Source organism: Streptomyces sp. NPDC017991, assembly GCF_044328075.1.
Taxonomy (GTDB): domain Bacteria; phylum Actinomycetota; class Actinomycetes; order Streptomycetales; family Streptomycetaceae; genus Streptomyces.
In genome coordinates, this window is record NZ_JBIRGP010000008.1 from 171,929 (window position 1) to 229,599 (window position 57,671).

At 69.4% G+C, this 57,671-nt stretch carries 37 protein-coding genes and 1 pseudogene (2 of these 38 running past the window's edge); 11 read left to right on the forward strand and 27 right to left on the reverse strand.

All coding sequences use genetic code 11. The features are described 5' to 3' along the window. Both ACH4DZ_RS23970 and ACH4DZ_RS23975 read right to left on the reverse strand, forming a co-directional pair. Positions 1-1,539, reverse strand: partial view of an ABC transporter ATP-binding protein gene (locus tag ACH4DZ_RS23970; protein ID WP_398289340.1) — the 5' portion only. 225 nt of this gene lie to the left of the window's left edge; 1,539 of the gene's 1,764 nt are visible here — the first part of the coding sequence; it begins with the start codon at positions 1,537-1,539; its stop codon lies off the left edge, out of view. Then, entirely contained in the window at positions 1,536-3,209 is a 1,674-nt protein-coding gene (locus ACH4DZ_RS23975; protein WP_398289341.1) for an ABC transporter ATP-binding protein, read from the reverse strand. The genes ACH4DZ_RS23970 and ACH4DZ_RS23975 overlap by 4 nt, the downstream gene beginning before the upstream one ends. A 357-nt stretch (positions 3,210-3,566) precedes the next feature. Here ACH4DZ_RS23975 and ACH4DZ_RS23980 point away from each other — a divergent pair, with 357 nt between their 5' ends. Then, positions 3,567-13,124: an amino acid adenylation domain-containing protein gene (locus tag ACH4DZ_RS23980; RefSeq protein ID WP_398289342.1), complete on the forward strand. Its 9,558-nt coding sequence runs from the start codon at positions 3,567-3,569 to the stop codon at positions 13,122-13,124. A gap of 62 nt (positions 13,125-13,186) precedes the next feature. Here ACH4DZ_RS23980 and ACH4DZ_RS23985 read toward each other — a convergent pair whose 3' ends face one another. From ACH4DZ_RS23985 to ACH4DZ_RS24000, 4 genes are all read right to left on the reverse strand, one after another. Next, entirely contained in the window at positions 13,187-14,407 is a 1,221-nt protein-coding gene (locus tag ACH4DZ_RS23985) for an FAD-dependent oxidoreductase (RefSeq protein WP_398289343.1), read from the reverse strand. 4 nt (positions 14,408-14,411) lie between these two features. Beyond that, positions 14,412-16,037 carry a (2,3-dihydroxybenzoyl)adenylate synthase gene (locus ACH4DZ_RS23990; RefSeq protein WP_398289344.1) on the reverse strand — a complete coding sequence of 542 codons (1,626 nt, stop codon included), beginning with the start codon at positions 16,035-16,037 and terminating at the stop codon, positions 14,412-14,414. A gap of 662 nt (positions 16,038-16,699) precedes the next feature. Continuing rightward, positions 16,700-17,920 carry a B12-binding domain-containing protein gene (locus tag ACH4DZ_RS23995; RefSeq protein ID WP_398289345.1) on the reverse strand — a complete coding sequence of 407 codons (1,221 nt, stop codon included), beginning with the start codon at positions 17,918-17,920 and terminating at the stop codon, positions 16,700-16,702. A gap of 5 nt (positions 17,921-17,925) precedes the next feature. Continuing rightward, a complete protein-coding gene (locus ACH4DZ_RS24000) occupies positions 17,926-19,611 on the reverse strand; it encodes a PP2C family protein-serine/threonine phosphatase (RefSeq protein WP_398289585.1) in 1,686 nt (561 codons plus the stop codon). Between the two features lie 443 nt (positions 19,612-20,054). Here ACH4DZ_RS24000 and ACH4DZ_RS24005 point away from each other — a divergent pair, with 443 nt between their 5' ends. The 5 genes from ACH4DZ_RS24005 to ACH4DZ_RS24025 all read left to right on the forward strand — a co-directional run bounded on the left by ACH4DZ_RS24005 (position 20,055) and on the right by ACH4DZ_RS24025 (position 23,697). Further along, the gene (locus ACH4DZ_RS24005) at positions 20,055-20,651 is read left to right on the forward strand and encodes a TetR/AcrR family transcriptional regulator (protein ID WP_398289586.1); all 597 of its coding nucleotides are present in this window, start codon (positions 20,055-20,057) and stop codon (positions 20,649-20,651) included. 74 nt (positions 20,652-20,725) lie between these two features. After that, on the forward strand, positions 20,726-20,926 hold the full coding sequence (locus tag ACH4DZ_RS24010) for a ferredoxin (protein WP_107018848.1): 201 nt from the start codon (positions 20,726-20,728) through the stop codon (positions 20,924-20,926). Further along, complete coding sequence (locus tag ACH4DZ_RS24015) at positions 20,923-22,131, forward strand: NAD(P)/FAD-dependent oxidoreductase (RefSeq protein ID WP_398289346.1); 1,209 nt, start codon at positions 20,923-20,925, stop codon at positions 22,129-22,131. Before ACH4DZ_RS24010 ends, ACH4DZ_RS24015 begins: the two co-directional genes overlap by 4 nt. A gap of 84 nt (positions 22,132-22,215) precedes the next feature. Next, the gene (locus ACH4DZ_RS24020) at positions 22,216-23,454 is read left to right on the forward strand and encodes a cytochrome P450 (RefSeq protein ID WP_398289347.1); all 1,239 of its coding nucleotides are present in this window, start codon (positions 22,216-22,218) and stop codon (positions 23,452-23,454) included. A gap of 108 nt (positions 23,455-23,562) precedes the next feature. Next, positions 23,563-23,697 (forward strand): hypothetical protein, encoded by a 135-nt coding sequence (locus tag ACH4DZ_RS24025; protein WP_398289348.1) that lies wholly within the window; start codon positions 23,563-23,565, stop codon positions 23,695-23,697. Between the two features lie 6 nt (positions 23,698-23,703). Here ACH4DZ_RS24025 and ACH4DZ_RS24030 read toward each other — a convergent pair whose 3' ends face one another. The 17 genes and pseudogenes from ACH4DZ_RS24030 to ACH4DZ_RS24110 form a co-directional block, all read right to left on the reverse strand. Next, entirely contained in the window at positions 23,704-23,856 is a 153-nt protein-coding gene (locus tag ACH4DZ_RS24030; protein ID WP_398289349.1) for a hypothetical protein, read from the reverse strand. A gap of 118 nt (positions 23,857-23,974) precedes the next feature. Next, a complete protein-coding gene (locus ACH4DZ_RS24035) occupies positions 23,975-24,802 on the reverse strand; it encodes an aldo/keto reductase (protein WP_398289350.1) in 828 nt (275 codons plus the stop codon). Between the two features lie 48 nt (positions 24,803-24,850). Further along, positions 24,851-26,266 (reverse strand): NAD-dependent succinate-semialdehyde dehydrogenase, encoded by a 1,416-nt coding sequence (locus ACH4DZ_RS24040; RefSeq protein WP_398289351.1) that lies wholly within the window; start codon positions 26,264-26,266, stop codon positions 24,851-24,853. A 123-nt stretch (positions 26,267-26,389) separates the two neighbouring features. Continuing rightward, positions 26,390-27,166 carry an ABC transporter permease gene (locus ACH4DZ_RS24045; RefSeq protein ID WP_398289352.1) on the reverse strand — a complete coding sequence of 259 codons (777 nt, stop codon included), beginning with the start codon at positions 27,164-27,166 and terminating at the stop codon, positions 26,390-26,392. Continuing rightward, on the reverse strand, positions 27,163-28,734 hold the full coding sequence (locus ACH4DZ_RS24050; protein ID WP_398289353.1) for an ABC transporter permease subunit: 1,572 nt from the start codon (positions 28,732-28,734) through the stop codon (positions 27,163-27,165). The genes ACH4DZ_RS24045 and ACH4DZ_RS24050 overlap by 4 nt, the downstream gene beginning before the upstream one ends. Further along, the gene (locus ACH4DZ_RS24055) at positions 28,731-29,684 is read right to left on the reverse strand and encodes an ATP-binding cassette domain-containing protein (protein WP_398289354.1); all 954 of its coding nucleotides are present in this window, start codon (positions 29,682-29,684) and stop codon (positions 28,731-28,733) included. The genes ACH4DZ_RS24050 and ACH4DZ_RS24055 overlap by 4 nt, the downstream gene beginning before the upstream one ends. Positions 29,685-29,843: 159 nt before the next feature. Then, positions 29,844-30,545, reverse strand: coding sequence for a response regulator (locus tag ACH4DZ_RS24060; protein WP_398289355.1), 702 nt, complete (start codon positions 30,543-30,545; stop codon positions 29,844-29,846). Between the two features lie 30 nt (positions 30,546-30,575). Beyond that, entirely contained in the window at positions 30,576-31,826 is a 1,251-nt protein-coding gene (locus ACH4DZ_RS24065) for a sensor histidine kinase (protein ID WP_398289356.1), read from the reverse strand. 257 nt (positions 31,827-32,083) lie between these two features. Continuing rightward, a pseudogene (locus tag ACH4DZ_RS24070) lies at positions 32,084-34,153 on the reverse strand (iron ABC transporter permease); the annotation flags it as partial. Positions 34,154-34,190: 37 nt separating this feature from the next. Further along, positions 34,191-35,171: an iron-siderophore ABC transporter substrate-binding protein gene (locus tag ACH4DZ_RS24075; protein ID WP_398289357.1), complete on the reverse strand. Its 981-nt coding sequence runs from the start codon at positions 35,169-35,171 to the stop codon at positions 34,191-34,193. Continuing rightward, positions 35,168-36,046, reverse strand: coding sequence for an ABC transporter ATP-binding protein (locus tag ACH4DZ_RS24080; RefSeq protein ID WP_398289358.1), 879 nt, complete (start codon positions 36,044-36,046; stop codon positions 35,168-35,170). The genes ACH4DZ_RS24075 and ACH4DZ_RS24080 overlap by 4 nt, the downstream gene beginning before the upstream one ends. A 57-nt stretch (positions 36,047-36,103) precedes the next feature. Beyond that, entirely contained in the window at positions 36,104-36,676 is a 573-nt protein-coding gene (locus tag ACH4DZ_RS24085; protein WP_398289359.1) for an MSMEG_1061 family FMN-dependent PPOX-type flavoprotein, read from the reverse strand. A gap of 68 nt (positions 36,677-36,744) precedes the next feature. After that, entirely contained in the window at positions 36,745-38,931 is a 2,187-nt protein-coding gene (locus ACH4DZ_RS24090) for a beta-L-arabinofuranosidase domain-containing protein (protein WP_398289360.1), read from the reverse strand. 13 nt (positions 38,932-38,944) lie between these two features. Then, a complete protein-coding gene (locus ACH4DZ_RS24095) occupies positions 38,945-40,894 on the reverse strand; it encodes a glycoside hydrolase family 127 protein (RefSeq protein WP_398289361.1) in 1,950 nt (649 codons plus the stop codon). Between the two features lie 116 nt (positions 40,895-41,010). Beyond that, a complete protein-coding gene (locus tag ACH4DZ_RS24100; RefSeq protein WP_398289362.1) occupies positions 41,011-41,829 on the reverse strand; it encodes a carbohydrate ABC transporter permease in 819 nt (272 codons plus the stop codon). Beyond that, positions 41,826-42,785: a carbohydrate ABC transporter permease gene (locus tag ACH4DZ_RS24105; RefSeq protein ID WP_398289363.1), complete on the reverse strand. Its 960-nt coding sequence runs from the start codon at positions 42,783-42,785 to the stop codon at positions 41,826-41,828. Before ACH4DZ_RS24105 ends, ACH4DZ_RS24100 begins: the two co-directional genes overlap by 4 nt. Positions 42,786-42,916: 131 nt before the next feature. Then, on the reverse strand, positions 42,917-44,239 hold the full coding sequence (locus ACH4DZ_RS24110; RefSeq protein WP_398289364.1) for an ABC transporter substrate-binding protein: 1,323 nt from the start codon (positions 44,237-44,239) through the stop codon (positions 42,917-42,919). A gap of 205 nt (positions 44,240-44,444) precedes the next feature. On the opposite strand from ACH4DZ_RS24110, the gene ACH4DZ_RS24115 reads away from it, so the two are divergent. From ACH4DZ_RS24115 to ACH4DZ_RS24125, 3 genes are all read left to right on the forward strand, one after another. After that, the gene (locus ACH4DZ_RS24115) at positions 44,445-45,473 is read left to right on the forward strand and encodes a LacI family DNA-binding transcriptional regulator (RefSeq protein ID WP_398289365.1); all 1,029 of its coding nucleotides are present in this window, start codon (positions 44,445-44,447) and stop codon (positions 45,471-45,473) included. Positions 45,474-45,712: 239 nt separating this feature from the next. Continuing rightward, a complete protein-coding gene (locus ACH4DZ_RS24120; RefSeq protein ID WP_398289366.1) occupies positions 45,713-48,964 on the forward strand; it encodes a discoidin domain-containing protein in 3,252 nt (1,083 codons plus the stop codon). Further along, entirely contained in the window at positions 48,961-50,454 is a 1,494-nt protein-coding gene (locus tag ACH4DZ_RS24125; RefSeq protein WP_398289367.1) for a family 43 glycosylhydrolase, read from the forward strand. Before ACH4DZ_RS24120 ends, ACH4DZ_RS24125 begins: the two co-directional genes overlap by 4 nt. Positions 50,455-50,490: 36 nt before the next feature. Here the strand turns inward: ACH4DZ_RS24125 and ACH4DZ_RS24130 are convergent, their stop codons facing one another. From ACH4DZ_RS24130 to ACH4DZ_RS24145, 4 genes are all read right to left on the reverse strand, one after another. Further along, the gene (locus ACH4DZ_RS24130; RefSeq protein WP_398289368.1) at positions 50,491-51,402 is read right to left on the reverse strand and encodes a 5-dehydro-4-deoxyglucarate dehydratase; all 912 of its coding nucleotides are present in this window, start codon (positions 51,400-51,402) and stop codon (positions 50,491-50,493) included. 69 nt (positions 51,403-51,471) lie between these two features. After that, the gene (locus tag ACH4DZ_RS24135) at positions 51,472-52,449 is read right to left on the reverse strand and encodes a 2-hydroxyacid dehydrogenase (protein ID WP_398289369.1); all 978 of its coding nucleotides are present in this window, start codon (positions 52,447-52,449) and stop codon (positions 51,472-51,474) included. Positions 52,450-52,465: 16 nt separating this feature from the next. Further along, positions 52,466-53,740: a glucarate dehydratase family protein gene (locus ACH4DZ_RS24140; protein ID WP_398289370.1), complete on the reverse strand. Its 1,275-nt coding sequence runs from the start codon at positions 53,738-53,740 to the stop codon at positions 52,466-52,468. 70 nt (positions 53,741-53,810) lie between these two features. After that, on the reverse strand, positions 53,811-54,791 hold the full coding sequence (locus ACH4DZ_RS24145; RefSeq protein ID WP_398289371.1) for a 2-hydroxyacid dehydrogenase: 981 nt from the start codon (positions 54,789-54,791) through the stop codon (positions 53,811-53,813). Positions 54,792-55,174: 383 nt separating this feature from the next. On the opposite strand from ACH4DZ_RS24145, the gene ACH4DZ_RS24150 reads away from it, so the two are divergent. Together ACH4DZ_RS24150 and ACH4DZ_RS24155 are read left to right on the forward strand one after the other, a co-directional pair. Continuing rightward, positions 55,175-56,764, forward strand: coding sequence for an ABC transporter substrate-binding protein (locus ACH4DZ_RS24150; RefSeq protein ID WP_398289372.1), 1,590 nt, complete (start codon positions 55,175-55,177; stop codon positions 56,762-56,764). 1 nt (position 56,765) lies between these two features. Next, positions 56,766-57,671: the 5' portion of an ABC transporter permease gene (locus ACH4DZ_RS24155; RefSeq protein ID WP_398289373.1), read on the forward strand. It continues 24 nt past the right edge of the window; the window shows 906 of its 930 coding nt (coding positions 1-906); the start codon lies at positions 56,766-56,768; its stop codon lies off the right edge, out of view.

The window sequence follows — 57,671 nt, forward strand, 5'->3', positions numbered from 1 at the left end:
GTCCAGCAACCCCGCATGGGTGGAACCGGCCTCGGCGGTCGCCTCGTCGAGGATCGCCAGTTCCGGGTCGGCGAGCAGTAGCCGGGCGAGGGCGAGCTGTTGAGCCTGCGCATCGGTGAGCGGATGCCCGCCGGTGCCGATCACCGTGTTGAGATCGTCCGGCAGCAGGTCGAGCAGACCGGCTGCCCCGGTGGCGTCCAGCGCTGCGTGGATGTCTTGGTCGGTGGCCCTGGGGGCGCCGAGCGTGAGATTGTCCCGCAGGGTACCGGCGAACACGTGCGTCTCTTGAGTGATCAACGTAGTTCGGCCGGGCCGGGCCACCGTCCCGGCGTCGGGTAGATGGATGCCGGCGATGACGGCGGCAAGCGTCGTCTTGCCGGCCCCGGAGGCGCCGACCACAGCGATGCGCTGACCGGTGGGGACGTCGAGGGTGAGGTCGTCGAACACACGGGGGCCGTCGCCGTAGCTGAACGCGACCTCGTGGAGCCGCACGGCGATGCCCGCGTCCGCTGTCGCTGTCGGCTCGCCCGCGTCCTCCGGGATGGTGGCGACCCCGATGATGCGGCTGAGCGAGGCGAGGGCCGACTGGAGGTCGTCGACGACGTACAGCAGCTCGTTGATCGGACCGAGCAGGCGCAGGACGATCAGCATCGAGGCGGTGGCGGCGCCGACGGTGGATGCGTCCGCGTCGATCAGGACGAAGCCGACGACGAGGACGGTGGCCAGGCTCAGACATTCGCCGAGGTTCAGGCGGAGGCTGAGCATGGCCATCACGGTGCGCGCGCGGAGTGTGTGCACCGCGACGCCCCAGGACGCGGCCATCACGGTGTGGTGCCGCTGCTCGGTGAGCCCGAGCCCGAGCACGGTGGCGTAGCCGCGCTGGGACTCGATGATCTGCTGTGCCCGCGCGCTCATCGCCGCGCGTTCGGCCGCATATACCCGCGGGCCGACGCGGAGATACCAGCGCATGACGAGTACGTAGACGGGCAGTACGACGGCGAACGCGGCGGCGTACGGCCATTCCAGCGCCGCAAGCCCGCCCAGCGACACGACGATGGTGAACCCACTGACGGTGAGCGCGGGGATCACGGCGGGTGCGGCATCGGCTACGGCGGTGACGTCGTCGCTGGTCCGGGAGATCAGGTCCCCGGTCCCAGCGCGTTCGACGAGGTGCTGCGGGAGTGTCATGGCACGGCCCACGAGCTGTTCGCGCAGCGCGGCGAGGATGGTGTGGTAAACGCGGGTGGCGAGCACGATCGTCACCGCGGTGCCGACCGCGCCGAGAACTGCCGAGAGCGCCATGACGGCCGTGACCGTCAGTACGGTGCCGAGGTCAGCGGTACCAGCCTGCACCCGATCGACGAGGAACCCGATGATCACGGGCGGGATCACGTTGACGCCGGTGCTGACGATCCCCAGCACTCCGACAGTGGCGAGCCGGAGCCTGTGCCCGCGGCTGAGTCGCCACACCTCCCTGGCTGTCTCCCCGCTCCCCGCGACCGGCAGCGCGTGTCCGGTTGCCCCGGATGCCCCGCTCATGACGTTGTCCTTACGCGCACCGGTGCGTCCTTGAGCAGGTCGACGACGCGGTCGCAACTGCCCAGCAACGCGGGGGACGAGGTGATCAGCAGGGTCGAGCGGCCCGCGCGGACGGCGCGCAGCCGCTTCGCTATCGTGTGCTCGGTGACCGAATCGACCGCCGTGGTCGGGTCGTGCAGCACGAGCACCGGCGCATCGCTCGCCAGGGCGCGGGCAAGCGCGAGTCGCTGGAGCTGGCCGCCGGAGAAACGGTTGCCGTCCTCACCGACCGGGAGATCGAGATCGGCGGCGAAGTCACCGCATGCCGCAGCTCGCACCGCAGCTGTCACCAGCTCGGGTGTGGCCGCGGTGGCGGTGAGGTTGTCGCGGATCGTTCCGCTGAACAGCATGACCCGGTGCGGAGTGAACGTGACTTGGGAGCGGTACTCCTGCGCGGTCAACTCCCGCGCGGCGATCCCGTCCAGCCGCACCGCGACCTCGCCGCCAGGCTCGCGGGGATCCAGCAGCGCCTCCGCGACGCGGGCAGCAGTCAGGTCGTCGGTGCGCACTCCCACGAGTTCGCCGGGCTCCACCCGGATCGTCGCGGCGGGCGTGGACACCTCCAGCACCGGCAGCTGCTGAACCACCGGCCGCGCCGCGTCGTCAGGCTCGGGTGTCACGGCGACGTCGGTCTTCAGCACGTCGAGGATGCGCGCGGACGAGGCGCGGGATCCGGCGAGGTTGGGGATGGAATCGTTCGCGATCGACTGGATCTGCGGCAGCAGCGCCTGAGCGAGGCCGACGGCGGCGATCAGCTCGCCGACGCTCAACTGCCCGTCCACGGCGAACCAGCCCGCCAGCCCCATCACCGCCGCAACGAACGTGCCGGTGACCGCACCGGAGCCCATCAGGAATCTCCCCAGCAGTCCCGCGTTGCGCTTGGCACCGACGAGCGTCTCCTGGCTTGCGTGCCGGTACCTTCTGGTCGCCTCGGTCTCGGCGCGCATCCCCTTGACCACCCGATAGCCGGCCACGACATCCGTGGCCAGTCCGACTGTGGTGGCCAGCAGTCCCTGGTACTCACGGGTGTCCCGGGACAGCCGCTCGCTGAGCACGCCCATCAACCACACCGCCACCGGCGCCCCCACCAGCACCGCGAGCCCGAGCAGCCAGTGCGTTCTCAACAGCGACACGGCGATGAATCCGATGGTCATGATCCTCGCGATCGGCATGATCACGAGCTGAACCCCGTTGGCCAGGCGGGCGACGTCGTTGGTCATCACCGAGACGACACCGCCGTCCGGCGCGTGGGCGCCGCCGCCGACCGGGTGCAGCACGCCGGTCGAGAGGGTGCTCCGGAGGCGGTGCTGCAGCAGCTGTATCGCAAACGCGGTCAGTTGGACAGCGAACTTCGCCGCCACCGTCAACACGATGTACAAGGCCACCAGTACGCCGAGCCACAGCACCAACTGCCCCGCGTTCCCGGTTGCCAACGCCCGGTCGATCGCAAGGCCCATCACCACGGGGACCGCAGCCTCGCCCACCTGCCACACGATCGCGGCCAGCGCCGCAGGAACGGAGACCCGCCGCACCGAGAGGATCACGCGCAACAGGAATCGGCCGGCCGTGGTCCCCGAGCCGGCCTCGAACGGCTGGAACTCGGGCGGATCGTGGGGCGCCTGCCAAAGCACAGGTAGCCGACGGGTCAAAGGTCCCCGCCCCAGCCCCAACGGGTCGGAGTGCGAGGCGTTCCTCATGGCCGCCCCCGGTCCGTGCCCAGCAACAGGATGTCGGTGTGCTGAGTGAGCTCCGCAGCCAACCGCACTCGCTGCTGCCGGGCTCCGGAGAGTTCATCTTCCTGGAACGACCTGTCCGGGATCGAACACCAACAGGCCGTCGTCGCGGGGCGGTTGTCGTACCTGATGGAGGCTTCTCCTCGGTCGGGTGGCGGTATGGGTGGTGGCACGGGGCAAGGTTAGCCTACCCTTCATTGAGGTTCTAGTGATCGTTGCCTCGGTCGGCTCGATCTGGTCTCAAGAGAAGTGGGTGTGCTTCCGTTGATGGCTTTTGATCGTGTGGAGTTGACTGCGAGTCAGCGGGGCAACTGGGTGGCACGGAGGCTTGCTCCCGAGTCCTCGGTGTTTTGTGCGGGTCAGCTGATCTGGCTGAACGGCCCGGTCGATCCGGCCCTGTTCGCGTCCTCGGTCAGTGCTGTCTTCGCGGAGACCGACGCGTTGCGGGTACGTTTCGGCGACGACGACGGTGTCCCATTTCAATACGTCGACACCTCCACGACACTCACGACAGAGATCGTCGACGCCGGCCATGGCGATGATCAGATCCGGGTACTGGCCCGCGAACAACTCACCGGACCGGCGGCCACTACCGGAGAGCCCACGACCTGCTCGACCCTGATCCGTCGCGAGAACGGCACCTGGGCATGGATCCTGATCACCAACATCCTGCTCGTCGACGGCTACAGCATCTCTCTGTTCATCCGCCGCGTCGCCGAGGTCTACTCCGCGCACCAGGCCGGCGACCCGGTCCCGGACCGCTGGTTCGGCAGCATGAAGAACGTCATAGACGCCAAGAATTCCGGCGATTCCAGGATCGAGGAAGGTACCGCGTACTGGAGTGGCATCCTCGGAATCGAGCACGCTGGCCACGAGAACGTGGAGGACTTGTCCGGGGTCTTCGTATCCTCAAGTCAACCGGTTGTCGTCCCGATACCCGACGACACCTACTCGAAGGTTCAGCAGTCCGCCCGCACCGCGCGGGTCTCCTGGACCGATTCCCTGATCGCACTGTGGGGCGTCTACACCGCTCTGGTCGACGGTCGTGACTGCGTAGCGGTCCGGGTTCCTCTGATGCTGCGCGACGATCGCGAATCACTGAGAACACCAAGCGCGATCTCAAGGGCAATCCCGGTCGTCACCACGATCAGCCCGTACCACACCTTTGCCGATGTCCTCGGGGCCGTTGCCGACCAGTTGAAGGCTTCCCGGCGTCACACGACTGTCGAAGACCACCAGATCGCCCGATTGTGGCCAAGCGGCCAAGCCGCATACCTCGCGCTCCCGACAGTCAACATCAGACTCTTCGAATCAACGCCGCGCCTGGGCGACATCGACGCGATCCCTGAAACGATCAGCACCGGCCCCGTCGGATCACTCGACCTCGCGATCTACCGCCACCCCGACACCGGAATCCGGCTAGAACTGTCCACCGGCTCCACCACCGGCAACCCACTCCGGCACGCCGAACAATTCAGCCGTTTCCTCAACACCGTCCTCAACGGGTCCGCGGCCCAGACCCTGCACGAACTGAGTACCGGCTTCACACCTGATACCGACGGCCCGGATCCCTCGTGGGCGCAAGGCGAACCGCTCGATATCGCGCCGACGACAGTGGACGCGTCGGTGACGGTGGACGCACTGGTGCGCCACCGGATCGCGGCCGATCCGGACGCCGTCGCAGTCGTCACCGACAACGGCACCGAACTCACCTACAGTCAGTTCGATGCACGGGTCAACGCTCTCGCCCACCTCCTGATCGACGAGGGCGTGCGGGTCGGGGACCGCGTCGCGATCGCCATGACACGCTCAGTGGACCTGGTAGTAGCACTTACCGCAGTAATGCGCGCGGGAGCGGCCTACGTGCCAATCGACCCGGGATACCCCACAGAACGTGTCAAAAACATCCTCGCCGACGCCGCACCTGCGCTGGTCATCACCGATCAACACACCACAGAAATACATCAACACGTACTGGGTGAACCTCGCACACCAGCACTGCGGATCGACGACCACGAAGTACAGCAACGGCTGACCACCGGCCAGGAAACCGCCCCCGTTCCAACCCGGCCGCTGAACGACCTCGACGCAGCTGTCGTGCTCTTCACATCAGGAACGACAGGCAAGCCGAAAGGCGTCGCCCTCACGCACCGCGCACTCGCCAACCGCCTCGCATGGGGTCAGCAAGTACTGGACTACAAGCCAGGCGATGTGGCGCTCTCGAAAAGTGGTGTCGGTTTCGTCGACGCGGTGACCGAGCTGTTCGGGCCGATGATCGCCGGTGCCCGAATCGTGGTCGTGCCCGCAGAAACCGCGCAAGATCCAGCCGGCCTGCTCGACACCATCGCCCGACACCGCGTCACACACCTGCTGACCGTGCCCAGCCTGGCCGACGTCCTCGTCCGCCACAACGCCGCACCCACAGCGCTGACCACGATCCGGTCCTGGATCTCCTCCGGTGAAACACTCACCCCGGGCACCGCGACCACCATGCGAACGACCGCACCACAAGCAACACTGCACAACTTCTACGGCTCGACCGAAGTCACCGGCGACGGCACAACAGCCACCATCACCCACACCGACAACACCCCCATCGGCGCACCCGTCACGAACACGACAGCACGTGTTCTTGACGCCTGGCTGCGTCCGGTACCGGCCGGTGTCACAGGAGAGCTCTACCTGGGCGGAGTACAACTCGCCGACGGATACGTCACACGCCCGGGCCTGACCGCTGACCGATTCGTGGCAGATCCCTTCAGCGACAACGGCACGCGGCTGTATCGCACCGGCGATCTCGTGCGATGGAACTCCCAGGGACAGCTGGAATACCTCAGCCGCAGCGACGACCAGGTGAAAATACGCGGACACCGGATCGAACCCGGCGAAATCCGCGCCGTCCTCGAACAACACCCAGCAGTATCAGGCGCCGCCATCACCGCCTTGGACCACCCCGCCGGCGGAAAATACCTCGCCGCATACATCACCACGGCAAGTACCCCGAAGGCCGAGGATGCAGCGCTGTTCGACACCCTGCGCGAGCATCTTGCACGGTCGTTGCCGGACTACATGATGCCCACCACCTTGATGCGCCTGGATCAATTCCCCGTCACCGCCAACGGGAAGCTCGATCGCCACGCACTGCCGCAACCAGACCTGACCGCAAGTGCAGCCAATGGCCGGCCACCGCAAACCGCCACCGAAATCGCCCTCGCCAACATCTACCGCGACGTACTACACCTCGACAACAACACCGATCTCGGCGTGGACAGCGACTTCTTCCGCCTGGGCGGACACTCGCTACTGGCCGCACGAGTCGTCGCACGCGCCAACGCACAACTCGGCACCGCACTGACACTCCGCGATGTCTTCGACCACCCCCGCATCAACGAACTCGCCCGAATCACCGACACCACCACCGCCACCCGCGCCACCACCGAGACACCCCGCACACGAATCGGCGACCTACCACGCCCAACCCCACTACCAGTCTCATACGGACAACAAGCACTCTGGTTCACAGAGCAGATCGCAGGGCGTCCGATCTATCGGACCGAAATCGTGCTGCAAGCAGGCGTGCGGCTCGATCTGGATGCTTTGGCATCTGCGGTACGCCGGGTAGTCGCTCGTCACGAGATCTTGCGTACGATCCTCGTGCCGGACGAGGAGACCTCATCGCTCCGCCAGGTCATCTGCGCGGAACCCGACGACGACACCAAGGTCCTGGAGGTCGAACACGTCGGTCCTGAGCTGCTCAGCGACAAGATCGCTCAGGTTGCCGCATTGCCACTCGACTTCACCTCCGAGTTCGGGCTGAAGTTTCATTTGTTGCGCCATTCCGATGGCGATGTGCTGGTAGCTTACGGGCATCACATAGTTACCGATGCGGATTCCTTTGGGATCCTTGTTCACGAGCTGAACAAGTTCTATCTCGAAGCGGCTTCCGGCAATTCCACCGAGGTCGCGCCCCTGTCGATCCAGTATGCCGACTTCGCGGTCTGGCAACGACATGTGCTGGGCAGCCGGAGGGATCCGGAGTCTCGCTATCAATCGGACCTGCGGTACTGGCAGGACACGCTGTCAGATCTCCCGACGGAAACCGTCCTACCCCTCGACCAACCACGCGACGGATCCGAAGAACGAACCATACGGCCTGCCACCACGTCCCTCACCAGCAATGAGACTGCCACGGTCGACGAATTCCTGGTCGAGCACAAGGCAACACCGCTGCAGGCGTTGATCGCGGCATTTTCGTTGGCGCTCTGGGATGAAGGTGCCGACGACACGGTACCTATCGGCACCCCGGCCAGTTTGCGCGACCAGCCCGAGTTGCAGGACCTCATCGGGTACTTCGTGAACACCGTCGTGGTGCGCGCCGATATCGACGCTGCAACCGGGTTCACGCAGACGCTGCTCCGTTGCCGCGATCGCATGCTCGAAGCCGCTGACCACAAGCTCGTTCCGTTCGAGCACGTCGTCGAGGCGGTGAACCCGCCGCGGCAGGTCGGGATCAGTCCGCTTTTCCAGGTGATGGCCGCCTACGTGGATCGCGGTGGAGATCCGGGTGCGGCGTCGCCGCTCACCAACTACGCCTCGACCACTGCGGATGGCCCGCTGGAATCTCAGCCTGCGCTGTTCGATCTCGTGTCGAGTATCGAAAGACTCGACAGCGGCGCATTCGGAATGAATCTGAACGCGGCCCGCGAGTTGTTCTCGGCGGAAACCACGTCACGGCTGTTGCGGAACACAGCACGCTTCCTTGTGCTTGGATCCCAGCACCCGGATGTGACGGTCAAGCAACTCGCCCAGATCGTTCGTGCCGGCGACGAGGGCCGGACCAAAGCTGACAACAACGTCGGTGACATTCGCCGCTTCCATCTGCCGCTCGAAGATTTCGACATCAGCGTGGCTCCGCTCTGGCGGGCGGCGATCGACCACGTCAGTCACGCCCTGTCGGGAGCAAGCCTCGCCCTGCGATTGGCGATCCGCGACAGCGGCGCCGGTGAACTGGTCGCCGAGACCGGCAATCCTGAGATGCTGGATGCGGTCAGGGAGAAGCTCACAGAACTGGTGACTGCGTATCAGGCAAAGACTCCGATGGTCGTCGTCACGTCCACTCGGGCCGCGTCCGGATACAAGGACGACGAATTGGCGGCTGTCCTTGACGATCCGTTCTGGGAGGACTGGGTAGATCAGCTCGCTGATACGACCGCCACTGTGCTGCGGCAGCGAGGCGACTCGGCAGCTTCGGAAGCGTCAAGTGTCACGGCTGGACGAGCGGCTCCCGCCGCAGACGAAACCTCTCTGCGGTCCGTTGTGCTGGCGGCCGTGGCCAAGACCTTGGCCGAGATCGCTGAAGGCGATCTGCTCGTGGAGTTCCATGAGTCCGACGGTCCCCTGATGACGCGTGGATTCCCCGTGCTGCTCGATGATGGTGATGTCATCGGACTGAGCCCGGAGCGAGCGGCCGAGTATGCCTCGCTGGCCGGACACCCCCGGTTCAGCCGCTTCTTCGATGATCTCCCGATCCCACGGATCCGTGTAGGTGTGTTCCGCAGCCACGCGGAGCTGATCACCGGGCCTGCTGAGCGTGTCGGCGTACCAGAGGATGGACTCGACATCCATGTCCTCGTCGCGGGTCGTGAGCCCGACGATTGCGTCGTCCGCGTCTGGGTGGAGTCGGCGGACACCGTTGATGTCGACACCGAGGCACTGGCCGCCGCCATCACTGAAGAGATCGCCGGAGCTGGAGTCCCTGCCCCCGGCCGCGAGCGTCGAGAGGCATTCACTCTGCGTCGCGCCGACCGGGTCACGTTGACACCCGGCGAAGAAGAATCCATCCGAGCCCGCTACGGGCACGACGCCCAGATCCTTCCGCTTGCCCCCCTGCAGCGCGGATTGTTCTATCACCTACTGCGGTCCCGGGAATCCGACGACCACAACACCTACGTCTCGCAGATCACCCGACAGATTGCGGGAGATCTCGACCCCCAGCGGATGACGGCCTCCATCGCCGGTGCGATGGAGAGGTACCCCAATCTCCAGGCAGCGTTCGTCCCTCCCGGGGACGTACAGGTGATCCCGTCCGGTGTCGAAGTCCCGGTACGGGTCATCCGATTGGACGAGTGGGGTGGCCGCGGGGTCGATGTGGAGCAGTTCCTGGCGGCCGAGCGAGGTGAGCCGTTCGACTTCGAGGTCCCGCCTCTGATCCGATTCACACTGCTCGAACACGGCCACCAGGCGTGGACATTGGTCATGAGTTTTGAACACATCCTGCTGGACGGCTGGTCCATCAACGCGCTGTTCGCCGAGATCCTCAGCATCTACGCCGATGACGGATACGTCGATCGCGTGCGACCGGCGTCTTTCCGCTCCTACCTGGACTGGGTCGACGACCAGGATCCCGCCACCGCCTATCGCGCCTGGGACGGCTACCTCGCGGAACTGGCTGGTCCGACGTTGCTGTGCCCTGACTTCGTCGACCTCGGTGACGCACAGAGCGAGACCGGTGAACTTCACCTCGATCTCAGCCCGGCAGAGGCCTCGATGGTGTTCGGTGCTGCGCGAGACGCCAAGGTCACGGTGGGTACCTTGCTGCAGACCGCCTGGGGAATCGCGCTCAGCCGGCTCACCGGCAGCAACGACGTTGTATTCGGTAACACGGTTTCCGGTCGGCCGCCGTCGTTGCCCGACGCCGACCGAATCATCGGGCTGCTGTTCAACACGGTCCCGATGCGGGTGAGTCTCCCCCCGTTCGAAACGAATCGGCAGTTGCTCGCCCAGGTTCAGTCCGAGCAGCTGCTCGTCATCGACTATCCGCAAGCCGCTCTGACACAGATCCAGACCAATGCGGGCGTTCCTGTTCTGTTCGACACGCTGTTCGTGGTGCAGAACGTGCCGCTCGGCAATACCGCGGGGCAGGACACAGCCGGGTTGCGGGTCGTCGACGCAAAGGTCGATGACGCGACACACTACCCAGTGACGTTCGCGGTCGACCCAGAAGAACGCGACGGAGCGGCGACCGTGCACGTGCGCCTGTCCTACCGCCGGGACGTTTTCGATGCCCCGGCCGCGGAGCTACTGCTCAAGCGCTACGTCCAGGTGCTCGTTTCTCTTACTCGCCGGCTCGACGAGCCCGTTGCTACGTTGTCCGCCCTGTTGCCGGACGAGACTGCCCCGCATACGGGTATCGCCGCTGATCTCATCCGCGAAATCGAACCGGTCACGGTCGCCGAGTTGCTGCACCGGCAGGTGCAGCTGTCCGGATCGGAGACGGCGCTCGTCGCCGGCGATCGCCGGTTCACCTTTGCGGAGTTCTTCGCCGAGGTGAACCGCTACGCCCGCCTGCTCCTTGAAGAGGGAGTGTGCCCAGAGCATCGGGTCGCACTGCTGCTGCCGCGCGACGAGCGCACGGTCATCGCGATGTTTGCGGTGTTCGCCATTGGAGCTGCCTACGTCCCGGTGGACAGTGAATTGCCGGACGAACGGATCGGCTACATGCTTGAGGTCGCTGAACCGACCGTCACTCTGGTGACCGACCGCGACGTGGATCGGCTCGCCGGCACCGTCGGCAAGGTGATGAACCTGGAGTCCGCAACGACGGTGGATCGCCTGGCGCAGATTGCCGCGGCTCCGATCACGGCAGCGGAACGAGGCGGGCAGGTCTCGCTCGACAACCTCGCGTACATCATCTTCACCTCGGGAACCACCGGACGGCCCAAGGGAGTTGCCGTCGGCTACCGCGGACTGACAAACATGTACTTCAACCACGTCGAGAAGATCTTCGATCGGGTGGTGGACCACCAGCGCGGGCGCCGGTTGAAGATCGCGCACACGACGTCCTTCTCCTTTGATGCCTCGTGGGAGCAATTGTTCTGGCTCCTGAACGGGCACGAGGTCCACGTCATCGACGAGGAGATGCGACGCGACCATCAGCGGCTGCTGGCTCACTATGACGAGGTGTGCATGGACGGGTTCGATGTGACCCCGTCCTACGGGCAACTGCTGGTCGAAGAAGGGCTGCTTGAGCGCGACCGGCCGGCCGGCCGGTCCGTGTCTTCCGATGCGCCTGGTGTCGTCTTCGTCTCCCTCGGTGGCGAGGCCGTCCCCGACCGGCTCTGGCAACAGCTGCGCGGCGCGCCCGGAGTCGAGTCGTACAACCTTTACGGACCTACCGAGTACACCATCAACGCCCTGGGCGCCGACCTGGCCGACAGCACCAGTTCGAGTGTCGGGACGCCGATCTTCAACACCCGGGCCTACATCCTCGACGGGAACCTGCAACCTGCCCTCCCCGGTGTCGCTGGCGAGCTCTACCTGGCCGGCGAAGGAACCGCGCGTGGATACTGGGGCCAGTCCGCGCTGACCGCCGAACGTTTTGTCGCCTGCCCGTGGGAACCAGCGGAACGGATGTATCGCACCGGAGACCTCGCCCGGTGGAACGAAGCCGGGATGATTGATTACCTCGGTCGCGCCGACGAGCAGATCAAGATTCGCGGCTATCGCATCGAACCGGACGAGATCCGGGACGTGGTGCAAAAGTTCCCCGAGGTGACGCGCGCCGAAGTGGTCGCCTTCGAGCATGCCACGGGGCTGCAACTGGCGGCCTACTACAGCACGACCGCGGACCTCGACATCAGTGAGTCGCTGCGCAACCATCTGGCCAGGTACTTGCCTGACTACATGGTCCCGGCAGCCCTTGTCCGGGTGGAGTCCTTCCCCCTCACCCCGACCGGGAAGCTGGATCGCCGAGCCTTGCCTGCGGCTGACGTGGCCGCGTCCGGAGTCAGCGCGGGCCGGGCGCTGGAGTCGGAGACGGAGCTGGCGGTGGCCGCGGTCTTCCGTGCTGTGCTCGACCTCGACGAGGGGCTGGTTCTGGGCGCCGCGAGCGACTTCTTCCGGCTTGGCGGGCATTCGCTCGCGGCAATGCGGCTTGCGTCGCAGATGAATCGCGCGTTCCCCGTGAACATAGCGATGCGGGACGTCATCACCGCTTCAACGATCGGCGAACTGAGTGCGGTGGTCGACAAGAAGATGCAGCCGGGCGCCGATCCCGAGGCCGACATCACCGCGATAGCGACCCGATTCACTCAGTCCCTGAACGGCCGCACTCTGTTCTGCGCGCACCCGAAGTTCGGCGCCTCGTCCATGTACTCGGAATTGTCGAGATACCTCCCGGACGGGGTCGGGCTGGTCGGGATCGATGATCCGGCGATCATCGGCCTGGAGATCGAGTTCGATGACCTCGACGACCTCGCCTCGACCTATGCCGACGTCATCCAGGAACTGCAGCCGGCCGGACCGTACGAACTGCTGGGTTGGTCGTACGGCGCACACATCATGTTCGCCGTGGCGCGCCGGCTTCTCTCCCGAGGGGAACGTGTCGGCCCCCTGGTGCTCGTGGATGCCATGCCCGCCGGTTCGGAGAACTCGATGGAGCTCCGCGTACGACCGGGATCCGCCGAGTCGATGCGTGACGAAATGCTGAAAGCCTTCGGCGAGGAAGCCTTGCACGAGTTGCTCGCGGACGCGAAGCAACTCAAGGCTGTCGAGACGGCCGGCCGTCGTTGTGATGTCCTGACGTCTGCGCCGACACGGGGCAGTCTCGACATCGAGACGCTCGTGATCGCGTCATCCGCGACTCACATGTCCCGAGTGGCGGAGCTGGGCCGCGAGGATGCGCTGGGATGGGACAGTCACCTGACCAACTATTCGTTCTTCGTCGCTGAAGACGAAGACCATCAGTCCATCCTCGAACCCGATTCCGGTCTGCTGAAATGGGGCCCACTGCTGACGAACTTGTTGGTCGACTGAGTGGATTTCGTTGTCTGGTGCAGTACGGCGAGCCGTACTGCACCAGACTCGGAGCCGATGGCTCAGATGATGGCGGCAGCGTCTTGCAGGCTGTCGAACAGGGCCGCGCGGCGCATGTAGGCGCGGGCGGTATCGAACTTCTCGGCGGTGCGGCGCAGTTCGTCGAAGTTGTGTCGACGCACCTCGGGGTCACGTTCTTCCAACAACCGTTTGTTGGCGATCGTCTGGGCCTGTACGTAGTTCACCGCGGCATGGCGGCGCTGGCGGCTGTAGAGGTCGAGCAGGTCGTCGCCGGCCTCACCGGCGATCACCTTCGCGAGCTTCTCCGTCAGGTTGATGGCGTCATGGATGCCGCCGTTCATGCCCATGCCGCCGATCGGGTTGTTCACGTGCGCGCTGTCGCCGGCGAGCAGGATGCGCCCCTGACGGAAGGTCGCGGCCACGCGCTGATTGACTGGGTAGACGTTGCGGTACTCGACGTCGTACGAGCCAGTCTTCGGGAGGAACTTCTGCAGCCGCTGCTCGACGCGCGCCGGCGACAACGCGGTGGCGTCGTCCTCGTCCTGGCCGATCGGCAGAATTACCCGCCAGAGCCCGTCGGGCGTTTCTCCCCGCACCTTGAAGACGTTGGCCCACTCATTGGGGTCGGAGAAGTAGTTGCGAAAGGCCAGATCCGGCTTGACGGTCTTGAGGTCGAAGCTGGTCGCGATCTTGATGAACCGCTCCGGGTAGGTGAATCCCTCGAATTCGATGCCGGCGAACTTGCGCACCGTCGATCGGCCACCGTCACAGCCGACGACGTAGGCCGCTGCCATGCGTTCTGTGCCGGCGGGTGAGGTGTACTCCACCTCGATGCCGCTTGCGGTTTCGGTCAGACCGGTCAGCGTGTGGGAGAACCGCACGTCGAAGTCGGATTCGTTCGCGTATTCCTCGGCGATGGCCGCGGTCAGCTTGTACTGCTCATACTGCAGTACGTACGGGAACCGGACCTCGTCCTTGAGTCGGCCGAGATCGAACTCCGCCACGACCTCTCCGGTCGGCCGGTCGTGGAAGCGATAGGTGCTGGAGAGCAGACTGTGCGCCCGGATCTTCTCGGTGACGCCCAGGGCGTCGAGCATCTCCAGTGTGCTCGGATGGATGGTCGCCGCGCGCTGATCCTGCACCGGCGCCGGCTCGGATTCGAGAACGGTCACCGGGATACCGCGCCGATTCAGCGCCAGCGCGCAGACCATTCCGACGGGGCCCGCGCCCACGACGAGGACACGTGTGGTCTCGTTCGACATGCGTCTAGTTCTGCTCGCGCTGAAGACGCTTGCTGACCTTGCCGACCGCGGTGTACGGGAACTCGTCGACGACCTCCACGACATCGGGGAGCTTGAACGTGGCGAGACCCTTGTCGCGCAGAAACTGGCGCAGCTTGCCCAGGGTGAGCTCGGCCGCGCTCTCCGGCGTCCGGGGAATCAGATACGCCTTGACACGTTCACCGAGAACCTCGTCGTCGACGCCGACGACGGAGACGTTGTGGACGCCGGCATGAGTGAGCAGCGCGTTCTCCAGCTCCTCGGGCGCGATCTTCTCGCCGCCCCGGTTGATCTGGTCCTTCGACCGCCCCACGACCCTGATGAATCCGCGCTCGTCCCGCTCGACGATGTCACCGGTGCGGTAGAAACCATCGCTGGTGAACGCCAGCGCATTCTGCTCGGGGTTGCGGTAGTACCCGCGAATCACCGACGGTCCCCGGGTCAGCAGGTGACCGGGGGCACCGGGTGGCACTTCGTTGCCCTCGTCATCGATGACGAGGATCTCGTCGGCCGCCGAGGCCGGCCGGCCCTGGTATCGCACACTGGTGGCCCGATCGACGTCGGCGGGATTGCTGACGACGAGGCCCTCTCCCATCCCGAAGCTCTGCGACAGTTGCACGCCGAACTCCGGCTCGACCCGACCCGCCACTGATTCGCTCAGCTTCGCGCCGCCGCACATGAGCACCTTCAAGCTGGAGATGTCATAGGACTTGCGGAGCGAGGAGTTCAGCCAGGCCAGCAGGATCGGAGGTACCAGCGAAACGCGGGTCACCCCGTGCTTCTCGATCAGCGGGAACGTCGCATCGGGGCTGCCGTTCGGTGCGATCACAATGGTGGCGCCCACGCTGAACGCACCGAGAAATCCGGGCGAACGCGTCGACATGCTGTGGCAGATCGGTATGACCATCATGTGCACGGTGCGCTCGGTGATGCCCCGTTCCCCAACGCTTCGCCGCAGTGCGTAGCCGTACGTCTGGTGAGTATGCGGCATCAGCTTCGGAACGCCCGTCGTGCCGCCTGACATCTGCAGCAGAGCGACGTCCTGCGGGCTGCACCGTCGCGCGTGCTCAAGCGATCCTTTCGACTGCAGCGCCTTGTACTCGGCGCCGCCGCCATCACGTTCGAGTACTACGGTGTGCTCCAGATGGAGCCATCGCTGCTTCAGGTCGGCAGCCATCGCAGCGAGATCGGTGCCGCTGTCCGAGGCGACCGTGATGTAGGCACGCGCCTCGGCGATCTCGATGAAGTGCTCGATCTCGGCACGGCGGTGCGCGATGGGAGCGACGACGGGAACCGCCCCGAGCTCCCACAAGGCGAAGACGAAGGCAATGTACTCATAGATGTTGGGCAGGTGCACCACCACCCGGTCGCCACGGCTCAGCCCCAGATCCCGCAGGCCGGCAGCGAGGCGCAGGACCTCGTCCGTGAGCTGTGCATAGCTCAACTCGGCTTTGCGGTCGATGACAGCGAGTTTGTCGGGACAGCGCTCCGCGGTGGCGAACAGCAGCTCCGGCAGCGTCTGATCGCGCCAGTACCCCTCGGCGATGTACTTGGCTGCCGTCTCCGACGGAAATGGAACGACCCCGTCAAGGGCCAACGGTTCGATGCTCAATTGGTTTCCCTTCGAGGAGCTGCCTCCCAGCCCAGCGAGGGTAGGCTACCCTAACTACACGATCAGCGGTGCTGGATCCTGTCCGCCAGGGGACGCGCACGGTGTCGATCAATTACGTGACCGACCGAACCGGGATCGCGGCGATCGCGCGCGCCGTAGCGACGCGACGCGCGGAGTTCGCGACGGTTCGCTGACGGAGTGGTGGGCAGCCTCATGCACTGCGACGGGTATCGCGCCGCGGCGGTCACTAGTTCACTGAAGTCCGACCACGCAGGGCATCGCCTCGTCGGCATCGACGCCGAAGTCCACCAGCCGTTTCTTACTGGGGACCGGTGTTGTTCAGCGCCAAGGAAAGCATCTGCAAGACGTGGTATCGGCTGACGCATGCATGGTGGGACTTCACCGACTGCGAGCTCGTCATCGACTCTGAGCACGGCGCCTACACCGGCACAGGATCGCGATCCCGGCGAGCACGACGAAGATCCAGGTCAGCAGGTGGAGTCGGCCAGGCCGGCCGCGACCACGCCCAGCGCGGCAGTGACGGACCCGACCGGAACCAGCCGACTCCAGTCGCCGACGTACCGTCCGTGACGCCGCTGCCGGGGTGTGACGGCAGCGTGTCGGACTTGCAGGGCACCGAGGTCAGGTGTTGCGCGATGTGGTCAGCCGGGAAGTTCGGGCGGAGGGGTGAGGCGGCTGCGGGCGGCGGTGAGGATGCCGACCGCTCGGGGGAAGTCCTTGAGTTGGTTCAGCAGCGAGTCCAGAGCGGGGAGCAGGCAGCGCGGCGGGACACCGCGGGCGGCCAGGATGTCCGCGGTCCACGTGATGAACGTCGTGAACAGGTCGGGGTCGTCGACGTACAGAGCGGTGGCGAGGTGCCCGACGATGAAGTCGATGTCCTCGACGGTGCGCTCCAGTTGGTACTCGCTGTAGTGGCGCGTCTCGGGGAACCCGTCCTCGACGTCGGCGAGGGTCCGCTTGACCAACTGGAGCCCGGTCCGGCGGACCATGGTGTATTCCTGGTCGGCCAGGTGCGGCAGATCCAGATCGGGCAGGCGGGCCGCGTGCGCACCGGACGGCGTCAGCTGCCGGCCGAGCAGCGTGGCCGCGTCAGGTGCGTCCTTGGCCCATTCGGCTCGCATGAGCCGGGCATAGCGGCCCTGCGGCCCGAACGCGGCACCTCCGGCGAGTACCGGAAGTCCGGCAGCCTGGCACGAGCTGATCGCGTTGTGCGCGCCGGGCAGCAGCGTCGGGATGGACGAGGACAGCAGTACCGCCTGCGCAGAGGTGCGGCGCGCATGTGCGACCAGGTGCTCGGTGGGGACCTGCGCCCCGAGATAGTCGACCCGCCAGCCCCGTAACCGCAGCACCTCGCTGACCAGACGCGCGGGCAGGGAGTGCCACTCGCCGTCGACGCACGACACCAGAACCCTTCCCACGAACGTGCCGGTGAGGGCGGGCGCGGTGGCGTCGGCGAGGGCCGCGACGCACCGTTCGCTGATCGCCGTGGCAGCGTGTTCCTGCGCCACCGTGATGTCATCGGCCGCCCAGGCCAGGCCCACCCGCTCCTGCGTCGGCGCGATCAGTTCGAGCAGTACCCGCTCGCCCGCAGCACGCGTCCGTTCAGCGGCCGAAGTGTCCGTGGCGGTCGCCTGCGTGTGCTCCGGCACCTGCTCGTGTGCTCCAGCCGCCCGATCATCTTCTGTCTCCGGCTGATCGTTTTGCGTCGCCGCCTGAGCCTGGTCCGCCGCCCGCTCGCGTTCTGCCGTGCAGAGCGCGCGGCGCACGATGGCGACGGCGCGAGCCTCGTCGCACTCGCCGAGCGCCTGCCACAACTGCTCACGCGGCTCGGCGAGGGAGTGAGTGTGCTTGCCGTCGGTCACGCGGTTCACCTTCCTCTGGTGGGTTCGTCCACCGTGGTCGGACGGTTGTCGCGGGGCGCGCCGATCGCCAGGACGGCCATGTCGTCGTGCGGCCCCTCCCCCACCCACTGGGCAAGGATCATCCGCACACGTTCGGTGACCGCCTCGGCCGGCATCCCGGCGCACTGGGCCAGTACGGCGCGCAGCCTGTCCTCGCTGAACATCACGTCGCCCAGCGGCCCACCGCGCGCCTCGGTGATCCCGTCGGAATACAGCAGGCAGGTCTCACCGGGCTGCAGAGCGACTTCGGCGGTGTTGAACTCGATGTCGGCGAGCACGCCGATCAGCGTGCCGTCGGTCCTGGCCTCCTCCACCTGCCCGGTGACACGCACGATGAGCGGGGCGGGATGGCCCGCGCTGGAGATGCGCAGTCGCACCCGTGCGTCCTGGCGCACAGCGGTGACCAGGACCAGGGTCACGAAAGGTGTCCGGTGCGAGGACAGCAGTGCGCCGTTGAGGAGGGTCAGCAAACGGGTGTGGTCGGCGGCGAAAGGAACCAGCGCCTGCAGTGCGTGGCGGACCCTGCCGGCCACGACCGCGGCCTCCAGCCCTTTGCCGCACACGTCACCCAGTACCGCGACGGTCTCGGCCTCCGGTGTGTCCGCCGGGTACAGGTCGTAGAAGTCGCCGCCGACGAGTTCGCCTGCCACCGAGGCGCGGTAGCCCCCGGAGAAGCAGATGCCGTGTACCCGGCCGAGTGAGGGCGGCAGCAGATCGCGTGTCAGCACCTCGGCGCTGTGCGCCTGGCGGGTGTGGCTACGGGCCACGGACAGGGCGGCACCCGCGCGTGCGGCGAAGAGCTGGGCGAAGGACTCCTCGGCGGGGGTGAACCCGTCCCGGTTCCGTGGACCGGGAAGGGCTAAGCGGGTAGCTTCCTGGCGGCGGCGCAGCAGGATGAGGCATCCGGTCGGCACACCGTGCCCCGGCAGCGGCACCACGACGGCCGAACCGATGTCGGCGACATCGCTCACGAACCCCTCGGGTACTGCCCAGGAAGGCACCTCGCGGGGATCGATCCAGCGGGAGGACACCGCGGGAAGTCCCCGCAACGCCTCGGCCAGGCCCGGCAGTTGAGCCGGGTCCAGGGCAACCCGCTCCTGCACCACGGGCCCGTCGGAGGTGCACCGCGTCACAGGGAAGTCGTGTCCGTCGCCCGTCCCGACGACGACCGCCGCGTCCGCCAGGTGCCGGGCGGCCCGTTGCGCGGTCATCGCCGTACAACGGTCGACGTCCAGCGAGGCGAGCAGTTCGGAGGAGAGCTCCTGCAGCAGTCCGGCTCTCCTGCGCTCACGCGCCAGCTCCTGCGCGGCACTCGGCGGAGCACTGTCACCGACCAGCCACCAGGTCACCGCACCGTCCACGCGCGGTACGGCGAGGGCCTTCACCCCGTGCGCGCCGATCCGGCCGTCGGCCCATGCCGACCGCTCCTCCCCCGCACCGCTGACCCGCCGCAGGTGGGCCTCGATCAGCCAGGCGGGCGCCACCTCGCCCAGCGCGGCACCGACAGCGACCCGCGCCAGCAGCACGGCGGCCTGTGCGTTGTGGGACAGCACGACGCCGGACGCGTCCACTGTCACCGCCGGATACGGTTCACAGTGCTGCGCAGCGGGACCCGCACCACGAGTGCTCTTCTGCTCCGGCAAGGAGACCATCGATTCGGAACCCGCTGGCACGGACTCCCGTCACCTCTTCTACTCGAAAGCAGGAGATCCGCAGATTACCGACGGCATATGACCACGGGCTGCATTTCGCGATACCTCCGACATCGCCTCCCCGGCTGTTGGACAATGCGCCCCGCTCGTATGGGTCGTTGCTGATCGGTCGCCGCACCCGGATCGGTCGTCGCACTCGGTGCGGCGACGGCCCACCATGATCAGTAGACCGGTGAACGTATCCGACCGCTCTTCGTTTAAGTCAGTCGGTTGACTTAAACAAGGAGGCGGTGTCTAGTGATCGAGAAGGCTGGCTCAGGGAGGCTGACATGGGTGAAACCCACAAGACACGACCGGCCGCGGTCGCGCGGGGCGGCGCCGGTGGCACGGTGGACAGCGTCCAGCCCCGTACCGGCCGCGGCGCCGACACACGCGAGGCCATCATGGCCGCGGCCGAGCGCCTCTACGCCGAACACGGACTGTCGAACGTCTCCAACCGCCAGATCGGCGAGGCGGCCGGCCAGGGCAACACCACCGCCGTCAGCTACCACTTCGGCAGCAAGGCGACGCTCGTACGGGCCATCATGACCAGGCACGGCACCCAGATCGACACGATCCGCACGCGCCATGTGGAGGCGGCCGGAGACAGTTCCGACCTGCGGGACTGGGTGCGCTGTCTGCTGCGTCCGGTGACCGAGCACAACGCCGCCCTCGGTGTCCCCTCCTGGCACGCGCGGTTCGCCGCGCAGGTGATGACCGACCCGCTGATGCGGACGCTGGTGGAGGACGAGTCACTCACCCGCGACAGCCTGCGCCGCACCCTCCAGGGACTGGGCCGGTGCCTGTACGACATCGTGCCCCCCGAGATCCGCCCCCAGCGCGCCGCGATGGCCCGTCATCTGATCACCCATGTCTGCGCGGAGCGCGAACGCACCCTGGCCGAAGCCGCGACCGATCCCGGCACGTCCTGGGAACGCACCGCCGACGCCCTGGAGGACGCGCTGGTGGGACTGCTCGCCGCGCCCACCACCCGCCACTGAACGACCGGTCCAACAGAGCCGATCGAGCCGACAGAGCGATCTGGCAGAGGGACACATCCAGCAGAGGAGACAGCATGAGGATCACCGTCGACGAGGAGAAGTGCTGCGGTGCCGGTCAGTGCGTCGTGATCGCGCCCGAAGTGTTCGACCAGCGGGACGAGGACGGGATCGTCGTCCTGCTCGACGCCGCGCCCGCCGCCGACCAGTACGAGGGCGCCCGCGAGTCGGCAGGTGTCTGCCCCGCCGCCGCCATCCACCTGCACGAGGACGCGTGAGCACGCCGTCCGACGTGCTCGTCGTCGGGGCGAGCGCCGCGGGTCTGGCCGTCACCGAGAGCCTGCGCCGCAAGGGCTACCGCGGTCGGATCACCCTGCTCGGCGAGGAGACCGGTGCGCCGTACGACCGCCCGCCCCTGTCCAAACAGGTGCTGGCCGGCACCTGGGAGGCCGAGCGCGCCCAGCTGCGTACCCGTGACGTACTGGATGCCCTGGACGCCGAACTCGTCCTCGGCGAGCGCGCGGTGGCCCTCGACGCCGCCACGCGCACGGTGCGTACGGAGAGCGGAACGGAGGTGCGGGCGGAGGCCGTCGTACTGGCCACCGGACTGCACGCGCGCAGACTGCCCGGTCTCTCGGGGGCGGCGGGCGTGCATGTGCTGCGGACCCTCGACGACGCCGGCCGACTGCGCGAGGAACTGCTGAAGGCCGGGCGGGTCGTGGTCGTCGGCGACGGGGTGCTCGGTGCCGAGATCGCCGCCACGGCCCGTCTCATAGGCGCCGATGTGACCCTGGCCGGGCCGCAGGCGGCCCCGATGCGGGCGCAGTTGGGCGGCGAGGTCGCCCAACTCCTTGCCGCGCTGCACATCGAGCACGGCGTGCGGCTGCGCCGGGACTCACCGGTGGACGGACTGGAGACGGCCGACGGACGCGTCACCGGTGTCCGCACGGCCGGCGGCGAAGTCCTTCCCGCGGATCTCGTCGTCGCGGCTGTCGGCGGTACCCCTGCCACCGACTGGCTGACCGACAGCGGACTGGTACTGCGGGACGGTGTTGTGTGCGACTCCCGCTGCCGCGCCGCCGACAGCATCTACGCCGCCGGAGACGTGGCCCGCTTCCACCACGAAGGCCTCGGACGGTCGCTGCGGCTGGAGAACCGCACGAACGCCACCGAGCAGGCCATGCTGGTCGCGGCGAACATCCTGGGCGAGGACCGCCCGTACAGCCCCGTCCCCTACTTCTGGACCGACCAGCTCGGCGTCAAGATCCAGGTGTACGGGCTGCCCGCGCCCACCGCCACCGTGCACATCGCCGAAGGTGCCGTGGAACAGGGCCGGTTCGTCGCGCGGTACCTCGACGACGAAGGGCGCCCGCTCGCCGTCCTCGGCTGGAACATGCCCAAACAGGCGCGCCTGCACCGCCAACACCTCCTCGACCGTTACGCCCCCGCGCCCCGGCCCGAATCGGCCGCCGCCCCGCGGTGACCCGCCGCACGCCGCCCACCCCCATGCACCTCTTACGCCTCTTACGCCTCGCACGACGGAGGCGGCCCCCCACTGGAGGACACCATGACCAGCACGCCCGCCACCTTCGAAGCACACAGCCGTGACATCCCCGACTTCCCCGCGCCGCGTTCCTCCGAGTGCCCCTTCGCCCCCTCCCCCGACCTGCGGGCACTGTCCGGGTACGGGCCGGTCACCCGGGTCCGCTCCTGGGGCGACAGCACCCCCTGGGCAGTGACCGGGCACGCCGAGCAGAAGGCCCTGCTGTCCGACCCGCGCCTGAGCGCGGAGTTCACCCGGCCGGGTTTTCCCAGCCCCGTGGACCCGGCCCACGCCCACGCCGGCGGCACCGACCTGAGCTTCGTCGGCATGGACGATCCCGAACACGCCCGGCTGCGCCGCATGGTCAGCGGCACTTTCACGATCAAGCGCATCGAGGCGATGCGCCCGCGCGTGCAGCAGATGACCGACGACTTCATCGACGCCATGCTGGCTGGTCCCGGACCCGCCGACCTCGTCCAGGACCTCGCCCTGCCGATCCCGTCCCTGGTCATCTCCGAACTGCTCGGAGTCCCCTACGAGGACCACGAGTTCTTCCAGACCAACAGCAAGACCATCGTCTCCGCCGTCGCCTCTCCCCAGGAGCGCCGGACGGCCCACACCAACCTCGCCACGTATCTCGACGAGCTCGTCGGCCGCAAGCTGACCGAACCCGGCGACGATCTCCTCTCCAGCCTCTGCACGCAGATCGAGAGGGGCGAACTCGCGCGCCGCGAGGCCGCCACGATGGGTGTGCTGCTGCTTCTCGGCGGACACGAGACCACCGCGAACATGATCAGCCTGGGTACGCTCCTGCTGTTGCAGCACCCCGACCAGCTGGCTCTGATCCGCGACACGGACGACGCCGCCGTCATCCGTGACGCCGTCGAGGAACTCCTGCGCTACCTCTCCATCGTGCACCTCGGCCGCCGCCGCACCGCCCTGGAGGACATCGAGGTCGCCGGCCACATCATCCGCGCCGGAGACGGCGTCATCCTCCTCGGTGAACTCGCCAACCGGGACCCCTCGGTCTTCCCCGACCCCGACCGCCTCGACCTGACCCGCAACGCCCGCCAGCACCAGGCGTTCGGCGCCGGCGCGCATCACTGCGTCGGCCAGCCCCTGGCCCGGATGGAACTCCAGGTCATCTACCCGACCCTGTTCCGCCGCGTCCCCACGCTCCGCGCCGTCGGCGACCTCGACGCGATCCCCTTCAAGTACGACGCCATCATCTACGGCCTCCACGCCCTGCCCGTCACCTGGTGACGGCGCGGGCCGCTCAGCCTTCCGGGTAGGCGAGTACCGCCAGGATCCGGCGGTTGTCGTCCTCGGACGGTTCGAGTCCAGCTCCCGCAGCCGGGGGTCCGCGGAGCGGTGGGGCACCGCACGGTCCCGGTCCTCACCGGCACGATCTTCGGGCTGGTCCCGCCGAAGGCCGGCGCCGCCCACCAGGCCCTGGTGGACGCGGCGGTCTGCACGATGCTCGGCAGGCCGATCCCCGCAACCTGAACGGAGTCAGTGCGCGCACGCCCCGAACTCCGTGTGGCGGGCCCTGGTGGCGTAGGCATCGTTGTCCCGCTGGTCCTGGGAGGAGGGCGGGGCAAGGTGCTGCCTGCGGATCTCCCGGCGGGCTTCGGCCAGCAATGCGGCGAACTCTTCGTCGGTCATCGCCCTCACCTCTCTTTCCACAGGTGATCCGAAGCAACGGGGTGGTTGGATCGGCCCCCCTGTTGCCCGCCCGGTTCCATCGACAGCGGGGTGAGGCAGGTCGCGCCGTTCGCCGGTCTCAGCCGTTGAAGCGGTCCGGGTCGAAACCTGTCCGCTCGTTCCGGTTCAGGGCGCTGATCTCACCGATGTCGCCCTCGCTGAGCTCGAAGTCGAAGAGGTCGAAGTTCTCCTCGATCCGCTTCTGGGTCACCGACTTGGGAAAGACGATGTCACCGCGCTGGATGTGCCAGCGCAGGGTCACCTGGGCAGGCGACTTGCCGACCCGCTCCGCGATGCGGTTGATGGTCGGATCGTCGAGGACCTTGCCCTGGGCGATGGGCGACCAGGCCTCGGTGGCGATCTCGTGCTCGGCGTCGAAGGCCCTGACCTCGTCCTGGGTGAGGTAGGGGTGCACCTCGATCTGGTTCACCGCGGGCACCACGTCGCTGCCTTCCAGCAGTCGGCGCAGATGACGCGGCTGGAAGTTGGAGACGCCGATGGCCTTGGCGCGGCCGGAGCGGTAGACCTCCTCCAGGGCCTTCCAGGTCTCCACGAATTCGCCCTTGGCGGGCAGCGGCCAGTGGATGAGGAAGAGGTCCAGATAGTCCAGGCCCAGTTTCTCCAGGCTGCGGTCGAAAGCCTGGAGGGCGTTGTCGTGCCCATGGGCGTCGTTGTTGAGCTTGCTGGTCACGAAGACGTCGGCGCGATCGAGACCGGAGTCCCGGACCGCCTGGCCGACCTCCTTCTCGTTGCCGTACATCTGCGCCGTGTCGATGTGCCGGTAGCCCGTGTTCAGCGCCGCCAGGGTCGTCTCCCTGGTGTCCTCCGGCGGGATCTGGAAGGTGCCGAAGCCGAGCTGCGGGATCTGCACCGCGTTGTTGAGGGTGAGGGCGGGTACTGCGGTCACGATGACTCCTGTGGTCGCGGTTTCGAAAGTCGGAGGGGTGTGGCGCGGTCAGCCGGCGATTCCGCTCAGCTCCGCGTCCGGCGGCAGGATCCGTACCAGCTTGCGGTTCACGAATTCCTGCATACCGAGCTTCGAGAGCTCGCGTCCGTAGCCGGAGCGCTTGATGCCGCCGAACGGCAGGTCGGGCTGGGTCGAGGTGGGGTGGTTCACCCAGACCATGCCGGTCTCCACGCGTTCCGCCACCCTGCGGCCCCGCTCCACGTCGGCGCAGAACACGGATCCCCCGAGTCCGTACTGGCTGTCGTTGGCCAGCGCGACGGCCTCGTCCTCGTCGGCGACGCGGTGGACCACCGCGACCGGCCCGAAGAGCTCTTCGGCGTAAGCGCGCATGCCCGGCTTGACGCCGGTGATGATCGTGGGCTCGACGAAAGCCCCCGGACGGTCGATCCGGTGACCGCCGATGACGAGGTCCGCGCCCTGTTCGACCGTCTCGCGGATCTGGTCGGCCAGGTCGGCCGCCGCCTGCTCCGAGGAGAGCGGCCCGACGGTGGTCGCCTCGTCGGCGGGGTCGCCGGGTCGCAGCGCCTCGAAGCCGCGGCGCAGCCCGTCCACGAAGTCGTCGTACACGTCCGCCAGCACGATGAACCGCTTCGAGGCGACGCAGCTCTGGCCGGTGTTCGCCATCCGGCCCGCCACCGCGGCTTTGACCGTACGCTCCAGGTTCTCACCGTCGAGGACGATGAACACGTCACTGCCGCCGAGCTCCAGCAGACTGGGCTTGAGGTTCCGCCCCGCGCGCTCGGCCACCTGGGCGCCCGCTCCCTCGCTGCCGGTCAGGGAGGCTCCGCGCACGACCGGGCTGTCGATGATGCGCGAGATCTCGTCGTGGCTCACGAACAGGTTCGTGTAGACGCCCTCGGGAGCCTGTGCGTCGCGGAACAGCGTCTCCAGCGCGAGCGCCGACTGCGGGCAGATGCCGGCGTGCTTGACCAGCACCGTGTTGCCCAGCACCAGATTGGGGCCCGCGAAGCGGACCACCTGGTAGAGCGGGAAGTTCCACGGCATGACGCCCAGCAGGACTCCGAGGGGCTCATCGACGAGGTACGCCTCCCCCTCCTCCACGTCGAGCGACTCGGCCGCGGCGAAGTCCGGCCCGTGCTCCGCGTAGTACCCGAGGATCGACGCGGCGAGATCGACCTCACCGCGCGCTTCGGAGATCAGCTTCCCCATCTCCAGAGTGATGAGCTGGGCCAGCTCTTCCTTGCGCTCCTTCATCAGCTCGCCGGCCCGGCCCACGACGGCGGCGCGCTCCGCGATCGGCCGGCCCCGCCATGCGTGGAACGCCTGATCCGCCGTGTCAAGCGCCGCATCGACCTGTCCGCCCTCGATGACCGGGAACTCCTTGAGGGTCTCCCCGGTATACGGGTTCACGGTCGCGAACGAGCTCTTGTGCTGGCCTGACATGAGATCTCCAGAACGACGAGGGAGGGCGGACCCAGGCGGAACGGCACGTTCCGCCCTGGTGCCGGGTACCCGGCACCAGAATGCGAAACAGTTCATATGAGCTAAAAGGGTGCGCCCGTTTCCCTACGCGTCCCGCACACACAGCAGCCGGCCGCCGGCGGTCATCGCGCCCGCCGCCCACAGGGCCAGGACGCCCAGCCCCTGCCACGGGCCCATCGGCAGGTCGTCGACGTGCACGGTCGTCTGGACGGCGAGGCCGGCCGTCATCGGGGACACCTGCTGGAGGTGGCGCTGCCAGTCGGGGTCGGCGACCACCTGGGCGAGGATCGGGAGGACGAACAGCAGGGCGAGGACGATCCCGACGGCGGTCGCCGAGTCCCGTACGACCAGGGCGACACCGAGGCTGAGCAGGCCGATCAGCACGAGGTAGAGGACCGAGCCCACGGCGGCCCGCAGCGTCGGCCCGTCGGTCAACGACAAGGCCGTGAAGCCGTGTTCCTCCGTGAAGCCGCGGCCGGGCCGCACGAGGCCGCCGATGAGCAGGGAGCCGAGGACGGAGACCGTTCCGGCCACCAGCAGCACCGCGGTGAGCACGGCGGACTTCGAGAGGAGGACCGTCAGCCGGCGCGGCACCGCGGTGAGCGTCGTGTGCATCATGCCGGTGCTGTATTCGTTGCCGGCCGTCAGCACCGCCACGATCGCGACGACGACCTGGCCGACCAGCACGCCGGTGAGGCTGAGCCGTGTCGGGTCCCCGCCGCAGCCGGTGGCGTCGCACCTGGACGTCATGGCCACCGCGGCACCGACCGCGAGGGTGAGCGCGACCACGCCGAGCGTCAACCAGCCGTTGCCCGCGTCGGTCCGCAGCTTCGTCCATTCGGCACGTCCGGCGGATCTCACGCGTCCCTCCGGCGGAGCAGGACCACGGCGGCGGCGAACGAGGCCGCGGCATAGGCGCACAGGACCGCGAGGCCGGCCCAGGGGGCCAGCGGGAAGTATCCGGACGAGGGCGAGTAGACGGTGACGACCTGGTCGTAGCGCTCGATGCTCTGCTGGATGGCGAAGCCGGCGGCGGGAGTGACCCTCAGCAGCCACCGCGAGGCCCCGTCGGGCAGCACGGACGCGGTCGCGAGGAGGTAGGGCAGCACCATGCCGACGACGACCACGGTGACGGCCACGGCGCTGCGCCGCAGGATGGCGCCGACGGCGAGGGCGAAGACGGTCGCCGCGGCGAGCAGCAGGCCCGTACCGACGACGACGCGCAGTTCGGTGGCCGTCGGTACCGTCAGCACGGGGAAGCCGTGCGACTCCGACCGCTGTCCCCCGAAGGGGACCATGACCGCGGCGGAGACCACACCGACGAGGAAGGCCACGGCGCCGACCACCAGGCCCTTCGCCACCAGGACGCGGCCCCGTCGCGGACTGGCCGCCAGGGTCAGGCCGATCATGCCCCGGCGGTACTCGACGGTGATGCAGCCCGCGCCCACGACGACCATGATGATCAGTCCGGCGAACGCGCCGACGAGGAAGTTCTCGATGGTCCGTACGCCGCTGGTGGCGGGGCCGCCGACGACGGGAGCGATGTCGCCCGCGCCGGTCACTTGGAAGCCGCCGCCGGAGGGGGTGGCTCCGCCCCGGGTGTCCTGGCTGTAGCTGGCGGAGGTGCCGGCGTCCCTGCCGACCTGGTCGCTCGCCCAGGAGCCGCCGGTCCACCGGCCGCCCAGGGCGACCTGGTCGAAGGTGCCGGTGGCGACGGTCGGGGCGAAGCCCGTTCCGGTGCCGGTCTCGTCCTGGACGGACGGGGAGGTCACGAACAGTCCGACCTCCGGTGCCGCCGACAGCCCGGCGAGGTCCGCACGGCCCACCTCGGACCACCTGGAACCGTCGGCCGACTGGTAGCCGGTGAGCGTGTCGCCGGTGCGCTGCAGGCGCAGCCAGCGCGGCACCTCCTGGGAGGCCACCGCGGTCGCCCCTGTCGCCCCGGGATCCCCGGCGATGTCGTGCGTGTAGTCGTACTGCATCCGCACGCCGTGGCTGCCCGTGACCATCATCGCCGCGTACGACGACCCCTGGTCGAGGCTGTCCTTCACGATGACCCCGGCCTTCGCCCATGGTGCGAGGCCGCTTCCACTGTCGTCCGGGTCGGTCGGGACGACACCGGCCAGCGAGGACACCGAGACGGTGATGCCGCCGTCGCCCCGGAGCTTCTGGTGGACGAAGTAGAAGCTGTCGTTGACCGCTTCGCCACCGGGGCCGACCGGGAGCGCGGAACTGCCGTTCGGGTCGGACTTGTTGCCGGCCGCCGTGGCGAGCAGGCCCACCAGGCAGATGACCAGCACCGCACCGACCGTGCTCCACACCCAGCCCCGTACCGTACGGAACTTGGTCCATTCCGCGTGCAGGAGCTGTCCGAAGCCGCCCCGGCCCGGTCGCGCGGTCGCGCGGGGCGGTGTCAGCGTGGCGGTCATCGGCCGGCCTCCTCGGGAACGGCTCCGCGGTACTGCACGGTGTCCCGGGTCAACTCCATGTACGCCTCTTCCAGGGAGGCGCGGTGCTCGGAGATCTCCGAGAACGGCACCCCGTTCCGGCCGAGGAGCGACACCACGTCCTCCGCGGGCAGCCCGGTCACGCTGATCGTGTCGGCCGACGTGGAGCTCACGGTGGCACCCGAGCGGGCCAGCGCCGTCATGGCCCGGGCGAGCGCGGACGTCCGCAGGGTCACTCTGCCCCGGGACATCGACGCCAGCAGTTCGCGCACGCTCATGTCGGCGACGACCTTGCCTCGTCCGACGACCACCACGTGGTCGGCGCTGTCCTGCAGTTCGCTCATCAGGTGGCTGGAGACCAGCACGGCCCGTCCCTGTTCGGCCAGCGAGGCGAGGAAGCCGCGCATCCATCCGAACCCCTCGGGGTCCAGGCCGTTGAAGGGCTCGTCGAGCATGACCACCGGAGGGTCGCCGAGGAGGGCGGCCGCGATGCCGAGACGCTGCCGCATGCCCAGGGAGAAGCCGCCCGCCTTGCGCCGGCCCACGTCCTGGAGGCCGACCTGCCGGATCACCTCGTCGACCCGCCCGGCGCCCAGCCCCTGGGAGTGGGCCAGCCACAGCAGATGATGGCGGGCGGTACGGCTCGGCAACACGGCCGCGGCGTCCAGCAGCGCCCCGATACGGGTGAGCGGGGTCCGCAGATGCCGGTAGCGGCGCCCGCCGACCAGCGCGGTTCCCTTGTCGGGTCTGTCCAGGCCGAGGATGACGCGCATGGTCGTGGACTTGCCGGCGCCGTTCGGACCGACGAAGCCCGTGACCTGCCCCGGCCTGACGTCGAACGTCATCCCGTCCAGCGCCCGGGTGCTTCCGAAGTGCTTGTGCACGTCCCTGACTTCGATCCTGGCGTCCGACGCATCGATCGCTTTCTCCATGTCCGCAGACTAGGGAGAAGGGAGTGGTCGGGTCGTCACGGCCAGGAGCCATGTTCCGCACCACTCACAGGAGCCAGTCCGCGGTCCGCCCGTCCCCCGCGGGAGGGACGGACCGAGTGCTGCCCGAGGGTGACGACCGGAGTTCGCTCGCCGGTCGCGCTACCGCGGCTTGCGGGAGCCGGGCACGACAAGTCCCGTTTCGTACGCGGCGATCACGGCCTGCGTGCGGTCGCGCAGCGCGAGCTTTCCGAGGATACGGCTGACGTGTGTCTTCACCGTCTCCTCGCTGACGACCAGCCGGGCGCCGATCTCCGGATTGGAGAGGCCCTCGGCGACGAGCAGCAGGACCTCTCGCTCGCGTGCGGTGAGCGCCTTCATTCCGGGCGGGGGCGTGGTGTCGCGTCTGGCGGGCATCAGCGCGAACTCGCTGATGAGCCTGCGGGTGATGCCCGGCGCGAGCAGCGCGTCCCCGGCGGCGACGACACGTACGGCGTCGAAGAGCCGTTCGGCGGTGACCTCCTTGAGCAGGAAGCCACTGGCTCCGGCGCGCAGCGCGTCGTACACGTACTCGTCGAGGTCGAACGTCGTCAGGATCAGGACGCGCGGTACGTCGACGCCGTCGGGCGAGGAGCCCACGAGCTGTCGGGTGGCCTCGATGCCGTCCATCTCGGGCATACGGATGTCCATGAGGACCACGTCCGGGGAGACTTCGCGGCAGACCCGGACGGCCTCCGCTCCGGAGGACGCGGTCCGTACGACGGTGAAGTCGGGCCGGCTGCCGAGCAGCGCGGCGAAACCGGTGCGGACCACGACGTGGTCGTCGGCGACGACGACCCGGATCGGCGAGGACGGGCTGGTCATGAAGTCTCTTCCGTCATGGGGTCTCTGACGTCATCGGGCTTCTGGCGTCTTGATGGGGAAGCGTGCTTCGACGACGAAGCCGCCGCCGCCGAACCCCGGACCGGTGTGTACGTCGCCGCCGACCGCGGACGCGCGTTCCCGCATCCCGAGCAGGCCGTGTCCGCCGGCGGTCGGGTCGGGGGGCGGCCCTGGGCCGTTGTCGCGGACGCGCAGGTGCAGGGCCTCGTCGGCGTAGGCGAGTTCCACGTCGACGGCGGCGCCGGTGGCGTGCTTGCGGGCGTTGGTGAGGGATTCCTGGACGATGCGGTAGGCCGCGAGTTCGATGCCCGGGTCCAGTGCGCTCGGTGACCCGCTGAGGATGAGGCGGATGGACGTGGCGGACGCCTTGCGGGCCTCTTCGAGCAGTTCGTGGAGCTGTCCCAGGTCGGGCTGCGGCCGGCGGTCGCCGCCGGTGACGGACTCGGTGTCCTCGCGGAGCACGCCGAGCAGCCGGCGCATCTCGGTCAGGGCCGCGCGGGCGGTGTCCCCGATGCCGAGCAGTCGTTCGGCGCCCTCGGCGGGCATGCCCGCGGTGGCCATCCGGGCCGTCTCGGCCTGTACGGCGATCATGGAGATGTGGTGGCCGACGACATCGTGCAACTCACGGACGATACGCACGCGTTCGCCGCGTGCGGCGTTCTCCCACCGCGTGCCGTCCATGACCTCGCGGACGGCGCTGTGCCGCCGGCTCTGCTCGTGGGAACGGGCGGCCAGTCCGGCGAAGGCGGCCAGCGGGACAAGCGCCGCGACGAGCACGACCCGTACACGGTGGTCGGTGTCGTCGGGTCCGGTGAGGGCCAGGACGAGGAAGGGTGTGCCGAGGAGCGCCGCGGACAGGACGGAGCCGCCGCGGCCGAGCCGGTACTGGGCGACGAGCTGGGCGGCGAGGCCCGCGAGCGTCAGCGTCTCGAAGATCAGGAGTGAGCCGATGCTCGCGGTGGTGACGGTGACCCCGGCCGCCAGGGGGCGCAGCAGGGCCAGTGGCAGGGCGGTCGACAGGCACAACAGCCCGACCACCATGGCGAACTGCACGCCTGCCGCGCTGTCGTGCGGGCCGGCCCGCACGGTGGCGTCGGCGAACAGCCGGGGTATCGACCCGTGGTCGCCGACGAACTCGGCCAGGGATTCCAGGACAGCGGACAGCCCGAGCAGGGTCCCGAACAGCGCACCCGCGTGGGGGAGTTCGGACACTCGCCGTCGCGTCGCGGTCCAGGTGTCACGCCAAGCCGTCGCACGGGGCACGCCGGTCAGTATGACAGTCGGGACTGTTAGGGATCATCCCCCTGGCTGGTGACGGCGTCGTCCCTCGCACGGGGGACGACGCCGTCACCGGCCGGGGGAGCCGCCGACCGACCGGACGTCCGCCGGGTCGAGGCCGACGGCCGTCCGACCGCCCTCGTGCGGTCCGGCGGAAGCGCCGTGGCCCTGCTGTCGGTGGACGTGCGGAGGAGGGGATCGACCGGATCATGTGAGTCATGGCCCCGTACCGCTCCTCGGGGCTACCGCCGGCTCCGTACCAGCAGGTACAGGAAGTACGGGGTTCCGATCACGGCCGTCATCAGGCCCGCGCCCAGCTGGGCGGGGGCGATGACCGTACGGCCGAGGAGGTCGGCCGTACAGACGAGCGCGGCGCCCAGCAGGACGGCCACCGGCACCACCCGCACATGCCGCCGGCCCACGAGGGCGCGGGCCGCGTGCGGTGCCACCAGGCCCACGAAACCGATGGTGCCCGCCGAGGCGACCGCGGTCGCGCTGAGCAGGACGCCCACCACCAGGAAGCCGAGCCTGGCCCGGGACAGCGGCAGCCCGAGGAGGCGCGGGGTGTCCTCGTCCAGGGAGACGAGGTCCAGTTCGGTGCGCCGGGCGAAGGCGACCACGAGGCCCAGGACCAGCACGAGTGCGACGGGCAGCACGTCCGGCATGGTCCGGCCGTACGTCGAACCGGACAGCCAGGTCAGCGCCTTCGTGGCGTTGAACGGGTCCGTGAGCACGATGAGCAGGCTGATCAGCGCCGCGGTACCGGCGGCGACGCCGATGCCGACGAGGACCAGCCTGTTCTGCTGGTAGCCGCCCCGGGCGGCGAGCCCGAAGACGACGACGGAGGTCAGCGCGGCGCCCGCGAACGCGGCACCCGCGACCCCCCAGGTGCCGGCGACGGGCGCGGTGGTGACGAGGAGTACCGCACCCAGCGCGGCGCCGCCCGACACGCCCAGGACGCCCGGCTCCGCGAGCGGGTTGCGGGTCACGGCCTGCACGAGCGTGCCGGCCAGGGCGAGCGCCGCGCCCGCGCACAGGGCCGCGAGCACGCGGGGGATCCGGGTTTCGAGGACGAAGGACACCCCTCGGCCGGCCCGGCCCTGCGCCCAGTTCGCGAGGTCGCCGAGCAGGAGTTTGCTGTCGCCGAGCAGGGCGCCGGCGATCGTGACACCGACGACCACGGCGACGAGAGCGGCCAGGGTCACCAGGAACACGGTCCGGCTGGGGATGCGTATCCGGTCCGGGGCCTCGGCGCCGGAGGTGTCCCGCAGCCGCAGGGCCATCACCACCAGGAACACGGCGCCGACCAGGCTGGTGACGACTCCGGTGGGCACGGCGACCGCCCGGTCCGAGGGGACGAGGGCCCGGAGCAGCACGTCCGACCCGAGGACCAGCACCGCGCCGACGAGTCCCGCCACGGGCAGGGTCGTACGGGCGCGGGCGAAGCCCCTGAACCTGCGGGCGAGCGGACGCACCAGGGCCGGTGCGCACAGGCCGACGAAGCCGATGGGTCCGGCGAGTGTGACGGCCGCCGCCGACAGCAGCGAGGCCAGGACGACCACCGTGACGCGGGTGGCGCGGACCGGGACGCCGAGGCCGCGGGCGGCGTCGTCGCCTAGGGCGAGCGCGTCGACGCGGCGTGCGACCAGCAGCAGCCCGACGATCCCGGCCAGGGCGATGGGCAGCATCTGCAGGACGCCGTCGAAGCCGTTCTGGCTGATGCTGCCCTGGTTCCACTGGTAGAGGCCCTCGGTCTGTTCGGGGAACAGCAGGAGCAGGCCCTCCGTCACGGAGTTCAGGCCCAGGGCCAGCGCGGTGCCGGCGAGGACCAGTCGTACGGTGCCCGTGCCGAGACCGGACAGGGCGAGTACGACGGCCGCGGCGAGGAGTCCGCCCACGAAGGCGACCGAGGAGGAGGCGAGCAGCGGCAGCGAGACGCCGGTGGCGCCGACCAGGCCGAGCGCCAGATACGAACCGGCGTTCACCGCGAGGGTGTCGGGTGAGGCGAGGACGTTGCGGCTGACGGCCTGCAGTACGGCCCCCGCCACGCCGAGGATGACGCCGACCAGGACGCCGGCGGCCATCCGCGGCAGCCGGGAGGCGATGACCACGGACGCGTCGGCCCCTTCGCCCTGCCCGGTCAGGGCCTTGAACACCTCGGCCGGTCCGACGGCGGCGGTGCCCTGGGTGATGTCGACGATCCCGAGGGCCACGACCAGCAGGACGAGCGCGGCCGTCACCGCGGGCGCGCCCGCCCAGGACGTGGCCGTCGACGGGCGGGTGACGGGAGGGGTTGCGGTGACGGCCATGGCTCCGTTGCTTCTGCTTCGCCGGCTTCTGTCTCGGCTGCTACTTCGTCAGCGCGGCGACGAGAGCGTCGATGTACGCCGACATCGACCCGGGGCCGCCGAATATCCAGATGCCGTCGTCCAGTCGGTGCACGTCACCGGCCTTCACGAACGGCAGGGACTTCCACACGGCGTTCTTCGTCAGCACGCCGGTGAAGGGGGTGGCGGTCTTGTCGTCGTCGTTGCCGATGTAGGCGAACTGCGTGTCCTTCGGCAGGTCGGTGAGGCCTTCGACGTCGGTGGACCCGAGACCGTAGGCCGCGTCGCCCTTGACCTTCCACGCGTTCTTCAGGCCGAGGCGCTTGTTGACGGATCCGATGAGGGAACCGTCGGTGTACGGGCGCAGGGTGACCTGGTTGGAGGTGACGTAACCGTCGGCGAAGGCGATCTGCGTACCGGCGAGGTCGGCGTCGGCGAGGGCCTTCTTACCCTCGGTGATCTTGGACTCGAAGTCCTTGCGGACCGTCTCGGCCTGGTCGGTGGTGCCGGTGGCCTTGGCGATCAGGTCGAGGTTCTCCAGCATCTGACCGATCTGGTCGGAGCCGTCCGCGGACTTGATCTCCAGCACCGGGGCGACCTTGCGCAGCTGCTTCACGGCCGCGGGCGCCAGGTCCGAGGAGGCCAGGATGAGGTCGGGCGCGAGGGCGGCGACGGTGTCCATGCTGGGCTCGCCGCGCGTGCCGATGTCCTTCGGCTCGTTCTTCAGCGGGACGGCGGAGTCCCAGGTGTTGTAGCCCTTGACGTCGGAGACGCCGACCGGGTCGACGCCGAGCGTGATGAGGCTCTCGACCTCGTTCCACTCGGTGGCGACGACCTTGGTGGCCGGGCCGTCGAGCTTGAGCTTCTTGCCGCCGCCGTCGGTGAGGGTGATGGCCTCGGACGTCTTCTCGGTCTTGTCGGCGGCGGGCTCGGTGGTGCCGCACGCGGCAAGGGTGAGCGCCGCGGCGGTGGTGGCGGCCGCGATGAGCAGGAGGCGTCTCATGAGGTGGTGCCGAGCCTTTCGGTTCGAGTGTGGCGGGTGTGCCGGGTGTGGTGTCGGCCGATCGGGCGGGTGCGCAGCCGGCCGGTGAGGGGGTCGTGGTCCACGTCGATGCGGATGCCGTAGACGTCGGTGAGGCGTTCCGGGGTGAGGACGTCCTCGGGCAGGCCGTCGGCGACGATGCGGCCCGCTTCGAGCAGGGTGATCCGGTCGGCGATGGCCGCCGCCTGGTCGAGGTCGTGCAGGACGACCCCGACGGCGATGCCGTGGTCGTCCGCGAGGTCGCGGACGAGGTCGAGGAGTTCGATCTGGTAGCGCAGGTCGAGGTAGGTCGTCGGCTCGTCGAGCAGCAGCACGCCGGTCTCCTGCGCGAGGCAGCTGGCGAGCCACACCCGCTGCAGCTGTCCGCCGGAGAGGTGGTCGGCGCCCCGTTCGGCGAGGTCCGTGACGCCGGTCAGCGCGAGGGCGCGGTCGATCGCGGCGGACGCGTCCGGGTCGGGCCGGCCGAAGCGGCCCCGGTAGGGGTAGCGGCCGAACTCGACGACGTCCCGCACGGTCAGTCCGCCGGGTGTGGGACGGCCCTGGGTCAACAGGGCGACGTGCCGCGAGAACTCACGGGCGCTCAGGGCGAGGCCGTCGGTCGCGGTGTCGATCCTGAGCGTGGCGTGGCGGGCCCGCTGCAGACGGGCGATCGTCCGCAGGAGCGTCGACTTGCCGCTGCCGTTGGGGCCGACCAGGACGGTCACCTCACCGGGCCGGAGCGCGACGGCCGCGTCGTGCACGACGTCGACTCCGTCGTACGCGACGGTCACGCTCGTGGCCGACAGGTGGTGACCGCGCAGACGCGGGGTGTCGGCTGTTTCTTCACCAGATCTCACCTGACGAAGGTTAGCCTAACCTTATTTGCGCTGGACAGGGGGTGTCCGCGCAAGGGTTCAGGCGGTCTGCCAGGACTCCGGATCCCACACTCCCGAGCGCCGCAGCGACGCCGGGCAGTGCAGGTATATCTCGTCTATCTCCAGGACCAGGGCCAGCGCGGGACGCTGGCCCTTCAGGGTCATGGCGTCGAAGAACGGGGCGTCGGTGAGGACGCGGGCCCGGCCGTTGACCCGCAGGACCTCTTTGCTGCCGGGGATGAGATAGAGCAGGCCGGCGTGCGGGTTGTCGAGGATGTTGTGGAAGCTGTCGCCCCGGCGGTTTCCCGGCCGGTCGGGCAGGGCGAGCGTGCCGGAGTCGATGACGTGCGTGAAGCCCGCGATGTCCCCGCGCGGGGAGACGTCGCAGTTGCCGCGCGAGTCGGAGGTGGCCAGCAGACAGAAGGGCGAGCGGGCGATGATGTCCCGGTCCTGGTCGGCGAGCCGGTCGTGGACCTTCTCGATCACGATGGGCCAGGGTTCGCCGAGCAGCTCGCGCAGCTCGGCGCTCGACCCCAGTTCGACCCAGCCTTCCTCGCCTTCCTCGGTCACGGCGTCCGGCCCTTTTCCGGCGGTGTCGATCGTGTGCGGCAAGGCCGACTCCAAACATGCGTGCGTCCGGCGGGTACAAGTAGGTGCACGCAGAACATTATCCGACGTCGTTAGGCATGCCTTACCTGAGAGACGCCCGGGGCCGCCGCGACGACACGGTCCCGCTCGGCCCGCGTGAACCGTCCCTCCGCCAGCCAGAGGTCGGCGAGGACGCCCACCGCCCGTACGAAGTCGCCGGAGGCCGCGAAGGGAGCCTGGGCCCAGAGGACGTCGAGGAAGGTCAGCCCGTCACCGCGGGCACGGTTCGGTACGCCGGAGTCGGTCGCGCCGAACACGACGACGGGTTCGGCGCGCCTGAAGTAGGCGTGGTAGCGGGCATCGTCCGCGAGGTGGAACGGCGCCAGGGTCAGACCGTGGGTGGTGAAGTGCGAGGGGCGCCCCTCGGGGTCGATCGCGTCGGCGAGATCGCCCCGGAGTGTGAAGTCCTTGTAGAAGGAGAACGCGCGGAAGCCCGTCTCCTGACTCCGCGCGACCAGCAGCACCGGCCCATGGAACAGCGACTGGACGGCGGGGTCGTCCAGGGCCCTCTCGATCCGCAGCCGGTAGGGCGCGGAGATGCGGATCCGGTCGCCGCGCCGCCAGGTCCTGCTCACGCTGAGATAGGTGCCTGGCACTGCTACGCCCGGCTGCGGCACCCCGTTGACCGTGACCGTGAAGCCTTCCGTGGCCCAGGACGGCACCCGCAGTCTCAGATCGAGCGTGCCACCGCCCTCCCGGAAGAGCAGGGTGCGCACGCCCTCCGCCGGATAGTCGCTCGTCTGCTCGACGACGAGACCCTTCTCGGGCCACCGCAGGGTCGAGGCGAGGTAGAGGTTGACGTACAGCGCGTTGCCGTCCGCGGAGCGGAAGTACACCGAGTCCTGGTACTTGGTGTGGTTCTCCATGCCGGTGCCGCCGCAGCAGGTGCCGGTGTTGCCGTACTCCCGCGCGACTCCCGGCCCCATGCCGACGAAGTAGGTCACCTCCGGGCTGCCCGTGCCCGGCCCACCGGCCGTGTCCCTGCGGGAGGCGAGGACGTGGTTGGTCAGACCTCGCTCGTAGTGGTCCATGTAGGCGGGATCCGGCTCGTGGAAGAAGAGCTGCCGGCTCAGTTTGAGCATGTTGTACGTGGCGCAGGTCTCGGCGTTCTTGTCGTCGAGGGTCGCCGCGATCGCGCCCCGGGCACGGAACATCTCGCCCTGCCCCGTACCGCCCAGGCTGTACGTCCGGGACTCGGTGACCATGTCCCAGAAGTTGCGGGCCGCGGCGGCGTACCGCTCCTGCCCCGTGTGGTCGTACAGCCGCAGATAGCCGGTGAACTGCGGGATGTGCTGGTTGGCGTGTCTGCCCTCCAGGATGTCGCGGTCCTCGGCGCAGGCGTCCAGCAGTGCGGTGTTGTCGAAGCAGCGGGCGGCGGCGAGGTGCTCCGGCCGTCCGGTGAGAGCGTGCAGGTCCGCCAGCACCTCGTTCATCCCGCCGTACTCCCCCGCGATGTAGATCGACCACATGCGCTCCAGCTGCGCCTTGGGCAGCCCGCCGAGGCGGCTGTGCACCCAGTCGCCCATCCCCGAGGCGAGCGCGAGGGCCTGCGCGTTCCCGGCGAGGGTGTACGCGTCCAGCAGACCCCGCATGATCTTGTGGCAGGTGTAGTACGGCGCCCAGATGGTGGGGTACGTCGTATAGCTCTCCAGCAGGATGAACTGCGTCTCCGGATACGCCGCCAGATAGCCGGGGTGGCTCGGTCTCGGGGAGCCGTGCTCGGCCAGGGCCTGCCGGCACTCGCCCAGCGCGCTCACCACGTGGTCGAGTGTGGCCTTGAGCGCTGCCTCCCGTGTGTCGGCGTACGCCTGCGCAACGAGGGTGAGAAAGTGGCCGCCGTAGTGCCCGCGCAGATTGCCGTCGGCCGTCTCCCAGCCGCCGGGCGGACGGGCCCCGCGGGTGTCCAGTCCGGCGTTGGCCCGGAAGACCGCCAGGATCCGGTCGGCGGGATAGGCCCTGGCGTAGTCGAGCATCAGGTCGCGCTTACGGCGGAACACGCCCTCGCCGAGGGCGACTTGCCCCAGGGGGAACGGCTGTACCTGCAGGGCGGGCGCGGCGGCCGTGGTGGCCCGGCCGGGCGCCGTTTCCGCGATGCCAGGCGCGTCCGGGGCCGCACCGGTCACGGCATGCGCGGGCTGCGTCGTCTGCGCGAGGGGGACAGCGGCCGCCGTCCCGGCGGCGAGCCGTAACAGGCGTCGGCGTGTGGGGGGTCGGGACATGCTCTGCCTCCGGTCATGGGTGGTCCGCGGGCAGCCACACCCGCATCGTCGAGGGGCCCCGGTTCGCCCAGGAGTGGTACGGGACCAGGGTGATCTCCGCCCCGTCGGCCTCCGGTGGGGCGGTCGGAGCGTCGAGCGGCCGGTACGGCCAGGGCTCGTCGCGTGGCGCGTCGTACGCGGTGACCCGGCCGGCGACCACGACGGTGTCCCCCGCCGCGTCCGGCCCGTCCTGCGGGTCCGCGGACGGGTCCACACGGATCGCGTCGACGTCGAGGCCGCCGGGCAGGTCCACGGACTCGGCGCAGTACACCCGCGGCCCGCGCTGGACGGCCACGGCGCCGCGCACCGCGTCGACGCGCGGATCGGCGTCGATCCAGCGCGGCCGTACGGGCAGTTCGAGCCGTATCTCGTCGCCGGGCCGGAAGACCCGGGTGACCTCGGCGGTGCCCGGGACGACCGTGCGACGGCTGCCGTCAGGTTCGACCAGCCATGCCGCGGCCCCCGCCGTCCACGCGGGGACGCGCAGCGAAACGGTCCACGGGCGGTCCGACGGCGAGCGGTCGACGCGCACGACCACGGTCCCGTCGGCCGGGTAGTCGGTACGGATCCGCAGAGCGACACCGTGACCGGACGCGAGGAAGGTGGCGATCCGCGCGTCGGCGTACTGGTGCACCTGGATGCCGTGGTCGTCCGCCGTGGCCAGGTACGCGGGCAGCTGGGCCAGCGTTCGTGCCACGTTGGTGGGGCAGCAGGACACCTCGAACCAGGGCGCGCGCGAGCCGGAATCGGCGCGCGGACTCACCGCGTCGGCGGCCGCCGGGGCACCCCGGTGGCGCCGGTGCAGCGTGTTCGCGTAGAAGAAGGCCCGGCCGTGTTCCGCCGGGGAGGCCGCGACCACGTTGAACAGGGTCCGTTCGGCGAGGTCGGCGAAGCGCGGTTCACCGGTGGCGAGCAGCAGCCGCCAGCTGAGCTGTACGGAGGCGACGCCCGCGCAGGTCTCCGAGTAGGCGCGGTCCGGCGGCAGGACGAAGTCGTCGCCGAAGGCCTCGTCCCGGTGGTGGGAGCCCATGCCGCCGGTCAGATAGGTGCGCCGGGCGACCCCCGCCTCCCACTGCCGTACGACGGCGGCGAGCAGTTCCTCGTCGCCGGTCTCCACGGCCACGTCGACGGCGCCGGCCGCGAGATAGAGGGCTCGTACGGCGTGGCCGCGCAGCGCATGGGCCTCCCGTACGGGCAGGTCGTCCTGGTAGTAGACGCGGCCGAACTCGCCGTCGGCGAGCGTGCCGTGGCCCCGGCGGTCGACGAAGAGCGCGGCCTGGGCCAGATAGCGCTCCTCCCCCGTCAGCCGGGCCAGTTCCACCAGGGCCGTCTCGATCAGCGGGTGGCCGCAGACGCGCTCGATGCCGCCCCGTCCGAAGGTCGCGCAGATGTGGTCGGCGGCCCGTCGGGCGACCTTCGTCAGCTCGCCCTCGCTCGCTCCCCGCGCCCTGGCCTGGGCGACGCCCGCCTGGATCAGGTGGCCGTGGCAGTACAGCTCGTGGCCCCATTCCAGGTCGCTGTAGCGGGGCTGCTGTCCGGGGCGGCCGAAGGCGGTGTTGAGATAGCCGTCCGGTTCCTGGGCGGCGGCGACGGCCTCGGTGAGTGCGGTGGCGTCCACGTCCGGCGCGCTACCGGCGGCGCTCTGCCAGGCCGTGGCTTCGAGGAGCTTGTACAGCTCGGAGTCGGCGAACTCCCGTCCGCGCCGGTCCTGTTGGACGCGCCCCTCGGCGGCGGCCCGGAAGTTGCCGGTCCAGCCGGAGCGTTCCATCCGGTCACGGCAGTGACCGAGGGTGGCGGTCTCGTTGATGTGTCTGCGGCGGGCCCAGAATCCACCGGTGATGCCGACCTCGTCGAGCCCGAGCGGCCGCAGCCTGCCCCGGGTCGGCGCCACCGGGAGGACGGACGACGGCGCCGGGTTCTCCATTCTCTGCCTGCTTTGCTTGCCTTGCCTGCTTTCCTGGTTCTCCTCGTTCTCCTTCACCACTTCATGCCTTCGGTTCGTCCCTTCGCTTGTCCGTCGAGTCGAGGCCGGTCGGGGCTTCAGCCCTTGAGCGCGCCCGACATGAAGCCCCGCATGTAGTGCCGTTGCAGCAGCAGGAACAGCAGGAGGCAGGGCACGGCGAGGACCACCACACCCGCCTCGGTGGCTCCGTAGTCGACGGCGCCCATGCTCTGCTGCCGCAGGTTCGCGACGGCCAGCGGCAGGGGTGCCTTCTCGCTGTCCGAGATCAGGATCAGCGGGGCGATGAAGTCGTTCCAGGCGGCGAGGAACGCGAAGAGCCCGACGGTGATCAGCCCGGGTCGCACCGCCGGGAGCAGCACCCGGCGCAGCGCGCCCGCCGTGCCGCACCCGTCGATGAACGCCGACTCCTCCAGCTCGCGCGGCACCGCCTCGAAGGAGATCCGCATCATGAAGGTGGCGAACGGCAGTTGGAACATGGCCAGCACCAGACTCAGCCCGACGAGCGAGTTCTGCAGGTGGAGTCTGCCCAGCAGGACGTAGAGGGGGATGAGGAGGGTGGCGTACGGGACCATGAGGATGGCCAGGGTGAGCAGGAACAGCAGGTTCTTTCCGGGGAAGTCGAAGCGGGCGAAGGCGTAACCGCCCAGCAGGGACACCCCGAGGGTCAGGGCGACGGTCAGCGCGGAGACGACCGTGCTGTTGAGGAGGTAGCGCCACAGGCCCGCGTCGTGGTCGAGCAGTGTGCGGTAGTTGCCGAACCCGTGGCCGGACTCCTGCGCGGTGCCGGGTTGTCCGCTGACGGAGGCCCAGGCGTTCCACAGCAGGGGGAAGAGGAAGATGACGGCCAGTCCGCCGGCGACGACGAAGTAGGGCGTACGGCCCGGACCGCGGCTCATGACTCGTCGGCGCGGCGCAGGCCGCGGAACTGGAGGGCGTTGAGCAGGAGCAGTACGGCCAGCACGATGATCGACAGGGCGGCCGCGGTGCCGAGGTTCAGCCGCTGGAAGGCCTCGCGGTAGATCAACTGGACGACGGTGACGGTGCTGTTGTCCGGTCCGCCCTTGGTGAGGATGAAGAACTGGTCGAAGGCCAGCAGGGATCCGGTGACGCAGAGCAGCAGGGTCAGGGCGATGGAGGGCCGCAGCAGCGGCAGGGTGATGCGGCGGAAGATCTGGGCGCGGCTCGCGCCGTCCGTGCGGGCCGCCTCGTACACCTCGTGGGGGATGCGCTGGAGGCCGACGAGCAGGATCAGCATGTAGAAGCCGGCGAACTTCCAGACGACGAGGAAGACGGTCGAGAGGAGGGCGGAGGTCGGTGTGCCCAGGAAGGACACCGGGTCGTCGACGAGGCCGAGCTTTTCGAGGATGCGGCTCAGCGGGCCGGTGGTGGGGCTGTACAGGCCCCAGAACAGCAGGGACGCGGAGGCCAGGCCCAGGGCGCCGGGCAGGAAGTACACCGTGCGGAAGAAGCCCGCGGCGGGGCGGGACTCCTGTACCAGCAGGGCGAGGAGGAGGGCCAGGCCGAGGAGGACGACCGTGACGATGACGGTGTAGAGGAGGGTGAAGCGGACCGCGGGCCAGAAGAGGGTGCTGTCGGTGGCGTCGGTGTAGTTCTCGGGGGTGTTGACGCCCCGGTCGCCCGTGAGGAGCGGCCAGTCGCTGAGGGACATCCGGCCTACGAGGAGGAGGGGCAGGAGGAAGAAGATCGCTACGAATGCGGCCGTGGGGGCCGCGTAGGCGAGGCCCTTCGTCCTGCGGGACCGCCACCAGGGCGCGGGCGCACGCGGGGTGCGGGGGTGCGGCCGGGCCCGGGGTTCGGCCACCGCCGGGCCGGCTGCCGCCTTCACCTGCATGGGGCTCCTTCGCCGTGTGACCTGGGAGGTGGGGCGTGATCGGAAGCCGCGGGCGCGTGGGGGCTGGTCGCGCGGTTCCCCCGCGCCCCTGGAGGAAGTGGGCTGCGCCCCTGTCCTCCAGGACTCGGCTCTCAGTCCGCCAGTGACGCGCTGACCGCGTCGTTGTCCTTCTTCACCTTCGACTCGTCGCCGAAGACCGCGTCTCGCATCAGGGTCAGCCAGGGGCCGTTGGGGTCGTTGAAGGTCTGGCCGAACTTCAGGGCGTACGGGGTGCGGCCGTCGGCCACGAGGTGGTTGATCGTCACCAGGCGCGGGTCCGTCCTGGAGTGCTTGTTGGACGCCAGGTCGGTGCGGGCCACCACGTCCTTGTGGGCGGCGACCACATCGATCTGCGCCTTGTCGTCCAGGGACCAGGCGAGGAAGTTCCAGGCCTGGTCGGTCGACTTGCTGGTGGCGGAGATCCCGATGGCGTCACCGCCGACGAAGGTGGATCCGCCGCCGTCGGGTCCGGGGATGGGCGCGACCCCGAGGTCGAGGTCCTCGGGCATCAGCCCCAGGGTCGTCGACGGCATCGGCATGACGCCGACCTTTCCCTTCGGGAAGACACCGGTCCAGGTGGTGCCCGTCTCGTCGCGGGCGCCGGGGGCCACGATGTCGTCCCGCACCCAGTCGCGGTAGGTGGCGTAGACCTGCTTCGCGGTGGCGGAGTCGAGCGTCGCCCCGGTGCCCTCCTTGTTCAGCACCTCGTCCCCGGCCGCCCAGATCGACGGCCACCAGGTGAAGACTCCGCAGCCGCCGCAGTTGCCGCCGAAGAAGGTGCCGTCGACTCCCCCGCCCAGCTTGTCCACGGCCCGTGCCTGCCGGTCCCATTCGGCCAGGTCGGCGGGTGGCTTCTCCGGGTCGAGCTGCGCCTTGCGGTAGAGGTCCTTGTTGTAGAAGAGCACCGACAGGTCGAGGGTGTGCGGCACGACGTACTTCCTGTCCTCGTACGTACCCGCCTTGATGTGGGACGGGGCGAGGTCGTCGGCGAAGGGCAGGGCGTCGATGCGTTCGGTGAGGTCGGCGAAGAGGCCGCTGGAGGTGTAGTTGGGGACGAACACCACGTCGGAGGCGAACAGGTCGGGCAGGTCCTTGGACCCGGCGGCCGCACCGACCTTGGCCTGGTAGTCGTCGGTGGGGACGACGGTCAGCTCGACCTTGTTCTCATGGCTCGCGTTGTACGCCTCGACGAGTGCCTCGCTCTGCGGCCGGGTCGCCGCGCGCGTCCACATCGTGAGTGAGGCCCCGTCGTCGGTGCCTCTGGCGTCCCCGGCCCCGGCCCCGCCACCGCCCGCGCCGTCCGAGTCGTCGTCCCCGGAGCCGCAGGCCGTGACCAGGCTCGCGGCGGTCAGCAGCGCGAGGGCGACAGTGAGACGCCGGCGACGACGTCCAGGTGGTCCGGTCGTGCTCCCCATAACGATCCCCCTCGTGTGGGTTCTGCGCCGGAAAGAAACCGAAAAGCCTTTCTGAAAGCTAGGACGCGGCTCACCACCCGTCAATCCCCTTGCACGGAGCGGAAGTCCGGGACCAGGTGCTACCCGGGAGAACATCCTGAAGACACCTCGGCCGAAACCCTCTCGCGTACGGTTTAGCCACGCGCCGCGAGACAGGAGAACACCCATGGCCCAGGCCACCGACCCCGCTCGTTCGGGGCCCGCCACGCTGAGCGACGTCGCCCGGCTGGCAGGCGTGTCCCTCGCCACCGCCTCCAAGGCGCTCAACGGCCGGGCCCAGGTGCGGGCCGAGACACGGCAGCGGGTGGTCGACGCGGCCGAGCGGCTGTCGTTCCAACCCAACCAGCTGGCCCGCGGCCTGCTCGCCGGCCGCACGGGCACCGTCGGCCTGCTCACCAGCGACCTGGAGGGCAGATTCAGCATCCCGATCCTGATGGGCGCCGAGGACGCGTTCGGGGCGGGCGCGGTCGCGGTGTTCCTCTGTGACGCCCGGGGCGACGCGATCCGCGAGCAGCACCATGTCCGCGCGCTGCTCGGCCGCCGGGTCGACGGTCTCATCGTGGTGGGCAGCCGGACCGACCCGCGCCCCTCCCTGGGCAGCGAACTCCCCGTCCCCGTCGTCTACGCGTACGCGCCCTCGGAGGACCCGGCGGACCTGTCCATCGTCCCCGACAGCGTGGGCGCCGGCCGTATCGCGGTGGACCACCTGCTCGCCTGCGGCCGTACGCGGATCGCGCACATCACCGGCGACCCCGGGTATCTCGCCGCGCGGGAGCGGGCCGAGGGCGCCGGGGCCGCGCTCGACGACGCCGGTCTCGCCCTGGTCGGCGAACCGCGGTTCGGGGCGTGGTCGGAGGGCTGGGGGCGGGCGGCCACCGCGATGCTGCTCGACCGGCACCCGGACGTGGACGCGGTGCTGTGCGGCAGCGATCAGATCGCCCGCGGCGTGATGGACGTACTGCGTGAGCGCGGGCACCGGGTGCCGGAGGACGTGGCGGTCATGGGCTTCGACAACTGGCAGGTGCTGACCTCGGCCTCCCGTCCGCCGCTGACCAGCGTCGACATGAACCTCGAACAGGTCGGGCGGGCGGCGGCGCACGCCCTCTTCGGCGCGATCGCCGGGACACGGCGGTCGGGTGTGGAGAGCCAGCCCGGCCGGGTGGTGATCAGGGGGTCCACGGCGGCCCTGTCCTGAAAGCCGGTGCCCGAACCCCCTTCGCACGCAGCCCTCTTGACACTTCCGGGGCACAGACCTACGTTGCGAAAACCTTTCAGGTCGTTTCTGTTTCGCTCTCCAGCGCTTCCACATGCACAGCTGGACACAGTTGCATGTCATGAGCACAACATAACTGGACAGGGAGCTCCGATGAGAAGACCGCTCAGAACGGACAGCACCTCCCGCCGGCAGGGACCCCGCGAACGAGGGGCCCTGTCATGAAGCGCCTTTTCGTCGCCCTGGTGCTCATCATCTGTTCCGTCGTCACCGCGGCTCCCGCCCAGGCCGCGCAGACCATCGGGTTCCCCACCTTCAGCGGCCCCGCGATCCCGGCACCGCCCGTCGCCCACACGACGGGCGACATGATGCGGAGCATCTACGACGCGGAGAGCTCGGGCACCGACTTCTGGATGGACCGGCTGCTGGCCCGCACGGGCAACGACCCGGCGGGGCCCTGGCTGATGAGCCGTGGCCGTGCGCTCTTCATGAAGACCCACGACCCCGCGGTGCTCGGGTTCGGCGGCCATGTCGCCTACTGGGAGAGCGTCAACGACAACAACGCCTACGCGGTCGCGATCTCCCCGGGCACCTTCACCGAACAGGTCGCACAGCGCCGGCAGACGCCCAGCCACTGGAAGAGTGTGCACACCAACGGGTCGGTCAGCGTCGACCAGACCAAGTTCATCACCGACAACAACGTCGCGGTGACCAACCTGTCGATCAGGAACAACGGCAGTGCCGCCACCACGCTGCAACTGCGGGCGACCTCCCCGTACGCGACCTCCGGCAGTGGCGGTGAGCTGACCGGGCAGGTCAACGCGTACAACAACCTCACCACCGTGCGCCCGCGCCTGACGGGTGACGGTTTCGCCGTGTCCGGCGGAGGGCTCAACCGGTCCGTCACGATCGCGGCCGGAGCCACCGTGACCACCAAGGTGGTGATGGGCTTCGTCACCGACGAGATCCCCCAGTCCCTGACGGAGTACAACGCCTACGCGGGCTACTCCGCCGCCACCGCGTTCGCCACCCACGTCCGGGCCTACAACCTGTGGTGGGCGCAGAACGTGCCCTACATCGACGTGCCCGAGGGCGCGATCAAGAAGAACATCTACTACCGCTGGTGGCTGATGCGCTTCAACAGCCTGGACGCCGACATCCCCGGGCAGACCTTCCAGTTCCCGACCTCGACCGAGGGCGTGCTCGGCTACAACAACGCGATCGCGCTGACCCAGCCCATGCACATCGACGACCTCAAGTACCTGCGCGATCCGTCCTACGCGTACGGGGACTGGCTCAGTGTCGGCCAGACGTCCAAGGGGGCCCGCTTCCTCGACAATCCGGGCGATCCCGAGAACTGGTCCAACAGCTACACCCAGTACATCGCCGAGGCCGCCTGGAAGAGCTACCAGATCCACGGCGGCCAGCCGGGCATCGCCGCCAACCTGGCCCGCTACGCCGAGGGCGACGTCAAGGGCCAGCTCGCCCACTACGACCATGACAACAACAAGCTCATCGAGTACGACTGGGGCGCGCTGACCGGCAACGACGCCGACGCGGTCTCCTTCCACTGGAAGCCCGGGAACATGGACCGCGCCGAGTCCGCCTACCAGTACAGCGGCGCGCTCGCCGCCGCGCAGGCCTACGAGGCGACCGGCAACACGGCCAAGGCCACCGAGATGCGCACGCTCGCGACACAGATCAAGGACGCGATCGTCAATGTGCTCTGGAACCCGAACCGGCAGCTGTTCGAGCACCGGCTGAAGTCGACCAACGAATGGGTGCCCTGGAAGGAGATCAACAACTACTACCCGTTCTCCGTCGGCGCGGTCCCCGACACGGCCACGTACAAGCAGGCCCTGCGCCTGTACGACGACCCCGCCCAGTACCCCGTGTTCCCCTTCTACACGGCCAACCAGGTCGACAAGAAGGCGGCGGCCGACGCCGGGAACCCCGGCTCCAACAACTTCTCGACCATCAACTCCACCGTGCAGTTCCGGCTGTACTCGTCCGTGCTGCGCAAGTACCCCAACTCCTGGATGAACGCGACCGACTACAAGAAGCTCCTGTACTGGAACACCTGGGCGCAGTACGTCGGCGGCAACACCCAGTGGCCGGACGCCAACGAGTTCTGGGCCGACTGGAACGGCACCGGCATCGACTACCGCTCCTGGATCCACCACAACATCCTGGGCAGCAGCAACTGGACCGTGATCGAGGACGTCGCCGGGCTGCGCCCGCGCAGCGACGCGAAGGTCGAGCTCTCGCCGATCAACATCGGCTGGAGCCACTTCACCGTCAACAACCTCCGTTACCGGGGCGCCGACCTGACCATCGTCTGGGACGACCCCGCCGACGGAGTGGTCCGCTATCCCGGTGTCCCGGAGGGTTACTCGATCTTCGTCAACGGCAGCCGGGCCGCGACCGTCAACTCACTGGTGCCCTTCACCTGGGACCCGGCCACCGGTGACGTCACCACGAACGGCACGGTCACCCACCACACCTCCGTCGCCGGGCTGAAGGCTCCGAACCAGGTCGTGCAGAGCAGTCCCCGCATGGTCGACATGCTCGCCAAGGCGGGCGTCGACCTGACCGCCGACCTGCCCAACCTGGCCTCCGGCGCGACCGTGTCCGCCTCGCACACCGGGTCCGGCACCGCCGTCTCCGGCGCGGTCGACGGTTACCCCACCAACGAACCCTTCTGGGGCGCGGGCGGCTCCCCCGACAGCCAGGACTGGTACGAGCTGAACCTCGGCGCCGCGCGCACGCTCGACGAGGTGCGTCTACACTTCAAGGACAGCCGGCCCGCGAGCACCACCTACCGGGCCCCGTCCGCGTACACCGTGCAGTACTACAACGGCGGTTCGTGGGTGAACGTGCCCGACCAGGCGAAGAGTCCGGCCGCGCCGCGTGCCAACTACAACCTGGTGCGGTTCCCGGCGATCAGTGCCCAGCGCGTGCGGATCCTCGTCACCAACACCCCGGGGGCGAAGACGGGGCTCACCGAGGTCAAGGTGTTCAACCGGGGCGGTGTCCAGCCGCCCGCCAACCTCGCCGGGGCGGCGACGGCGTCCGCGTCGTACACCTCGTCCTGGGAGAGTGCCGCCGCGGTCAACGACGGGGTCGATCCGCCGTCGTCCGACGACACGGTGAACCCGCGCTGGGGATGCTGGCCCGAGACGGGTCAGCAGTGGGTCGACCTGACCTGGTCCTCGGCGAGGAACCTGGCCGGGGCGGAGGTCTACTTCTTCGACGACGACCAGGGCATCGACATGCCCGCCTCGTGGAAGCTCCAGTACTGGAACGGCAGCGCCTACGCCGATGTGCCGGGCGCCGGGACCTATCCGGTGGCCAGGAACCAGTACAACTCCGTCTCCTTCACCCCGACGAGCACCACGCGGCTGCGGGTGCTGCTGACGGGCAACGGCACGAACTCCGTCGGCCTCCTGGAAGCGAAGGTGTACGGCCCGTGACCCGTTCCGGATGTCTCTCCGCGCTCCTCGCCGTGCTCACCCTCACGGTCGCCCTCCTCGTGGCGCCGCCCGCCTCCGCCGCGGTGGCGTTCACGTCGACAGGAGTGAACCAGAACGGCGGCAACTGCCTTAATCTGCCCGGTGGTTCGTCGGCCGACGGCACTCAACTGCGCACCTTCACCTGCGGCTCCGGCGCCGGCCAGAGCTTCGGTTACACCCTGGTCGCGGGGACGACCGACACGTACACGATCACCACGCAGTCCGGTCGGTGCGTCGATGTCTCCGGCGCGTCGACGGCGGACAACGCGGCGGTCATCCAGTGGCCCTGCCACAGCGCGACGAACCAGCGGTGGCGCCTCGTCCCGGTGACGGTGGCGGGCACCGACCGGACCTTCAACCTGGTGTCCGTCGGCTCCGGCAAGTGCGTGGCCCCGAGCGGTGGTTCGTCCGCCTCGAACACCACCCTGGTGCAGTTGCCGTGCTCCGCCGCGAACGGCAGGGTGTGGCGGCTGCCCGGCTTCAGCGGTGGCGGTACGAGCCCGGGCACCTTCACCAACCCGCTCGCCCAGCGCGGGCCCGACCCCTGGCTCACGTACTACGACGGCTCCTACTACCTCGCCACGACGACCTGGAACTCGACGGTCACCATGCGTAAGTCGGCCACCCTGGGCGGCCTTGCCACGGCCGCCGAGCAGGTGGTCTTCAACCTGACCCGGCCGAACGGGGCCGGCACGATGTGGGCGCCCGAGTTCCATCTGCTCGACGGTCCCAACGGCAAGCGGTGGTACTTCTACTACACCGCCGGGCGGGAGCCGTACGACCTCGGCACCCAGCGGATCCATGTGCTGGAGAGCGCCAGTCTCGACCCGATGGGGCCCTACAGCTTCAAGGCCGACCTGCTCGACCCGACCCAGGACAACACCTGGGAACTGGACCCGGGGATCCTCCAACTGGACGGCAAGCTCTATCTGTTGGGCACCTTCTACAACGGCTCGCAGCCGATGTTCATCCGCCCGCTGTCGAACCCCTGGACGGCGAGCGGCACCCGCCGTGTCCTGTCCACCCCGACCTACGGCTGGGAGACCGTGGGCGGCGCGGTCAACGAGGGCGCCGAGGTCCTCCAGCGCGGCGGAAGGACGTTCATCGTGTACTCCGCCGCCCACTGCTCCACCCCCGACTACAAGCTGGGCATGCTCACCCACAACGGCGGCGACCCGCTCAGTTCCGCGTCCTGGGTCAAGTCGCCCACCCCAGTCTTCCAGCGGTCCGACGCCAATGGTGTGTACGGGCCCGGGCACAACGGCTTCTTCAAGTCGCCCGACGGAACGGAGGACTGGATCGTCTACCACGCCAACAACTCGGCCTCCGGAGGCTGCGACATGAACCGGAGCACCAGAGCGCAGAAGTTCACCTGGAACGCCGACGGCACACCGGACTTCGGCACACCGGTGGCCCTCGGCGCCGCCCAGACCGCGCCGTCGGGCGAGTAGCCCCGCCCGACGGACCGCTCCACGAGGGGAGGGCACTCAGGAGGCGAGCACGGCACGCCCCTCGGCGATGATGGCCGCCAGCTCCTCGATCTCCGCCGCCGCGAGGGAGGTCAGGGGCGGGCGGACCGGACCGGCCTTGCTCCCCTCCAGCGTCACCCCCGCCTTCACCAGGGCCACCGCGTAGCCGGGGACCCGCTTGCGCAGCCTGACCAGGGGGTGGAAGAAGGCCCGCTGCAGCGCGTCGACCCGCTGGGTGTCGCCCTCTTCCACCGCGCGGTGGAAGGCGAGGGAGATGTCGGGGGCGAAGGCGAACGCGGCCGAGGAGTACAGCTTCACGCCCAGGGCGCGGTAGGCCGGCTGGCTCGCCTCGGCGGTCGGCATGCCGTTGAAGAACTGGAACTCCTTGCCGGACGCGCTCAGCGACTCACGTACGGCGGGAATGATCCGGGCGACGAGATCCAGGTCGCCGGAACCGTCCTTGAAGCCTGTCACCGTGGGCAGTTGGGCCACCTCGGACGCGGTGCGCTCGTCGAAGCGCGCGTTGCCCCGGTTGTAGACGATCACCGGCAGGGAGGTTTCCCGGGCGACCGCGCGGACGTACGCGACCAGGCCCTCGGCGGGCGAGTCGACCAGGTAGGGAGGCATGAGCAGCAGGCCGTCCGCACCGGCCTCGGCGGCGGCGCGGGCGAAGCGGCGGGCCAGCCCGAGCGCGCCGCCGGCCCCGGCGTACACCGGGACCCGTCCGGCCACCGCGTCGACGGCGGTCCGTACCACCACGGTGAACTCCTCGACGTCGAGGGCGTGGAACTCACCGGTGCCGCAGGCGACGAACACGCCGCCGGGGCCGGCGTCGGTTCCCGCCGAGACGTGCTGGTGCAGGGCGGGCAGGTCGACCTCACCGAGATCGGTGAAGGGCGTGACGGGGAAGAAGAGGACGCCTTCGAGCATGGGGGTCTCCAACTACTGGGGCAGCGGGGCGAGTGGGCGAACAGGCGGGACCGGGGGCGGAGCCGGCGGTCAGGATGCCGTGGCGGCGCCCGCGCGCACCACGTTGGCGAGCGGGCGGCCCTGTTCCAGGCGGTTGATGTTGTCGGCGATCTCCACCGCGCGGGCGGCGAAGGTGTCGGTGGTGTGACCCGAGTGGTGCGGGGTCATCAGCACGTTGGGCAGTCGGTGGAACGGCAGCCGGCTCGGCGCCTGGGGCGGGCCCGACCACCACACGTCCAGCGCGGCCCCGGCGATGACACCGGTGTCGAGGGCCTCGTGGAGGGCGTCCTCCTGGACGACCGGTCCGCGGGCCACGTTGACCAGCAGGCTTTCGGGTCCCATGGCCGCCAGCTCGGCGGCGCCGATCAGCCCGCGGGTGGCGGGGCCGAGGGGAACCGTGACCACCACGACGTCCGACTCGGCCAGCAGGTCGGGCAGCCGGTCGTCGCCGCCGATCCAGTCGGTCCGCAGGTCTTCCGGGACCGGCGCGGAGGGGTCGCGCCGCACGGCACGTACCCGCATGCCCACGGCCTGGCAGAGGCGGGCCACCTCGGTGCCGGTCTCGCCGAAGCCGATGATGCCCACCCGGCGGCCCTCCAGCGTCGTCCCGAACGGCAGCTCCGGGTCGACGGCCACGTTGCGCCACTGTCCGGCCCGCAGCGCGCGGTCGGCGCCCAGGACGTCGCGGGACAGCATCATGACGGACATGAGCACGTGCTCGGCGATGGAACGGCCGTGGTGGTGCGTGGTGGTGACCGACACTTCCGGGCCGATCGCGTCCAGCGGGATGCCGTCGTAGCCGGCGCCCACGACGTGGACGAGCCGGAGCCGTTCGGCGCGCCGGGCGTCCTCGGCGGACAGCTGTGAACCGACGAACACCTCGACCCCGGTGATGGCTTCGGAGATCCGGTCCGCGGTCCAGTCGACGGACTCCAGCCAGGTGTGCGGCCCCTCCGCACGGGCCTTGAGCGGTTCGTGGAAACGGCTCAGGATGCGGTGGTTGAGCATGATGTGCACGGTCGGGTCACCACCGGGGGGTCTTGGTCGGGAAGGAGGGGTCCACGGTGCGCATGTAGCCGGTGTCGTCGCGGTCGCGCAGTCCGCAGTCGAGGTACTGCCGATAAAGCCTGGCGAGCGCGTCCCGGTCCAGTTCCACACCCAGGCCCGGTGCCGTCGGGACGGTGACGCGGCCCTCGGTGAACCGCAGCACCTCGGTGTCGACGACGTCCTCGTCCGGCTGCTTCCAGGGCGTGTGCGTGTCGCAGGCGTAGGTGAGACGCGGGGTGGCCGCCGCGAGATGCGTCATCGCCGCGAGGCTGATGCCCAGGTGGGAGTTGGAGTGCATCGACAGGCCGAGGCCGAAGGTGTCGCAGATCGCGGAGAGCTGGAGGCCGCGCCGCAGCCCGCCCCAGAAGTGGTGGTCGGACAGGACGATGCCCACGGAACCGCGGGCCACGGCCGGGGCGAGGTCGTCGAAGGAGACGACACACATGTTGGTCGCCAGGGGTGTCGGTGTCCCCGCGGCCACGGCCGCCATGCCGTCGATGCCCTCGGTCGGGTCCTCCAGGTACTGCAGGTCGCCGTCCAGCTCGCGGGCGACGCGCAGCGAGGTCTCCGTGCTCCAGGCAGCGTTGGGGTCGAGGCGCAGCGGCAGGCCGGGGAAGGCGTCGCGCAGGGCCCTGACCGCCGCGATCTCCTCGTCGGGCGGGAAGACACCGCCCTTGAGCTTGATGGAGGAGAAGCCGTACGCGTCGATCATGCGGCGGGCCTGGTCGACGAGGCCCGCCGGGTCGAGGGCGGCGCCCCAGTCGTCGTCCGGCTGCCCGGGGTGTGCGGCCCACTTGTAGAAGAGGTAGGCGCTGTAGGGCACCGAGGGGCGGACGGCTCCGCCCAGCAGGTCGCTGACCGGCCTGCCGATCAGCTTGCCCTGGATGTCCAGACAGGCGACGTCGAAGGGCGACATGACCCGGTCCACGGCGCTGCTGCCGGTGACCATGCCGGACATGCCGTCGCCGCCGGAGGTGTCCTCCCCCAGCGCGCGCGTGGTGCGGGCGATCAGGTCGTTGAGGTTCCAGACGTCCAGGCCGGTCAGTTCGTCGGCGGCGCGGCGCAGCCGTTCCAGGTGGACCGTGCCGCCGTAGGTCTCACCGACGCCGGTGACCCCGGACTCCGTGGTCATCTCGACGATCGTGCGCAGCGCGTAAGGCTCGTGCACCCCGACCGTGTTGAGCAGCGGGTAGTCCTTGAAGGCCACGGGGGTCACGGTGACGTCGGCGATGCGTGCTGCGTTCACTGCCATGGAAGCCGTCCTCATATGTAGTCCGCGTTCTCATTTGTAGACAGCCACCCTCGCGGCTGTCAATGGGCGGCTACGGAACGGGGGTGAGCAGGACCCCCTCCGCCATGAACCGCCGGACGTTGTCCAGGACCAGGTCGGCCATCGCCTGCCGCGTCTCGTGCGTCCCGCTGGCCACGTGGGGCAGCAGGAGCACCCGGTCCGACTCCAGCAGCGCCCGCGGCACGTTCGGTTCGTCGGCGAAGACGTCGAGCGCCGCACCGGCGATCCGCCCCTCCCGCACCGCCGCGACCAGGGCGGGCTCGTCGACGACACTGCCTCGCGCCACGTTGACCAGGAAGCCCCGGGGGCCGAGCGCGTCCAGCACCTCCGCCGAGACGAGCCCCCGGGTGCCCGGCCCGCCCGCGACCGTGACGACGACCGCGTCGCACCCGGCGGCCAGCTCCCACGCGGTCGGGATGTGGCGGTAGGGGACGTCGGCGACCGGGACCCGCGAGCAGTACGCGATGTCCGTGCCGAAGCCTTCGAGCCGGCGCGCGACGGCCCGGCCGATACGGCCGAGACCGAGGATGCCCACCCGCTTCCCGCTCACCCGGGAGGTCAGCGGGTAGGGAGCCGCGCCCCACCGGCCGGCCCGTACGTACCGGTCGGCGGCCGACAACTCGCGCATCACGTCGATCAGACCGCCGACGGCGAGGTCGGCCACGCAGTCGTTCAGCACGTCGGGGGTGTTGCTGACGTCGATGCCGCGCGCCCTGGCGTGGACCACGTCCGTGGTCTCGTAGCCGACACCGAAGTGGACGATCGCGCCCAGCCGCGGCAGCGCGCCCATCAGGGAGTTGGCGACGCCGAACCGCGCGCTGGTCACCGCGGCCACCACGTCACCGGCCCTCTCGCGCAGGTAGGCCGCGGGGTCGGGCAGTTCGTGCAGCCGTACGGTGCGGTGGCGCTCGGCCAGGGTCTTCTCCAGGGCGGGGAGCAGCGGGGACACCTGGAGGACGGTGCCCGTGGCGGCCGGGGCGGCCAGGTCGTCGGGGGTGGCGGGGTGGGACATGGTGGTACTCCCGTCGGGGGTGGGGTTCGGTGCTGACGGTCCGGCACTGTCGGTCCGGTGCCGTCGGTCCGGTGCCAGGGTTCGGTGTCGAGGCCGGTGCTGGAGGTTCGGTGACGTCCGGGACTCCGCCGGCGCTCAGCGGCAGCCCGATGGGACCGGGCGGTGCACGCACGACGACAGGCGGTGACGGCATCACCGCCGCAGCACCCCGTGGCGGCGGACCCGAGAAGATCCGTCGACGCGCATCCCTTGACGCTGCCACGGCACCGGTTTAGCTTCGGCGTTCACAGATGCGGACCGAGTACGTAAGTGTAAACAGCTTGGGAGGTCGTCCCGAACTCGGAACGCGACACATCAGCACTTCCCCCGGAGATACGCCGACGATGAAGTCCCCCGTTTCCTCCCCTCCGCCCCGACGACGGCGGTCCCGCCCGACGACCGCCCTGCTGCTGGCGGGCACGGTGCTGGTGTCCAGTGGCTGCGCCGTGGCCAACAGCGCCGGCGGCGACGCCGGTGAGGCCGACGGCCGCACCCTGCGCGTGGTGCTCACCCAGGAACCACCGACGCTGGAGCCCTGTGAGGCCTCACTGACCGGTACCGGCGTCGTCGTCCGGTCCAACATCACCGAGCCGCTCGTCGAGCGCGATCCCGATTCGGGCGAACTGCACCCGCTGCTCGCGACCGGCTGGAAACAGACCGGGCCCCGCACCTGGACCTTCGACACCCGCAGCGGGGTGACCTTCCAGAACGGTGAACCGTTCACGGCGGAGGACGCCGCCTTCTCCATCGACCGGGCGGTCAACTCCGACCTCGCCTGCAACGTCGAGGGCTATGTCTTCGGCGACGACGACCTGAAGGTTAAGGCGGTCGACGACAACCGGCTGACCGTCACCACGCCCGAGCCCGACCCCATCCTTCCGCTGCGCCTGAGTTTCGTGGAGATCGTGCCGCGCTCCACCAGCACCGAGGCGAAGGTGCGCGTCCCGATCGGGACCGGCCCGTACGCCGTGCGCTCGTGGCAGGCCGGCACCGCGATCTCCCTCAGCCGCTACGACGGCTACTGGGGCAAGGCTCCCGCCTTTCCCCGGGCCCGTTACGTCTGGCGCAGCGACGCGAGCGTCCGGGCCGCCATGATCGACAAGGACGAGGCGGAGATCGCCGTCGCGCTCGACTCGATGGAGGCGGAGAAGGACACGACCGCCTCCTATCCCAACAACGAGACGACCGCGCTGCGGCTGGACGGCCGCGAGGCACCGCTCGACGACCTGCGGGTGCGCCGGGCCATCGACCTGGCCGTCGACCGCCAGGGCATCATCGACGCCCTGCTCGGCGGGCTGGCCGAACCCGCGGGCCAGCTCGTGCCGCCCGGAGTGGTGGGACACAGCGACGCGATCAAGCCGACCCGCCAGAACGTGGACGAGGCCCGCGCCCTGGTGAAGGAGGCGAAGGCCGACGGCGTACCCACCGGCCGCACCATCACCCTGGTCGCCCGCAACGGCATGTTCTCCGGGGTGTCGGAGACCGCGGAGGCCCTGCAGTACCAGATGAAGGAGATCGGGCTGAGCGTACGGGTGCGTATGGCCGACACCGCCACCCAGCTCCAGTACCAGCTGAGGCCGCTGCCGAAGAACGTCGGACCCATCGCGCTGCTGATCATGCACGGCAACCAGGCCGGTGACGCGGCCTTCACCGCAAGCCAGTACCTGCTCAGCGACGGCCCGCAGTCCACCTTCGGCACCGAGGAGCTCGACCGGCGCATCGCCGACGCGGGCCTGCTGTCCGGCCAGAAGCGCCAGCGGGCCTTCGCCGACCTGCTCGCCGACCAGAACGACACCGTCGTCCAGTACACCCACATCGCCCACATGAGCGGACTTCTCGGGCTGTCACCGTCGATCCGCTACGAACCGAACTCCGCCACCGGCGACGAAATGCGGCTGGCCGAGGTCGGCCCCGCCGAGGGGGCGAAGGACTGACATGATCCCCTTCCTGCGCAAGCGCATGATCTCCAGCGCCATCCCGCTGTTCTGTGTGGTGCTGGGCGTCTTCTTCCTGGCCCGTATGACCGGCAATCCGGTCGACCTGTACCTCCCCCTGAGCGCCACCGCCGAGCAGCGCGCGGAGTTCTCCGCCGCCCAGGGCTTCGACCTGTCGATCCCCGCGCAACTGTGGAACTACCTCGTCGACGCCGCGCACCTGGACTTCGGCACCTCGCTGCGGACCGGGCAGCCGGCGACCGAGATGGTGCTCGACGCCTTCCCGGTCACCCTGCAGCTCGCCGGTGTGACCATGCTGCTCGCGATCACCGGAGCGCTGCTGGTCGGCAGCCTGGCCGCCTACCGCCCCAACTCGCCGGTCGACCGGATCGCCAGCCTGCTGTCGATGACGGCCGCCAGCATTCCCGACTTCTGGTTCGCCATCATGGGCGTGCTCGTCTTCGGGGTGAGCCTCGGCTGGCTGCCGACCTCCGGCACCCTCGGCGGACCCGAGATCTGGATACTGCCCGTCGCCACCCTGCTGATCCGCCCCTTCGGCGTGCTGGTCCAGGTGGTGCGCGGCAGCATGGTCACCGCGCTCTCCGCCCCCTACGTGAAGATCGCCCGCAGCAAGGGCGCCACGCCCCGGCGGGTGATCTTCGGGCACGCCCTGCGCAACGCGGTGACGCCGGTCCTGACCGTGGCCGGCGACCTGGCGGTGGGCCTGGTCAACGGCGCGGTGATCGTCGAGACGATCTTCGGCTGGCCCGGCATCGGCAAACTCATGATCGACTCCATCCTCCAGCGCGACTTCGCGGTCCTCCAGGCGGCCGTGCTCCTCACCGCGGTGACGATCTTCGCGCTCAACATCCTGGTCGACGTCTGTCACGCGCTGACCGACCCCCGT

What these genes read in the sequence shown, in the direction of transcription:
- ACH4DZ_RS24060 (WP_398289355.1), bottom strand. Translation starts at nt 30,545, where the DNA reads ATGACCAGCCCGTCCTCGCCGATCCGGGTCGTCGTCGCCGACGACCAC.
- ACH4DZ_RS24055 (WP_398289354.1), bottom strand. Translation starts at nt 29,684, where the DNA reads ATGGAGAAAGCGATCGATGCGTCGGACGCCAGGATCGAAGTCAGGGAC.
- ACH4DZ_RS24095 (WP_398289361.1), bottom strand. Translation starts at nt 40,894, where the DNA reads ATGGAGAACCCGGCGCCGTCGTCCGTCCTCCCGGTGGCGCCGACCCGG.
- ACH4DZ_RS24050 (WP_398289353.1), bottom strand. Translation starts at nt 28,734, where the DNA reads ATGACCGCCACGCTGACACCGCCCCGCGCGACCGCGCGACCGGGCCGG.
- ACH4DZ_RS24000 (WP_398289585.1), bottom strand. Translation starts at nt 19,611, where the DNA reads ATGGTCTCCTTGCCGGAGCAGAAGAGCACTCGTGGTGCGGGTCCCGCT.
- ACH4DZ_RS24030 (WP_398289349.1), bottom strand. Translation starts at nt 23,856, where the DNA reads ATGACCGACGAAGAGTTCGCCGCATTGCTGGCCGAAGCCCGCCGGGAG.
- ACH4DZ_RS24100 (WP_398289362.1), bottom strand. Translation starts at nt 41,829, where the DNA reads ATGAGCCGCGGTCCGGGCCGTACGCCCTACTTCGTCGTCGCCGGCGGA.
- ACH4DZ_RS24140 (WP_398289370.1), bottom strand. Translation starts at nt 53,740, where the DNA reads ATGGCAGTGAACGCAGCACGCATCGCCGACGTCACCGTGACCCCCGTG.
- ACH4DZ_RS24135 (WP_398289369.1), bottom strand. Translation starts at nt 52,449, where the DNA reads ATGCTCAACCACCGCATCCTGAGCCGTTTCCACGAACCGCTCAAGGCC.
- ACH4DZ_RS24145 (WP_398289371.1), bottom strand. Translation starts at nt 54,791, where the DNA reads ATGTCCCACCCCGCCACCCCCGACGACCTGGCCGCCCCGGCCGCCACG.
- ACH4DZ_RS24115 (WP_398289365.1), top strand. Translation starts at nt 44,445, where the DNA reads ATGGCCCAGGCCACCGACCCCGCTCGTTCGGGGCCCGCCACGCTGAGC.
- ACH4DZ_RS24075 (WP_398289357.1), bottom strand. Translation starts at nt 35,171, where the DNA reads ATGAGACGCCTCCTGCTCATCGCGGCCGCCACCACCGCCGCGGCGCTC.
- ACH4DZ_RS24005 (WP_398289586.1), top strand. Translation starts at nt 20,055, where the DNA reads ATGGCCGCGGCCGAGCGCCTCTACGCCGAACACGGACTGTCGAACGTC.
- ACH4DZ_RS24150 (WP_398289372.1), top strand. Translation starts at nt 55,175, where the DNA reads ATGAAGTCCCCCGTTTCCTCCCCTCCGCCCCGACGACGGCGGTCCCGC.
- ACH4DZ_RS24010 (WP_107018848.1), top strand. Translation starts at nt 20,726, where the DNA reads ATGAGGATCACCGTCGACGAGGAGAAGTGCTGCGGTGCCGGTCAGTGC.
- ACH4DZ_RS24090 (WP_398289360.1), bottom strand. Translation starts at nt 38,931, where the DNA reads ATGTCCCGACCCCCCACACGCCGACGCCTGTTACGGCTCGCCGCCGGG.
- ACH4DZ_RS24040 (WP_398289351.1), bottom strand. Translation starts at nt 26,266, where the DNA reads ATGTCAGGCCAGCACAAGAGCTCGTTCGCGACCGTGAACCCGTATACC.
- ACH4DZ_RS24130 (WP_398289368.1), bottom strand. Translation starts at nt 51,402, where the DNA reads ATGCTCGAAGGCGTCCTCTTCTTCCCCGTCACGCCCTTCACCGATCTC.
- ACH4DZ_RS24120 (WP_398289366.1), top strand. Translation starts at nt 45,713, where the DNA reads ATGAAGCGCCTTTTCGTCGCCCTGGTGCTCATCATCTGTTCCGTCGTC.
- ACH4DZ_RS24020 (WP_398289347.1), top strand. Translation starts at nt 22,216, where the DNA reads ATGACCAGCACGCCCGCCACCTTCGAAGCACACAGCCGTGACATCCCC.
- ACH4DZ_RS24110 (WP_398289364.1), bottom strand. Translation starts at nt 44,239, where the DNA reads ATGGGGAGCACGACCGGACCACCTGGACGTCGTCGCCGGCGTCTCACT.
- ACH4DZ_RS23985 (WP_398289343.1), bottom strand. Translation starts at nt 14,407, where the DNA reads ATGTCGAACGAGACCACACGTGTCCTCGTCGTGGGCGCGGGCCCCGTC.
- ACH4DZ_RS24105 (WP_398289363.1), bottom strand. Translation starts at nt 42,785, where the DNA reads ATGCAGGTGAAGGCGGCAGCCGGCCCGGCGGTGGCCGAACCCCGGGCC.